We start from the raw sequence: 55,185 nt of genomic DNA, 5'->3' as shown, positions 1-55,185 counted from the left end.
GGGTGCCCGCGCTGAAGGGCAAGGACGTCGCCTTCGCCATCTGGACGACGACGCCGTGGACGCTGCCGGCCAACCTGGCCATCGCCGTCCATCCGGAGCTGGAGTACGTCTTCTACCAGCTGGGCTCGCGCGTCATCTGCGTGGCCAAGGACCTGTTGCCCAAGGTGCTGGCGGAGGTGAAGTCGGACGAACTGGCGGTGAAGCACGTGGAGCTGCCGGGCGGCGAGGTGTCCGCGGCGGCGCTGGTGGACCCGTCGCGCATCCTCGCGTACGCGCAGGGCCAGGATTTGGAGCACCTGACGTACCAGCACCCGTTCTACGCGCGCCGGGGGCGCATCGTCCTGGGCGAGCACGTGACGCTGGAGGCCGGTACGGGCCTGGTGCACACGGCGCCGGGGCATGGCCAGGAGGACTACGAGGTCGGCCTGCGCTACGGGTTGGACATCTACAACCCGGTGCGCCCGGACGGCCGCTACGACGACACGGTGGGCGAGGCGCTCACGGGCAAGCGCGTGTTCGAGGCGAACCCGCTCGTCATCGCCGTCCTGGTGGAGAAGGGCGCGTTGCTGAACGACGCGAAGGACACGGTGGCGCACAGCTATCCGCACTGCTGGCGCTGCCACAACCCCATCATCCTGAGCGCGACGTACCAGTGGTTCATCCCCATGGACGTGCCGTTCCACGGGGAGAAGACGTTCCGTCAGGAGGTGCTGGCGGAGGTGGACAAGGTGGAGTGGGTGCCCTCGTGGGGGCACAGCCGCATCCGGGGCATGCTGGAGACGCGGCCGGACTGGACCATCAGCCGTCAGCGCACGTGGGGCGTGCCCATCTGCATCGCGTACTGCGAGGGCTGTGACGAGTCGCTCGTGTCGCCGGAGCTGATGGAGAAAGTCGCGGCCCAGGTCGAGAAGGAAGGCGTGGGCGTGTGGTACCGCACGCCGGTGAAGGACTTCCTGCCCGAGGGCTTCAAGTGCTCGCGCTGTGGGCACGGGGAGTTCCGCCGCGAGACGGACATCCTCGACGTGTGGTTCGACTCGGCGTGCATGTTCTCCGCGGTGTTGGAGCGCCGTCAGCGGATTCCGGCGGACCTCTTCCTGGAGGGCAGCGACCAGCACCGGGGCTGGTTCCACTCGTCCATGTTGGTGGCGGTGGGGACTCGCGACATGTCGCCCTACAAGGCGTGCCTCACGCACGGCTTCGTGGTGGACGGCAAGGGCGAGAAGATGTCGAAGAGCCTGGGCAACGTGGTGGCGCCGGAGAAGATCATCCAGCAGTACGGCGCGGAGGTGCTGCGCCTGTGGGTGGCGGCGAGCGACTACCGCAACGACGTGCGCCTGTCGGACCAGATTCTCAAGGGCCTGTCGGAGGGCTACCGGAAGATTCGCAACACGGTGCGCTACGCGCTGAGCAACCTGTATGACTTCGACCCGGCGCTTCACACGGTGCCGTACGCGGAGCTGCTGCCGCTGGACCAGTGGGCACTGGGCCGGTTGTCGGAAGTCGTCACGCGCGTGAAGCAGGCGTATGAGGACTACGAGTTCCACCTCGTCTACGCGACGGTGGTGGACTTCTGCGCCGGTGACTTGTCGGCGGTGTACTTCGACATCCTGAAGGACCGCCTCTACACGTGGCGCACGGATGGGAAGGCGCGGCGGGGTGCGCAGACGGTGCTGCACGAGGTGGCCTCCGTGCTGCTGCGGCTCCTGTCACCGGTGATGAGCTTCACCGCCGAGGAGGCGTGGGGCTTCCTGCCCGGCAAGGCGACGGAGAGCGTGTTCCTGGCGGGCTTCCCGGAGGCGCGCGCGAAGCTGGAGCCGGCGCTGGCGGAGCGCTACGCGAAGCTGTTCGCGTTGCGCGAGGCGGTGCAGGGTGTGCTGGAGGCGGCTCGGCGCGAGAAGCGGATTGGCGCGTCGCTGGAGGCGCGGGTGCTGTTGATGGCGTCGGCCCCGGTGCGGGAGTTCCTGAAGGCGCACCTGGACGAGCTGCCCGGCCTCTTCATCACCAGCCAGGTGGAGCTGGTGGACGCGGAGGGCATCGACGCGACGTCGTTGGACGTGACGCGCGTCTTCGGTGAAGGCGTGAAGGTGCTGGCCGAGGTGAAGCCGGCGCTGGGCCACAAGTGCCCGCGCTGCTGGACGTACTCGGAAGCGGTGGGGCAGGGCGGCGACGTGTGCCTCAAGTGCCGCGAGGCGCTGGCCCCGTAGGCCACCTGTCCGGAAGTCCCACGGGCTCGCGGCTCTTCCATGCCGCGAGCCCGTCGTGTCTCCAGTGCTCCCGATGCGCTGGGGCCGCCAGGGCCCGAAACGAAACGGGCCCGAGTTCCGTGAGGAGACTCGGGCCCATGGGGACTTCGTGTCTGTCAGCGGGTGAAGCCGCGGGGCCTCCCCCGCCTGACGGAGTGCTCAGTAAGGTGGTGGCTGCGCGGTGCACGCGGGCACGGAAAGGTTTTCGGCCTGCTTGGAGTCGCAGTCGAGCAGCGACGCCAGACCGGTGAGGGGCTCCACCATGAGCAGGCTGCGAGGGCGGCCCGACTCCGCGTTGAAGTTGAGCTGCAGGTTGCCCGGGGCCGCGGCGGCGAGCGCCGCCGTGTTGTCGAGCTGACCCTGCATGCAGCCCAGGTTTCCGGGCCGCACCGCGCGGCCCATGCCTGGCAGGTAGCAGAGCCCGTGCACCGAGGCGGCATTCATGGTGTCCGGGATGATGACGTCGGGCCCTACCTCGGAGCAGCAGGCCGCGTTGGTCCGGCACGTGGCGTTGACGCAGGCAATCTGGGGACAGGTGTTGTTGTCCCAGTTGTTGCCGCACGTCAGCCGCTCCCAGCGAGCCACCGTTCGCACCATTCCGTCCGGCATCGTGATGTTGGGTTCCACCACGATGCGCACCGGCTGGTTGGTGGCGATGGCGCGCTGACGCGCCCGCAGCGCGGAGGACCACAGCTCCCGCGTCGCGGCCGACTCACGCTGCCCGTCGATGGGCCGCTGGATGCCCATCAACGCCATGGACAGCATCAGCCCCACCACCGCCAGCGCGATCATCAACTCCAACAGCGTCATTCCGCGTGCGCGCATCATCCTCATATCCCCGCCGCGGGCTGCAGGCCCGCTGATACGAAGTTCCTGGGCGTCACCCGGAGGGTATAGGTCCGCCGCTTGAAGCCATCCTGCGGGAAGCCGTCATCGTCTGGCACGTTGATTTTCGCCGGGTCCACCACCGACCGGTCCGAGCGTGGCGTCCGGATGACCAGCGTGATTTCCACCTCGCGCACCCGCTGGCGCAGGCGCGCACGCAGTTCCTCATTCGTCGTGACCGGGGTTTCGTCCGAGACCAACACGTCCACGGTGCAGGCCGTGGTGCCATTCATCGTGCACTGGTCGATGCTTGTCCCGCCAGGCACGGCGGGGAACCACCGGTAGGCGTTGTTGGGCAGGTTCAAGTTGATGACGCCATAGCGAACCGTCATCTGCTCCACGTCCCGGCTCACCACCGCCCAGGTGTTCGCGCCGGGAGCCATGTACTCCAGCGCGGGGCTGCCTCCCGCCCAGTTCACCCGGTAGGCCGCGCTCACGGTGCGCATGGCCACCCACCCCGCCCGCTGCCACAAGGGGTCCAGGGGGTCGGAACAGGGACCGTTGTTGGTGTTGGCGATGCCCAGGCCCGGGCTCGCCACCACCCGGGCATCCCCTGCGCGAACATCCGTGAGCCTGAAGTGACAGGCCAGGGCACCTTGGGTGGGGTTCGCGACGAGGATGGGGGTTGGCGGTCCGGCGGCCGGCTTGAGGACCGTGGGCGGGTTCGGAGTGGTGCACAGCTCCGCTCCTGCCCTGACATTGCTGCCGATGCCACCGTCACAGCCCGTGAGCGAAATCATGCTGCGAGGGTCACCCCAGAACAACTGCAGCACGTCCGACGCCATATCCGTATAGGGCGCGTTGGTGGGAAGCGAGAAGCCCAGGTCCGACGCGAAGGGCCCTGTCGCCACCCGCATGTCCAGCCCGGTCCAGCTCTGAATCGCGAAGCGTTGGTCTCCATCGGCGAACTGGATGCGCGAATTGCTCATGCCGATACCGGCCCGCTGCACGTCCAGGGTGAGCAGGTCCTTCACCGCCCGCCCCGTCACCTGGGCCACCATCGTCTGTTCCTCGAAGAGGGCACGCCGCTGCATCTGCATGCCCACCACCAGGCCCACTCCGAGCACGATGACGCCAATGGCGCTGGAGATCATCACCTCCAGCAGCGTGAAGCCCCTCTTGCGACGAAGAGACCCGCTCATGGCGCCACCCGCGTCTGGAGGACCACCACCTGGCGTCCCGTGCGTGCCGGCTCAATCCAGCTCACCGAGACGCGGACATTGACGACGTTACCGGGGCTGTTGGCCACCCCGCCGAGGTCCCGATTCACGGGTGGAAATCCCGCCGCACCATTTTCGATGGAGCCCCCGAGGGCGTTGCTGTCGAGGTCCACCGCCACCTCGTACTCACGCGCGACGGCGCCATTGGTGGGCTTCGCGGGCAGCAGGTCCCCAGCGGCCGTCTGCCATACACGCTCGCGCGTGTTGTCCAGGAACCCCAGGTTGCTGCACGGGTTGGGCGCGGGTGAGCATCCCATGGCGGTGATGGTCTCCAGCCTTCGCTCGGCGAGCAACTGCGCCTGGGTGGCGGTGAGGGTGCGCCGGTTGGACGCGCTGATCTGCGTCACCAGCGTCATCACCGCCGCGACGCCCACCAGCATCACGGCCATGGTGGCCAGCACTTCCAGGAGCGTGACGCCCCTGGAGGTATGGAACCGCGGAGACTTCATCGTGGCAGCCTTCCATCCGGGATGGGGTCGTAGATGAGCATACGCGAGCGTGAGTCATTCGCGTTGACCCCCGGGGGGATAAGGGCGCCACGCGATTGGGGCGTGCCACGACCCGGACCACCCGACGGAAGCACGATGACCTGGCTGCCCTGGACCACCGGTGCGCTGATGCCATGGCCCGTCAGGGCCACGCTCGTCTGCGCCACGCTGCCATTGCCATCCGGCGTCTGGGACGTCGAATAGAGCTTGCCGCTCTCGTCCTCGCTCAGGTTGCAGAGGTCCGCGGTCGTGCCCACGGCGGTGGTCGTGAAAACCTTGTCACCGCCCAGCGCCACGCCGCCCCACACGGCCTGACCGGCGTCCAGCGGGGAGACCCAAAGGGGGTCGAGCAGGGCACAAGCCCCGGTGCCCCTGGGGTCCGTGTCCTCGAAGGCCATCAGGTGGTACTGATAGTCGTTCTTGTTCGGGGGACCGTCGCTGAACTCGTCCGGGCTGTCGCTGGTGCCAAAGTAGAAGCGGACCCGAGGCGCGGCGCCGCTGCGCACCACCGAGATCGCCAGGTTGGCGTGAATCTGCTGGTAGATCTCTGTGCCAGCCGGGTTGTTCGCCGCGTCGCGGTGGGTCGCGGCCGCCACCGGAGCGCTGGCGATCTTGCACGTCTTGACCTGGCGTCCAAGCTTGCGGCTCGTCTCCACGGAGTCCAGGTTGATGCGGTACACGCTTCCCGCCGTGGTGGGCACGTACAGGACGTCGTATTCGCCGTCGCGGTTGGTGTCCACCGCCGCGGTCGCACCCGCGATGCCCGAGTTCTCGTCCAGGGTGATGACGCCAGCGTACCTGCCCGGGTTGCCGTTGCCCTTCCGGAGGGGTTTGCCTGTCGTCATGTCGAGCAGGTAGATCGTGCCGGAGCGGCCCGACGTGGGCTTGTAGTCCGTGCCGACGATGGCCGTCCACTTGCCCGCCGACTCGTCCCCCCACTTGATGCGGACCACGGACGGGTTGTGACGGGAACCAGAGTTGTCTGGCAGCAGAACGTCGTCGTCGTCATCGGCTGCATCCGTGAACGCGCCGAGGATGTTGTTGTCGTTCAGATTGAACTCCCACAACGGCATCGGGTACTCGGCGCTGTCAGGCCGGGTGATGTCGAGCGCGAACACGGCGGGGCTGCTCTTGCCGGTCGCGGAGACGAGCACCGTCCGGGCGCCCTTCAGGGGGCGGTCGGTCGCCTGTACGGGGCTGGGGAGCGTCCACTTGGCGCCAAGGCCGCCGAAGTCCACGTTGGCGATGGTGGGCGAAGCGTCCATCTGCGGCTTCGGCTTCTCCGCCGAGCCCTGGTACTTGACGTAGAGGTAGCGGTAGCGGTCGAGCAGCGTGCGCGGCAGGTACGCGAACTTCTCGGTGGCGTTGCCGTAGTCGCGCGGGGTGATGGGCGGGGCGCAGCCGGCGCCGGAGGGCTTGAAGTAGCCATTGGCCTGGAGCTTGCCCGGGCTACACGTGTCATTGGCGTCGACGCGGAAGGCACCCGACTCGAAGGCGTGCAGGAAGCCATTCATCGTCCCCACGTAGGCCACGGTGGGCCGCTGCTCCAGGGTCCTCATGAAGTTGCGACGATAGAGGTCGCGCTCGTCTATCGGCGCGTTCTGCGCCCACGAGTCGAGGTAGGGCGGGACGGCCACGGCCACCGTGGACAGGTTGATGCCGCCCATGGGCCAGGGGCGCTTCACGTTGGTGGCACCCGGCGACTGGTGGTCTTCCCACCCATACAGCCACTCGCGGAAGACGTTCCGGTCGTTGAAGTCTTCCGGGATGTGCTTGATCGCCGGCGACTCGATGGTCGGGGTGCCACACCGGCCGTCGTTGTTGATGTCGTAGAGGTACTTGCCAGCGACCTGCTCGTTGCAGAGCGAGTCGGGGAAGAGGACGCTGTCGGCCGCGTCGTCGCCGGTCATGTCGTCTTCGAGCGTGGCACGGCTGTCATCCGCGGCCTGCGTGTAGAGCTTGCGGTCGAGCGGATTGGCGGCGCCCCGGAGGCTCATGGCCATGACCCTGCCCGCATCCCAGCGCTCCATGAAGTTGGCGACGGTGGGGTTCTCCGGGTCATAGCGCGAGGCGAGGTACAGCCGGCCGCGCAGCGAGTAATCCTTGCGGTCGTCGTAGAGGCGCGTGCTGGCCTCGGGTTGCCCGATGCCGGGCCAGGACTTGCCCCAGGCGCTTCCGGGGGTCTCGTTCACGCCCCAGAGCATGACGTTGCCCACGGTGGAGGGTGAGGAGCGCGAGTACGCTCCCGCCCTGACGGCCTGATAGCCCACGTTGACGTTGTCGACGACAGGGACACACCGGTCATCAGGGCTGGTGATTTCCACCTTCCAGCACAACTGCGAGCCGGTGAATCCCATATCCAGTAGGTCGAGCTCCGTCGAGTTGGGGGAGTCGGCCGGGAAGCGCACCGGTATCCATTGCCTGTTCAAGTTCGGCTTGCGAACCCATGCGCCGTTCTCGAAGACCACGTTGTGGCAATCCACCGCCACCGAGTACTCGATGGTGGGCGGCTGGCGGCCAGGCAGCTTGCAGGCTCCCGGGGTGGTCTCCGTCCAACACGGGGGAGTGGAGCACCTGGCCGGGTAGTTCGGGTAGGGCGCCGCGTCGTCATAGCGCCCGAAACGCACCTTGGTGATGACGAAATCCGCCGCATCGCTCAGGTCGATGTCCCCGGAGAGGCTCGCCGAGCGCTCGGTGCCGCCATTCTTCTTGTTGATGACGAACACCACGTCGTTGAAGTCGCGGTCACCGCCGCCGGGAAGGTCCTCGAAGCCCAGAATCCATCGGAAGGGGTCGGTGGACGGCGCTCCCACGATGACGTGGGGCATGGGATTGCGGTTGCCCACGGGGCGAGGAATCGACACCGGCTCCTTGGGCATGACCAACTGGCCGTACGTCGCCTCTGAAGCCAGGCGGTCCAGCGTGTCGTCATCCAACCAACCACACATCTTCTTCGAGTTGTCCTGCAGCATGCAGTCAGCGGCCATGCTGGTCTGGTCGTCGGCATTGCAGGAATCCACGTACTCGCAGCCGATGTTGCGCTCGGCCACCGAGGGATTGTCCGTGGAGTTCTGGTCCATGTTCCACGCCGACTTGGAGAAGAACACGGAGATGGGGGAGCGGATGTGCAGCAGGCACTTCCCGTCACTGTCTTGCTTCAGGCAGGGATAGACGGTGCCCTCGTTCGGCCCATGGTTGGAATCGTAGTAGACGATGAGGAAGAAGACGATTTCCTTGCCACCCGGGATGGGGCCCAGGTCCACGGTGCGGTCCCGGATGTCGATGACATTGTCCCGGCTGCCCGGGTCCAACAGGATGCCCCGGTTATCGTAGTTGGAGACATTGTAGTCAGGGATACCGTTGAAGGAGTCGGAGATGTCGGCGATAGGAGGGAGTGCGCGGTAGGCGTCTTTGTCGCTATCATCGTCCGCGAGCAGGAAGACCATCTGGCCGATGCCCTTGCCGCCGTTCTCCGGGTCCTTGGGCTCCAGCAGGTTGGGGATGCGGGCAAACAGACCCCCGTCGGAGAAGCCCGCCCCCACGACGTTCCCGGCGCCCTTGGCGACACCCACGAGGTCTGTATCGATATGGGTGGACCCCCGGCCGGGGCGGGCATCCGCGAGTCCTGCTCGGGGGCCGGTTTCCCCTAGGCGCCGCTCCAAGGTGATGGCACAGTCGTCCTTCATGGCGAGTTCCGGTTCGGTGTAGTTCATCCCGCCGGAGGTAAAGGGCTTGTTGCAGCGGCGAGTGCCTGCCTTGCCAACGTAAGGACGCATCTTGGGGCCCGAGGTGGGCGCCATGTTGAACAGGTCCTCGTGGAGGTCGTAGATGCCGTTGGCGTTGAGGTCGAGCAGCGCTCCGGAATCCTCGTCCACGTAATCAGCATCAATCGCGTCATCCAGGAACATGTAGCCCAGCGCGTGGGAGGCGCCGGCGGACTCGAACACGTAGCTGATGGTGACGCGCTGGTCGTACGGGAAGAAGATCTTCTCCGGGTTGAGGGGCTCCGGGGGGATGAGCTGGAGGTTGGTGGCGTTAGTTTCAGGCGCCCCTCGTCCCGGTACGACGTTGATGGTCGCGTTCGGTTCGCCGGGGTCGCGCTCCATCGTGCCGCTGAACGTCTGCTGCTTGTCCACCGCCAGGTGGTCCTCACAGAGGTTCGTGGCGTTCTGGGCCGGTGCGAGCGGGGCCGCCAGCAGGCTGAGCACGGCAAGGGCACGGGTCAGGATTCTCATCACTTCTTCCCCTGTTCAGGACGGGAGGACTCACGCGCCTCGAGCCGCTGCTTCGCGCGGCGGGCGGCGAGGTCATTCTGGAGTTGCTGGCGAAGCTGGTCATCGCGCGACAGCGGGGGCGGCCGCGAGCTGGTCTTCAAGTAGGCCACCAACGCGTCCAGGTCGGTCGGATTCATCCCGCGCGTGTCACAACGGGTCTCCTTGTTGACCTCGCTGGGCGCGGTAATCCAGGTGCGGAGCTCCGCGCTGGAGCGCTCCTTCACGAGCTTGCCAATCTCGACCCGGCGCTCCAACGGAGACCGCGCGGGTGTCGTGACGCGCGCGTGGCCCGCCTTCTGTGCCTTCAACGCACGCTTCGAGGGCTGCGGTGTGAGGGTGTGACAGCTTGAGCAGGTATTGTTGAAAGCACTCTGGCCTTCGGGATTCGCCGCAGCGAGTCCAGGAAGCAGCAGGAGCGCGAGAAGCGGGAGTCGTTTCATGGGCGGACTCGCAAGACAGCGAGAAATGTTCAGGGATTGGGGGGCAGTTCGATGGTGATGTCAGGGGCGGTGCCCCCGCCACTCTGCGAGGGGCTGTGCGTGTTGTCGGCGCCGCAGCCGCCTTGGGGACATCCAGGAGACACGATGATGGGGGGCGCCTGGTTGCGAATCAGGGCCTGGACGACGGACCGCGTGGGGCGTCCCTCCCGGCTCAGCACCTCGCCCACGGCGGCCACCCAGACTTGACCATTCACGTCTGTCAGGGGGTTGCCGTCGTCGACATCGTCGCGCACGAAGACGCGGTAGCGGACGTTGTTCTGCTCCGGGTAGTCGACGTAGACCTCGCCATCAGCGCTGGCCTTCTCGGCGGCCGGCATGTCGTTCGGCGTGAGGCGCAGGTAGTTCCAGGGGTCTCCGGCGCTGGCGGGAAGCAGCTCCATCCACGGCGGATTGGCACCGGCCAACCCCAGCTCCGCGACGATGGCGTTGGCGTTCTGGAGGTTGGTGAAGACCTGGTTGTAGGTCTCGTCGGTGATGGGCGTACGCAGGCGCATGGCCTCGCGACCCTCCGCCAGCCCCGCCTCCGCCGCGAAGAACGCCTCCTTCTGCCGGCGCGCATCCGCCTGCGTGTCCGCCTCGCGGCCCACCACCCGGTAGCTCAGCATCACCGCCATCGTCACCACCACGACGACGCCAAGCGCGACAAGCAGGGTGAATCCTCCGCTCGCTCGGCTTCGGGGTAGGTTTCGGTGCGCCATCTCACGGACTCCTGTGCGCGCCGCTTGGGGGAAAGCGACGGAAGTGTCGCCAACTCAGCAACTCACGTGCCCGTGGCCGGAAGCCCGCAACCCACTGAAATCCTTGTGGTAAGGGTTTTTCACCAGGAGTTTTGGGTCATTAGCGACCTCGCAAAAAGTGCGAGGGCACATGTTTTTGCGAGGTGCGGGCTTCACTGCGGGAGTTCCCAGGCGTGTGGTGGCCTGGGCGTGGATCAGCGCTCGGATTCGAGTGCGCGCAGACGGTCCACCAGGGCCTGCATGCGCTCCTGGTGCGAGCCGGCCCAGAAAACCCGGCGGCAGTCGGGACATTGCTGGAAGTGCGAGTGACGTTCCGCGACACCTTCGGGCACACGGCCCGTCACCTCGTGAGGTTCGGCGGGACTCAGGTTTGCGTTGCAGGCGATGCACCGGGAGAACGGTTTCATCCGGGCTCCAAGCCCATAGCGACGCACCACTTCCACCAACTGCTCCACGGGGTCCGCCGCGCGAGGGAAGTAGCCGAGCACGACTTCACCTCGCTTGAGCACGCCGATGTCGCGGGTCAGCACGACGCGGTGCTCGGTGCTCGAAATCCGCGCGAGCTCGTCGTCCGCGAAGTCGTTGCGCCACAGGGTGTCGAAGCCGAGCATCCGAAGGAAGCCGGACAGCCGGCCCAGGCCCACGTCGAGGACGAAGCGGGGCATTCCTTCCACGGGCTGGAGGGCCGGCCACGCCTCCACGAACGAGCCCGGCGCCACCCGATGCGCGAAGCCCACGGGCTCCGCGTTGACGCGCACCCCGTCCACTTCGGGATGAGGCGGTCCGAGTGACTCGATGAGGTCCTTGACCGAGGGCGAGCCCAAGGGCGTCACCTGCAGCGTCTCCTGCGCGCGCTTCTCCGGCGAGAGGAAGTCCTTCAGTCGGCCATGGAGTCGAACAGTCACCACCGGGTGCTCTTGATTCCGCCGCGACGGTCCCGACGTCTCGGCCGAGAGGATTGGGAGAGGTTCGTCACCTGATTTTCACCGCTGTAAATGTACGATTTGGCGGTAAGTCGCAGGACTGACGCCCGGGTCGTCTCCTATACTCCCGCGCCCGTCCGCATGCCGGTGCTGGCGGTCGACACCCCTTGAATCGTCATCATGGAAGCAGGCCCGAGCGCATGAAGAAGACTTTTTCCTACCTCGCGTGTGCGGCGGTTTCGCTCACGATTCTCGCTCTGGCCTGTGGTGACTCGGATCCACCGAAGACGCCGCTGCCCCTGGAGGATGGCGGGGTGCTGTGGGTTCAGTGTGATCCGCAGCGAGGGGCGAGTGCCTGTGGCGAGGGCGAGGAGTGCCGCTACGTCCCGTTCTATGACCGAGCCATCTGCGTGCGCCCGTGTGGACCGCAGGCCGTGTGTGGTCAGGAGGAGGCGGCGTGCTGCCCCACGGGCGAGGAGCGCGACGGCGGCGAGACGACCTTCTGTCTGCCCAGCGAGGTCTGCGAGGCGACCCCGGATGCGGGAGATGACGCGGGCGCGGGGGATGGCGGAGACGGTGGAGAGGAGACCGACGGCGGCTCGTCGGCCGACGACGGTGGTGGGTCCACGCTGGATGGTGGCGACGTCGAGGTCGACGCGGGTCCTGGCACGGTGGTCGACGCGGGCACTGAGATTGACGCAGGTCCCGGCACGGTGGTCGACGCGGGCACTGAGATTGACGCGGGTCCCGGCACGGTGGTCGACGCGGGCACCGAGATTGACGCGGGCACGGTGGTCGACGCGGGCACTGAGATTGACGCTGGTACTGAGATTGACGCAGGTCCGGGTCCTGGGACCGACGCGGGTCCTGGGACCGACGCGGGTCCTGAGATCGACGCCGGCACTGAGATCGACGCCGGCACTGAGATCGACGCGGGCACCGAGATTGACGCCGGCACCGAGATTGACGCCGGCACTGAGATCGATGCGGGCACCGATATCGACGCCGGTCCGGGTCCTGGCACCGACGCTGGCACGAGCACCGACGCTGGCACGAGCACCGACGCGGGCACGAGCACCGACGCTGGCACGGGGACGGGGAGCTACACGAACATCCGCATCATGGCGGCGAACATCTCCAGCGGGAACGGGCAGGACTACGACCCGGGCCACGGCATCCGCCTGATGCAGGGCGTGGACCCCGACGTGGTGCTCATCCAGGAGTTCAACTACCAGACCGACTCCGTGGCGGACATCAGCTCGCTGGTGAACGCGGTGGGCAGCGGCTTCCATTACTACCGGGAGGAAGGCGCGCAGATCCCCAACGGCATCATCAGCCGCTGGCCCATCATCCAGTCGGGTGAGTGGAACGACACGCAGGTCTCCAACCGTGACTTCGCGTGGGCGCGCATCGACATCCCCGGTCCCAAGGACCTCTGGGCGGTGAGCGTGCATCTGCTCACCTCGGGCTCGGGCGCTCGCAACAATGAGGCGAACCTCATCGTCAACTACATCCGGGCGCAAATCCCGGAGAGCGACTATCTGGTCATCGGTGGCGACCTCAACACCGACAGCCGCTCGGAGTCCTGCTTCTCCACGTTCGATGACGTGGTCGTCACCACCGCGCCGTATCCGGCCGACAAGAACGGCAACGTCAACACCAACTTCAGCCGGGGCAAGCCGTATGACCACGTCCTGGTGGACGCGGACCTGAACCAGTACCGCCAGTCCACCGTCATCGGCTCCAGCACCTTCCCGGGTGGACTGGTGCTCGACAGCCGCGTCTACACGCCGCTGTCGGAAATCGCGCCGGTGCAGGCCGGAGACAGCGCCGCCTCCGGCATGCAGCACATGGGCATCATCAAGGACTTCCGCGTCCCCGCCTTCTGAGTCGGTGACGTTCGCGCGCGGCGGCCCAGGCTCGGGTCGCCGCGTGCGCTCAGAAGCTCCACTTGTGCTTGTTGCGCTCGATGAAGCGCGCCACCGGTGGAATGCGCGCGATGAGCGGCGTGAGCACGAACACCGCCGCCAGTCGCAAGGGCTTCACCACCTGCGAGGCCGCGTAGGCCGCCGCCCACGAGCCCGCCTGCTCGCCAGCGCTCGACGGCTGGAAGCCCAGCTTGATGGCGAAGTAGAAGCCCACCAGCACCAGGCCGAAGATGGCGTAGTTCGTCACCAGCGCCAGCGGGCCGTACTCCAGCATCAGCGTCTTGAAGCGCCCCATCAGCGTCGGCTTCTCGGGCTTCGCCGTCTGGGTCGGGGCGGGTGGGGGCGTGTCGGAGACTGAAGGATTCACGTCGGGCTCAACAGGCGACATATCTCCACCATGCCCCAAAGAAGCGCTGGCAGGGAGACAGAGCGGGCAGGCCTCCTGGGGCCAGGTGCGCTCACCGGGTTGTCAGGGCTCGGGGGGGCGGGTTAGAGGATTGGGACGCCTCATGAAAGCTTCCCTACGCCTCCTCCTCCTCGTGGCCACCACGGTGCTCGTCGCCGACCAGGTGACCAAATATCTGGCTGTGTCCCGGCTGACGGATGCCCTGGATGGGCGGGAAGGGGTGTCCCGGGTGACGGGCTTCCTCACCCAGCACAACCTGGACAACGACCCACCGCCCCAGGGTGAGCGGCGGGTGACGCGGCCCTATCGCTTCATCGAGGACTACTGGCACTTCCGCTACGTGGAGAACCCGGGCGCGGCGTGGGGCCTGTTCGCGAACCTGCCGGACGGTGTGCGGCGCGCGTTCTTCCACGTGGTGAGCGTGGCGGCGCTGGCCTTCATCTTCCTGATGTACCGCCGCACCTCGCTGGACCAGAAGATGGTGCGAGTGGCGCTGGCGCTCATCACTGGCGGCGCGCTGGGCAACTTCGCGGACCGGCTGATTCGCGGCTACGTCATCGACTTCATCGACTGGCATTGGCGCAACCAGCCAGGCATGCGCTGGCCCACCTTCAACGTGGCGGACGCGGCCATCTGCGTGGGTGTGGCCTTCATGCTGCTGGACTCTCTCAAGGTGCGCCGCCCGGAGGCCGTCGCGGCGCCCCTCACCCAGAGCCCCAATCCGTGACGGGCGGGGGCCCGGTGGTGTAAGCCCCCGGGCGTGCCTCGCAAATACGTCATCCTCATCGCCGTCGCCCTGGGCGTCATCGTCCTGGACCAGTGGACGAAGTACCTCGTCGTCCGTGAGCTGACCTCCCAGATGCAAGGGCAGGAGACGCTGGGCGGGCGCCTGGGCGCCATGTTCGGCGAGCCGCCCCCGCAGGGCTTCGACGGGCTGCACTACCGGCCCCGCCGCAGCATCGAGGTGGCCGACTCCTTCTTCCGCCTGCGCTACGCGGAGAACCCGGGCGCCGCGTGGGGCCTGTTCCGCAGCCTGTCCCCGGAGAAGCGCGGGCCGCTCTTCCATGTGGTGAGCCTGGGCGCGGTCGTCCTCATCGTCTTCTACTTCCGCAAGCTGTCCGGCTCGGACCCGGAGGAGAAGTGGGCGCTGTGGGGCCTGCCGCTCGTGCTGGGTGGCGCGCTGGGCAACTACATCGACCGGCTGGCCCGGGGCTTCGTCATCGACTTCCTGGAAGCCCACTGGTTCGACAAGGCCGCGTGGCCTTCGTTCAATGTCGCCGACGCGGCCATCTGCGTGGGCGTGGGGCTGCTGCTCGTGGACGCCTTCGTCCGCAAGGAGAAGCCCGCACAGGCCGAGTCCAAGGCCACCTGAAGCAACGCCTCCCGGGAGGGCAGCCGGGCGGACCGGCGGGCCCCCTCGCCTTGCCTGGCGGCGCGACAGGGGTAGCCTTCGCGCCGCGCCGCCCCTTTCGCCTTCCGGCAGGTCTCCATGCTCCCCGTCCTCATCCGCTTCACGTTCACCAGCCTCTGGACGCAGCTGTTGCTGTACGCGGTCGCCGTGGGCACGGTGGGCTACATCGCCTTCAACGGGTGGCGAGGCGCGCAGGGCGTGCTGGACCCGAAGACGGGCACGCGGGCCGCGACGAACTCCACCGACAAGCTGTTGCGCGCGCTGGGTTTCGGCGTCGCGGGTGCGGGGTTGGCGTGGTTCGGCCTGAAGTACGCGCTGCCCGCCGACGCCTTCCCCGGGGGCAAGGGCGAGGGCATCCCGCTGCACACCTACGGCGTGCTCCTGGCGTCTGGCTTCATCACCGCGCTGACGGTGGCGGGGCGGCTGGCGCAGGACGAGTGGCGCAAGGTGAAGCTCGTGGAGGGCCAGTGGGTGGATGTGGAGGGGCCCAAGAAGCGCGAGCAGGTGATGGACATGGCCTTCTGGGTGCTCATCGGCGGCATCGGTGGCAGCCGGCTGCTCTTCATCCTGGTCAACTGGAAGGACTACGCGCGGGACTGGACGCAGGTGTTGTCGCTGGGTGGCGGCCTCGTCTTCTACGGGGGGCTCATCGGCGCGGCCGTGGCGGCCTGGTTCTTCGCGCGCTCGTCCGGCATGGACTTCCTGCGGCTGGCGGATGTGTGCATCCCCACCGTGTCGCTGGGCCAGTGCCTGGGCCGGCTGGGCTGCTTCAGCGCGGGGTGCTGCTGGGGGGATGTGGCGCCCTCGCACGCGGCCACCGCCGTGCACTTCCCGGGGCCGGGGTTGGCGCAGGACCTGCTCGGGCGGGTGGGCAGCTCGTCGAGCCTCGCCTACTCCTCGCAGCTGGAGGACTCGCGCTTCGTGGTGGAGGCGACGGGGCAGATTCTGCACCAGGCGGCGCCTGATGCGATGCGCATCTCCGACTGGGTGGTCCAGCACGGCCACACCCTGGGTGTCTACCCCACCCAGTTGTTCGAGTCGGTGGGCCAGCTGGTCCTCTTCGTGGGGCTCTTGTACGCGCGGCGCTTCCGGCGCTTCCACGGGCAGATTTTCGCCCTGTGGCTGATGTCCTACGCGGTGCTGCGCAGCACGGTGGAATTGTTCCGCGGGGACGTGGAGCGCGGCACCCTGCACGGGCTCCTGGAGTCGTTGGGGGCCCAGGGCCTGGCGGGCGCGGTGCCGCTGGAGGCCTGGTACAACGTCTCCACCAGTCAGTTCATCTCGCTGTGCATGTTCGCTTTTGGCGCCGTGCTGCTCTACCAGAAGGGGCGGCGAGGGGCCGGCGAGGCGGCGGGCGGTCTGGGGCCGACACCGTCTGCGGCGTGAGGTTGATCCCCGGGCGCGGGTTGGGGACACTCTGAGGAGTCATGCCTCCCCCCGACGCCCGACAGTCCGCTTCGAAGTCCTTCGCTGGCAAGCCCCAGGCGGACAGCAGCTCCAGTGAGGCCGTCCTCCAGGAGTGTGAGGCGCTGGAGGCGGAGCTGGCCGTGCTCCGCAACCTCTACGAGCAGTACTTCCTGGGCAACGAGCGTCATCCGCCCACGCGGGCCCACGACGACTTCAAGAAGCGGGTGATGCGGCTGAAGACCGGCTTCATCCGCAGCACCGCCGCGAAGTTCCGCGTCGGGAGCATCCACGGCAAGTACCTCACGTACGAGCGGCTCTGGACGCGCACGCTGCAGGAAATCGAGGCGGGCACGTACAAGAGGGACTTGTTCAAGGCCCGCCGTCGCGCGGAGGTGCGCGGCACATCTTCCAGCAGTGACGCGAAGAAGGGCGTGGTGGAGCTGCCGGAGGACATCTCCGACATGGACTTCGAGGAGGTGGAGGAAGTGCTCCGCCCCCGCCCCACCAACGAGCCGCAGCTGGCCGGTATCGCCGCCGCCGCTTCGGCCATGCCCGCGCGCGGGTCTTCCGCGGTGGCTTCGGTGGCACCCGCCGTGGCGCCCGCGTCGCGAGCGGGCGTGCCGGGTGTGGCGCCGCTGACTTCGGGTGGAATGCCTTCGGTGGCGCCGGTGACGGGAACGCCCCCTCGGGGCCAGCCCACCGTGGCGCCGGTGACGGGAACGCCTCCGCGCGGACTGCCCACGATTACGTCGCCGGTGGGTGGCACTCCGGCGAGGGGCACCGCGACGGTGCCTCCGGGCATGGCCGCCGCGAAGCCGGCGGGCACCACCGTTCCCCCGGCGCGTCCGTCCTCCGTGCCTGCTGTGACGGCGCCCAGCCGGCCTCCAGCTCCGGTGGCTTCGGCGCCGCCCAAGCCACCCTCGGCGGGTGGCGGAGGCATGTCGGACGACAAGCTGCGGGCGGTGTACGACGCGTATGTCACCGCGAAGCGGCGGTGCCAGGAAGACACCTCGAAAATCTCCTACGAGTCGGTGGCGGCGACGCTGCGCAAGCAGGTGCCGGAGCTGCTCAAGCAGCACAACGCCAAGGCGGTGGAGTTCAAGGTCGTCATCAAGGACGGCAAGGCCTCGCTCAAGGCCGTGCCGAAGTAGGCCGCTCGCGATGAATCAGAACCTGGAATCGCTCAAGGCGCGGGTGGCGCGTCTGTCGGTGATGATTTTCGACATCGACGGGACGCTCACTGACGGACGCATCTTCTGGGTGCCCAACTCCGGCTGGACGCAGATGTACAGCGTGCGGGATGGCATGGGCATCAAGCGACTCCAGGAGGTGGGCATCGAGGTGGCTGCCATCTCCGGGGGCGACAGCCTGTCCGCGCAGATGCGCATGCAGTCGCTGGGCATCAAGCATGTGCACTTCGGCAGCCAGGACAAGGTGGCGCACTTCGAGAAGCTCCTGGCGCTGCTGAACGTCTCCGCGGAGCACTGCGGCTACATGGGTGACGAGGTGGTGGACCTGCCGCTGCTCAAGGCCGTGGGCTTCTCCTCCGCGCCGCCCGAGGCCCCCGACGAGGTGCGCGCGCAGGTGCATTACGTCGCCCAGAAGCCCGCGGGCTTCGGTGCCGCGCGCGAAGTGTGTGAGTTCATCCTTCGTCACCGGCCGTAGCCACTCGCGGGCCTGCGTGGACGGAGGCGAGGGGACTTGGATGAGAAGCCCGTGGGCGTGATGAAGGTCTCCCGGCCCTGGTGGTTCGTCGCGCCCGTCTTCGCGACTTGCGTCGGCCTCTGGGCGGCGAGTGCTCACGGTGTCCGTCCCGCCGCGTTTCTTCCGAACCTCGTGGCCATCGTGTTGGGCGGCGCGGGCTTCATGCTGCTGACGCGGGGCCCGTGGGAGTCGCATCGCCGGGCGGAGCGCGTGCTCCCCGTGCTCGCGTGTCTCGCCATCGCCGCGACGTTGGCCGCGCCGGGGCTGGAGGGTGTTCATCGCTGGTGGTCGCTGGGGCCCGTGCGAGTCAACGCGTCAGCGGCCTTCCTGCCGTGGCTGTTGCTCGGCGTCGCGTCTCGCGGGGGCTGGCCTCCGTGGCTCGCGTGCGGGCTCATGGTGTTGGTGCAGGGATTTCACCTCCTGCAACCGGATGCCTCGCAGGCCACGGCGCTCGCGCTCGCGACGCTGCCGTTGCTGGTGGGGGGCGACTTCGTGAACAGGCGCATGGGCATCCCCATCGCGATGGGGATGCTGGGGCTCGCGGTCGTCACCTGGACGCGGAGCGACCCGCTCGCTCCGGTCGACCATGTGGAGCGCATCCTCGTGCTCATCGTTTCGCGAGGCGCGCTGGGGGTGTTCCTGGCGATTGCCGCGATGACGGGGTTGTTGCTCCCGGGACTCCTCGCGGCGCGGAGTCGGGATTCGCGGACCGCGCGACTGGGCGTCGCCTTCGTCCTGTATTTCGCCGCGCTGGTGGGCTCGACGTTCTTCGGAAACTTTCCTGTGCCCGTCCTTGGCGCGGGCGCGGGGACTGTTCTCGGTTGGTGGGCGATGCTCACCGTGCTCGGCGTACATGTGCCAGCGCTTCGAGAGTGAAAAGAGGGCGTTGGCACCGCCGCCAACCCGCGCCGCGGTGTTGAGAATCGTCACTTCGTGAAAAGTCCGCCGGGTCGCTTGCCCGCACGGGTTGTCGCGTCAGGGGGGCCTCCCTAGTTTGGGTTTCGCGCGAGAGGCTTGCGGATGGCGCGAGACACGTGGGAGGCGATGTGGGGATGCAGAGGTGGCTCGGGCTGTCGGTGGTGGTGGTGGGCCTCTCGGTGACCACGGGGTGCTCGACGCCCTCGGAAGAGTCCCAGGAGCGGCTCGCGGCGTTGGAGGCGGAAGCCGAGCAGCTGGACGCGGTGTTGGACAATGTCGAGGAGCGGCTCCTGGGCAACCAGGCCATGCTCCAGACGTGGCAGGAGATGGGGCGTCGTCACCAGGAAGTGACGCAGCTGCATTGTCAGACTTCGGAACCGCACATGCTGGCGCGCATGAAGCACTACGAGAAGATGGAAGAGCGCGTGAAGCAGATGCGGCGTCGCAGCAGCGTGGCCGCGGTGGACACGGTGCTCACCTCCGGCAAGTCGTCCAAGCGCCAGCGTGGCGCCAACTGACGCGCGCTTCAGAGGCTCATGCGCTCACGGAAGCGCTGGGATTGACGGCGTGACATCTCCACCTCGGTGCCTCCGCGCAGGCGCGCCACCAGCGTGCCTCCGGGGCCGGGCTCCAGGGTCTCGACGAAGTCGAGGTTGATGAGGTGCTGGCGACTGGCGCGGAAGAAGCGCGCCGGGTCCAGCTTCTCTTCCAGGTAGCTCAGCGAGCGCAAGAGCAGCGGCTGATGTCCCTCCAGGTGCAGCCGGGCGTAGTTGCCCTCGGAGGTGATGAGCGGCACCTGCGCGAGCTGCACCAGCCAGCAGCGCTCACCGTCTCGAACGAAGACCCGCTCCAGGGATGCGTCCTGGGTGCGTGAAGGCGCGTGCGGTACATGGCCGCCGCGCTGGCGTACCCGTTCCAGGGCCTCGGCGAGTCGCTCCGCCTCGATGGGCTTGAGCAGGTAGTCGAGCGCGTTGACGGAGAACGCACGCACCGCATGGGCGTCATACGCGGTGGTGAAGATGACGTCCGGAGGCTCGTCGAGTCGGGCCAGCACGTCGAAGCCCGTACCGCCTGGCATCTGGATGTCGAGCAGCAGCAGGTCCGGCTCCAGGGCCTCCACCTGTCGGCAGGCGTCTTCCACGTGGGTGGCTTCACCCACCACCTCCACGTCAGGGAAGGCGGCCAGCAGTCGGCGCAGCTCGGCGCGGGCCAGTCGTTCGTCGTCGACGATGAGGACTCTCATGAGGGCAGGGGAATCCGGACGCGCGCCGTGGTGAGCGCCGCATGTGTCTGGTCGAGCAGGAGCGAGGCGTGGGCGCCGCACAGCAGGCGCAGTCGCTCGCTCGCGTTGTGGAGGCCCACGCCGTTGGAGTGGGGCGCGGTGGGAGTGCCGAGAGGCGCGGCGGTATTGGCCACCTCCAACAGCAGCGCGCCTCCGTGAACGTGGGCGAACAGGCTCACTTCGCCACCTTCCGGAGTCCGCGCGATGCCGTGCTTGATGGCGTTCTCCACCAGCGTCTGGACCAGCATGGCGGGCACGGGGATGTCGAGCGCTTCCGGGGCCACGTCCTCGCGCACGCGAAGGCGTTCGTCGAGCCGGATGGCCTCCAGGCTCAGGTAGTCACGCACCACCTGGAGCTCCTGGGACAGTGGCACCGTCTCGGGGCCGCGCGCGGAGAGGGCGTGGCGGAGCAGGGAGGACAGGCGCGTCACGGCCTGCTGCGCGCGGGCAGGGTCCTCGACGATGAGGGCGCGCACGCTGTTGAGACAGTTGAAGAGGAAGTGGGGTTGGAGCTGGGCCTTGAGGAAGCGCAGCTCCGCTGTCTGGGCCGCGGCCTGCTGTTGCCAGCGCTCGCGCTCCATGGTGCGGGCCCGGTCCACGAAGTGGACGGTGAAGTAGGTCAGCAGCCACATCAGCATCACCACGGCCCAGAACGAGACGCCGGTGATGGCGAAGGCGAAGGAGAAGTCCTCGGGCTTGTAGAGGCCGAGCACGGGGTAGGCCAGGAAGAGGCCCACGGCCTGCTGGATTGCGCCCAGTCCCACGCACGCGAGGACCACGCGTGGCGCCAGGCGAAGCAGCGGGAGTCGCACCCACGCGCGAAGGTTCAGCGGGGCTCGGGCGAAGTGCGTGATGACTCCGCCCGAGAGACTCATCGCGAGGGTCCACAACGAGCGGGGCAGCAGTTGCTCCGTGCCTCGCGACAGGGCCACCACCGTGAGGAGGGTCAGCAGGATGTTCACGAGACCGTAGAGGCCCCAGCCGCCCACCTGGCAGGCCGCATACACCTTGGCGCGTCGGGATGACATGCGAGCTCCTGCCTTGCGTGGGACCAGAGTTCACCACGCTCAGCGCCGTGACTCCACGGGAGCGGTGGTCTTCAGGAAGCCCTCCAGCGTGGCGAGGAAGCCCTGGGGGTCGTCCCACATGATGAAGTGCCGGGCCGTGTCGTGCATGACGACACGCGCGGTGGTGAGGGTCTGGTACTGGCCGCGATAGTTGGCCTCCACGGCCTCGCGCGGGACACGACCCTGGAAGGCCACCCACGAGCCGAGCACGAAGGTGGGCGCGGTGATGCGCGACAGCTCCGGACGCAGGTCGGTGATGCTCATCTCGTACATCGCCTGCGTCACCGTCTCCGGGTCCGAGTCCGCGCCCCAGCGCGCGGCGACCTCTCGTCGTGCCTCATCGGAGATGTAGACCTGCAGCGCGTGACGCGAGCCCTGGCTGCGCTGCTCCACGGTCTGCATGCGCATCTGGGTGCGGAACTGCTCGGCGAACGGCTTCGAGGTCTCCACGGTGGCGCCCGGGTACATCAATGCGGGCAGGAAGGGCACGCTGTCCACGATGAAGACGCCGCCCACCAGGTCCGGTGCGTCGGCGGCGAGGCCGAGCGCCAGCGCACCGCCCAGGCTGTGTCCGACGATGATGGGCTTCTTCAGTCCCTGCGCGCGAATGTACTCGGCGAGCGCGCGCCGCATGGTGGGCAGGAAGGGCGCGGGGACCGACGGCTGGCCCGCGAAGCCGGCGAGGGTGAAGACGTGGCAGTCGTACTGAGTCTGGAGCCTGGCGACCGTCTCCTCCCACACCTCGCCCGACGACGCGAGACCGGGGATGAACAGCACGGGCTGGCCCTGTCCGGAGCGCTTCACCGCGAAGGGCGCAGTGGGAGTGGCGGCGCTGCTGGCGCCGGAGGTGGTGGCGCAGCCGAAGATGAGGGGCACGGCGACGAACGCCGCCAGGAGGAGGGCACGAGACATGGAGGACTCCCACGAACTGGACGCCGCCGGGATGGCGGTGCCGGGCGAGGAAGAAGGTACGCGCCGGGCAGCCAGGAGCCCCGGATACTCCATGAGCGGTTCTGGTGCGGGATGAGTGGTGGAGGGGCCGGGCGGCTGGCGTGGAGACGGGCTTCTCGTGCAGGCTCATCGGTCAGGGCTTTGGGAAAGGAACCGCTGTGTCGCCGCCACCTTCCACGCAGTCCGCCTCCGAGGAAGCGTTGACAGGGCAGGTGCCCGCGCCGCCCGCCGCGGTGACTTCCGGACCGCCGTTCGCGGAGTACCTGGCGCGGCGGTTGATGGCCGACAAGGGCTTTCAGCCCGGCACGCATACAGAGGCGGCGGAGTTGGTCGATGCGTCGGACGCGGTGCTCACGTATTCGGACGGGTACTCATGCGTCATCGTCTGCATCGTGGACCGGGAGCGTGAACCCTCGCGGCGCTTCACGTTGGAGACCTCGGCGCTGGAGCGCGTGGGCAAGGCGTGTCTGCACTACTCGGGCACGGTGAGTGGGACGAAGCTGCCCGTGGGCCTTCAGCTCATCGAAGTGGGGAGCGGGCCCGCGACGCGGGAGGACCAGGAGCGGTTGGAGCGTCACCGGCTCGGCATGTTCAACAAGGTCCACCTGCATGCGATGCACGTGGACGTGTCTTCTGGCGAGGTGTGGGCGAACACGTGGCGGCGCGCGATGGTGTCGCGTGGCTACGTGAGAGGGTTGCTCCGGGAGCCTCGCGTGGTGGAGGGGCAGGAGGTCGAGGTCGCGGAGGCCATCGAGCGCAAGCCGGTGCTGACGGTGGCGTTGTTGGTGGCGCTGGCGCTTGGCTTCGCGGCGGAGCACCTCTTCGCCGTGGGCTCACCGGGCACGGGGCTGCTCGCGCCGGGGCTCCAGACACTGGTGGGATTGGGAGGATTGGTCTCGGGGCTGGTGCTGGAGCATGGCCAGTGGTGGCGCCTGTTCCTGGCGCCGCTGCTGCATGGAGACCTCATCCACCTGCTGCTCAACGGCTTCTGCCTCTGGTTTGGGGCGATGGTGCTGGAGAGCATGGTGGGCCGAGCGTGGCTGGGGGTGTTGCTCGTCGTGAGCGCGCTGGGCGGCGGGGCGTTGTCGATGGCTCTCAATGGGGATGCGGTGGTGTCGGTGGGCGCGTCGGGGGCACTGATGGGGCTCCTGGCGGCGGTGTTGGCGGTGAGCCGACGTCTGCCCGTGGGACCGGGCCGTGTGGAGGTTCAGATGATGGTGCTGCGGCTGCTGGTGCCTTCACTGATTCCCATCGCCGTGTCGCGCACGGGGAATCAGGTCGACTTCGCGGCGCATGTGGGAGGCGCCCTCGCGGGAGGCGTGGTGGGGCTGGGGCTCGCGCGGGTGTGGCGGCGTGAGGACGCGACGCCACCCGGGACGCGGTGGGCGGGCGCGGTGTCCTTGTTGGCACTGGGCGCGGTGGTGGTGAGTCTTGTCTTCGCGGCGGGCTTTCGCGAGGACCTGGCATCGATGCACTGGCCTTGATTCAGGCGAGTGACGGGCCCAGGGAGGAGAGGAACTCGGGGTGCCCTACCGTGCGCGCAGCTCTTCTCGAATCTCCATGAGGATGCGGCCCAGCATGTTCTTGCCGCGGCCATCTCCGCCGTCGCCCCAGTAGTCATCCTGGTCGGTGTGCTCGACGAGCTTCGCGTCGCCGGTCTCCAGCAGGAGCCGGGCAAGGTCCTCGTGTTGGGTGAACTTGGCGCGCACGGCCTCGCGCATGACGGAGACCTTGATGGACTCCCAGTCCCGTCGGAGCTTGCGCTTGCGGTCCCTGCCCAGGCGGGCCGCGAGCATCGGAGTCCGGGCCTGTCGGACGGCTTCCTCGTCCGTGGGGTCTTCGAACTTCCGGGCCTGGAAGGAGTGCTCGCTGGTGGGCCACGTCTTGCCACCCAGCTTGATGGGGTAGGGCGCGAAGTTCGAGCACCAGCCGTGGTCGTCGGTGACGCTGTAGAAGTGGATGGCGTCGGTCATGTTGATTCACCTGGGTGTGAGCCAAATCCTACCGGCATTGTGCCGGGTACTTCGTGACACGCTTGCTTTTCAGGCTTCACCGTCTGTGGTGAGGGTGCAAGGGGTCTCCCGGTAGGCAGACGAGCAGACACACCGTTCCGTGACGGCGTGGGCGAATCCAGGTAGAACCGCCGCCGTGAGACGCGCCACGCACGCAGTCCTCGCCGCCATCGGAGCGGGGTTGCTGGGATGCAACGACCTGGAAGTCTGCGGTTCCACGGCCCAGGACGTCACCCGTGAAGACGGGAGCGTCTTCCGCTGTGTCACGTCCGAGGACTGCCCTCGCACCTCCCGCGTCGACGTGTGCGTCACCGACGTCTCGCCCATCGCCGAGTGTGTAAGCTGCGAGGATTCGCGGTGCGTCACCGTCACTCCGGAGAAGTGCTAGTGCGGGCGCTCCGGTTCGCCCTCGTCGCGTTGGCCCTGGCGGGCGCCGGGTGTCGTCGCGACAAGCCTGTCGACCACCTCCAGAGAGCCCGCGACGCCATCTTCGAGAAGCGTCCCGACGAGGCCCTCGTCGAATACCGCAAGGCGTTCGACATGCTGCGCCACGACAGCTCGCCGGAGGCGCTCGTGTTGCGCGCCCGCTCGCTGAAGGGCGCCGCCGACGTCTACTGGCTGGAGCAGCGCAAGGTGAAGGAAGCCGTGGGCGTCTACCGCGAGCTCATCCAACAGTGCCCCGAGTCCCCCGAGGCACTCGAGGCCCGCATCATCCTCGCGGAGCTGCTGCGGGTGCACTACCGCGACCTGCGCGGCGCCATCGACCAGCTCACCGCCGCGCTCCAGCGCAATCCTCCGCAAGGCGCGGAGCTGCACTACCAGGTGGGCAAGCTCTACTTCGAGCTGGGCGACTATCAGCAGTGTGAGCTGGAGACGCGCCGCCTCGTCGAGCGCTTCGCCACCAGCGTCTTCGTGGACGACACCCTGTTCCTCCAGGCGCAGGCCATCGCGATGATGGAGGGCCGACGTCAGGAGGCCTCGCGCGCCTTCGCGGACCTGCGCACGCGCTTCCCGGACTCGGAGCTGTCCCCGCACGCCCTCTTCGAGATGGGCAAGCTGCGCTCGGATGCGGGCGAGCACGAGAAGGCCATCGAGACCTGGGTGGAGACGCTGAAGACGCACCCGGACCCGACGCTCGTGCAGGACTACATCGCCCGTGCGCGCAAGCGCATCGCCAACACCACGGCGGAGGGTGTGGGCGAGCGTGAGGTGGCCTTCGACCGGGCCCGTCCCGCGCGCTCCTCGCTCGAAGCCGTGGGCGGCAGGCCCGAAGAGGCGGCGCACGAGCACGACTGACGAGGGGCCCATCCAGGGCGCCTACGCCGGTACGTCCAGCACCGCCTCCAGCAGGGGCGCCGCCACCGTCGGGTCATCCGCGTCCGCCACCAGCAGCAGGTGCACGCGGCCACCTTCCACCCGCGCGTCCACGCCCTCCAGCTTCACCTTCGCGTCCACCGAGTCCAGGAACAGCGGCGTCCCATCCGGCGCCAGCAGCCCCACCGCGGAGCCCGCCACCGGGCCATCCGCGTAGGCATTCCGGGTGTCCTCGGCCGTCGCGGTGAAGACGAGCCGCCCATCCGGCAGCGGTGACGCATCGGTGAAGGACAGCCGCACCCCGCCGGCGTGGCCCAGGTCCCAGCGCCGAATCGTGCGCAGCACCTCCGGACCCAGCGCGCCCACTTCGATTCCGCGCAGCGCGCGCTCGCGGTCCAGGTCCACGAGCGCGTCCACGCCCGCGTCCCCATTGCCCCGCTGCAACAGCCGCAGGCGGCTGCCCACCATCGCCGCGCCCTCGATGTTGAGCGAGCCCAGCTCCCGGCCAATCTGCTGGTACAGCGCCGAGCAGTCCACCGTGCGCGCCTCGCCCGCGAGCGCTCCCTCCGCGCTCAACGGCAGCACGGCGCCGCGCATGCGCACGGAGGAGGAGCCCGACGGCAACGCGAGCAGGGCCCCATGAGGTGCCCCGGCGAAGGGCCCCAGCGCGCAGAGCACCTCCAGGTCGGGCTTGGCCGCCTTGCGTGCCTGGGTTTCCTCCGGCAGCTCGCCCGCGAAGAGTCGCGCGAGTCGTCCCGGGGCGTCTCCGCGCGCGGGGAACGTCGCCAGGTGCAGCGAGTCGTCCGCGACGACGTAGAGCCACTCCCCCACGCGCACCAGTCCACTGGCGGCGGAGACATGGGCGATGCGGCCCGGAGACTCAGGGGCCTCCAGGGTGAGGGTGCGCCGAAGGGTGGTGCGAATCATGGCCGGACCTCCCGCGAGGGATGTGGCTCGCGCCTCTAGAGCAGCGTGCCGCGCAGCAGGAGGCTGGCGACGGTGAAGTAGATGACCACGCCGCTGACGTCCACCAGCGTGGCGACGAAGGGCGCGGAGGCGCTCGCGGGGTCGAACCCGAAGCGGCGCAGCACCAGGGGCAGCATGGAGCCCGCGAGCGTTCCGAACGTCACCACGCCCAGCACGGAGAGCGCCACCGCGCAGCCCAGCAGGAAGGCGTGCTCGCCATAGGCGCCGGACACCTCCTGCCACAACACGATGCGGCCCAGGCCCACCGCGCCCAGCACGAAGCCCAGCACCAGCCCGGAGAGCACCTCGCGCCGGGCCACGCGCCACCAGTCCTTCAGCCTCATCTCGCCGAGCGCCAGCGCGCGGATGATGAGCGTAGAGGCCTGGCTGCCGGAGTTGCCGCCGGAGGAGATGATGAGCGGCACGAAGAGGCTGAGCACCACCGCGCGCTCAATCGCGCCCTCGAAGCTGCTCATGGCCGTGGCGGTGAGCATCTGTCCGAGGAAGAGGACGAGCAGCCAGCCGATGCGCTTCTTCAGCATGCCGAAGAAGCCCACCTCGAAGTAGGGGGCCTCCAGGGCCTCCATGCCGCCGACCTTCTGGATGTCCTCGGTGGCCTCTTCCTGGACGACGTCGACGATGTCGTCCACCGTGACGATGCCCTTCATCCGGTTCTGCTCGTCGAGCACGGGCAGGGCCATGAAGCCGTGCTCGGCGAAGAGCTGGCTCACCACTTCCTGGTCCGTGTTCTCCGACACCGTGATGACGTCGTGGTGCATGACGTCCGCGACCTTCTTGTCGCTGGCGGCCTGGAAGAGCTGGCGCAACGAGAGCACGCCCTGCAGCCGCTGCTCCGCGTCCAGCGCATAGGCGTAGTAGACGGTCTCCACCTTCTCCCGCGCTTGCTTGCGCAGATAGCCGATGGCCTCGTCGATGGTCATGTCCGGCCGCACGCGGGCGAAGCGCGGGTTCATCAGACCGCCGGCGTCGTCCTCCGCGTAGGCCAGCAGCACGTTGACCTCGCGCCGGCTCGCGTCGTCGAGCTGCGCGAGGATGGCGTCGGCCTCCTCGGGCTCCACCGCCTGCACCAGGTCCGCCAGGTCGTCGGGGGGCAGCAGCCGCACCCACGTGCGCCGCTCCGATGTCGGGAGGTGGAGGATGAGTTCAGCCTGCTCGCGCGCGGACAGGGCGAGGAAGAAGTCGTCCGCCACCGCGGTCGGCAAGAGGCGGAAGCCCTCCAGGCGCTCGTCGATGGAGAGCACCGGCCACGCTTCATGGAGCTCCTCCATGGAGAGCGAGGCGCTGAGAGGGCTGTCCATCATGGGGCTCGCCTCCGAGGGTGGGAGCGCGCGGCCAGTCGCGACGCGCCGGCCTCTCTACACCCGCACGGAGGGCACTGCGAGAGGCAGGCAACCATCTCCCCTCGCTTTTTCCGAACCTGTCACCAGCCTGGGGCCGTGGACCGTTCGTGGGAGCCCCAGCCAGTCGCTTCCGGGGCTCGGACCGGTGGATTCAGGGCAGGGCCTGCTCGTAGACCGTGGTGAAGCCGACAGTGGGGCGCGAGTCTCCGCCCCAATGAAAGCGGGGTGAGGTGGCGCGAGCGCCCTCGGCGAGCGGCATGTTGGTGGGCATCAGCTCCAGCCCCAGCGCGGACCTGTCAGGGAGGACCCTCGGCCGTGTCAACGCGGTGTTCTTCCGGGGGACGGCGTACAGGGCGGGGACGGTGAAGCCCCCTCGGAGGGGCGCGTCGGCCACGGCGATGGAGGCATCCAGGATGAGCGCGTTGCGTTCCTCGAGCCGCCCCTCGGAGATGCCCCAGCGATGCAGCATGCGTCCGGCGTTCAACGTGGGGATGTTGACGCCGACCTGGGTCCACAGGATGCCGTCCTCCATCCCCACGGGTCTGCCGCGTACGAGAGCGCACAGCAGGCCTTCGGGCAGGAAGGCCCCGTCCGCTCCGACCTTGAAGGTGCAGGCCGTGCTGTTGTCGATCGGCCCGGGCTGACTCACCACCAACACCTGGTCCTCCGCCGCGCGCACCAGCAGCCCCACCGCGCTGTCCAGGCCAAAGGGTATCCGAGGCTGCCCTGTCGCCCAGAAGGCGGGAGTGGGGGACTCAAGCACCCCGGTGTCGGTGAAGACGAAGCGGTGCAGGAGCTCGGCGTCCAGGACCACCAGCTCGTTCTCCGAGGCCAGTCGCGACTGGATGACCTTCACGCCCGTCGTCGTGCTCAGCAGCAGCGAGCCCGTCAGCTCCAATTCGGAGCCCGTATCCACGTACCGGCGCACCCGCCCATCTCCCACCACCCAGACGACGTTGCCCGACACGGCCACATCGGGAGGCGTGGCGCCGGTGCCCAGCCGCAGGGGCCGGTCGGAGGGGCTGCGCAAGGCGACCCCGTCACACAGCCACAGGCCGTGCGCGGTGCGCTCGAGCTGGCCACACCGGGGCAGGGGCAGGGTGACGGGGGAGGGAGCCCCCGCCCAGTGGCTCGCCGCATAGACGCCGAGCTGCCGGATGCCACCCACCGGGGTGAAGGCGAGGATGACGTGGTGCCGACCCACGACGGTGGGCGTGAAGCTCAGCGTGGCCACCGTGCCTGACGCCTGCAGGGAGACCTCGGAGGGGATGAGTTGGTTCTCCGGGTCGAAGACCTCCGCGGTGGCGGTGTCGGGAGCCTGGGCCGTCTTGCCGCTTTCGCACTGGAGCGTCCGGGTGGCGATGTCCACGCGCATCGCCGCGGGAGCGCCCACCGGGACGAGCAGTGGGTCGATGCCTGGCGCTTCCCCTGGGAGCGACAAGTTGCAGAGGGCCGGTTCATCGTTCTGCGCACAGCCAGGGAGGGCGAGCAGGGCGGCCAGGGCGAGGGGGAGGGTGGTCTTCATCCGAGGGGGTCTCACCCCGACGTCGGCGTCCCCTCCGGCCAGGGGGAAGCGGCGCGGGCTTCGTCCTGACTCATACCCCGAACCGGAAGCCCGGTCAGCCCCGGTGCGACAAGGGTGTCGCCTCGCGGATGCTGGTGTGTGCGGGGCAATCCCTGTCTGAAAACACTCGCATGTCAGGGATGAAATATCCGCGCGTCATTTCTCGATGAAAGGAGCGGTGACCATGACGACGGCGAACCTGACGAGCCCGATGAACCCCGAGATTCTGAACGACACTGTCAGCGGCATCGATGCGCTCGCGCCCGCCGGTCTTGCCACCGCTCTTGCTCCAGCCCTGCTGGGAGATACCGCCGGCGGTCGTCCGGCCGGAACCTGACTCTTCCGCGCCCGTTCTCGAACGTGGCACGGCAGGCAGGGCCGGGCTCCCGAAAGGGGACCCGGCCCTTCTCTTTTTCCGGGCACGCACCAGTACCAGCACACGCAGCCTTGGCCGAGAGGCGAGGCACCTGAGCGCCACTCAGGACGACGCGGGTTCAAATCCCGCAGGCTGCTTACTCAAAGACATTCATGGGGACGTAGCTCAGCGGGAGAGCACTCGGTTCGCATCCGAGCGGTCCCGGGTTCGAATCCCGGCGGCTCCACTCAATCACAGTTGTTGTTCGTGTCTGTTTCAAACGCCGCGGTAGCCCAACCTGGTAGAGGCGCTGCTCTCAGAATGCAGAGGTTGCGGGTTCGACTCCCGCTCGCGGCATGGTGGTTTCGGGACGTAGCTCAGCTTGGAATAGAGCGCACGCTTGGGGTGCGTGAGGTCGCTGGTTCGAATCCAGTCGTCCCGACTCGTTGCACGCAGTGGCTGTGAGTTTCCTGGATGTAGCTCAGTCTGGCCAGAGCGCACGGTTCGGATCCGTGAGGCCGCAGGTTCAAATCCTGTCATCCAGATGTGTCGTTCGTATCAGCTCCGGGATGCGATTGGATCGCAGCACGGCCGTCTACCGTGTGAACAGGGTTCGATTCCCTGTCGGAGCGCTGGCAGCACCCCTTCAGGGATCGTGGCTTAACGGGAGAGCACTCGGCTGGCGTCCGGGCGGTCCGGGTTCGATTCCCGGCGATTCCATTCACCTCAGGCGGACATGGGGGAGCAGATTTCCACCAGCACGCCGTTGAGGTCTTTCACGTAGGCCACCGTCTGTCCCCAGGGCTTCTGCTTGGGTGGATGGACGGGGCTCGCACCCGACTGCACCGAGCGCTGGAAGGCGGCCGCGACGTCCGGAGTGACGAGCGCCACCTCGACCGCGGCGGCGGTCTCCTTCGGCCGGTGGAAGCGCACGGTGAGGCCATTGTGGGCCGCCATCTCCTCCGACGCGAAGGCCAGGGCCGTGGTGCCCGTCTCCAGCTCTCCGTACGAGTTGCTCTCGTGGATGAAGCGCCGCTTCAGGCCGAACGCCGTCTCGTAGAAGGCGATGGTGGCGGGCACATCCGGGACGTAGAGGATGACATAGCCGAGCTGCATGGGAACGCTCCGAGGAGAAGGTGAGGTACCGCCAGGAGTCGCGGGTCTCTCATGCCCCCACTGGAGCGTCTTGAAGAATTCGGACAGGCCTCATTCCAGGAGCCCGGTGGGGGACACTCCCGCCAGCTCGCGAACCTCACGGGTGAAGTGGGACTGGTCCGCGTAGCCGCAGTCGAGCGCGAGGGTGCTCAGGTCCTGTTGCCCCGTGCGCAGGCGCGCGAGGGCCCGCTGGAAGCGGAGCACCCGGGCGAGCAGCTTGGGGGCCACCCCTGCCTCCTCCAGGATATCCCGATGCAGTGTCCGCTCGCTGATGCCCAGGGTGCGGGCGAGTGAGGACATGCGCACCTGCCCGGCGGACGACTGGATGCACTGCAGGGCATGGGTGGTGCGAGCCCTCGGCATGTATCGAGGGGAGGCGTTGCGAATCGAGAGCTCTTCTTGAAGCAGAGACATGGCGTGCTTCAGCGAGCGACAGGACGACAGTCGCTGCTGGAGGGCCCGAAACACCGGCGCGCATTCCTCCACGGGGACGTTCAGGTTCCGCAGCTCGCGAGGGCTCACTCCGAGCAACGCGAGCGCCCAGCCGGGCCTGAGTCGGATGCCGAGGTTCACTGAGCCCGGCTCGAGGTCGACGAGGGCGAAGCGCTCCATGGGGCCGACCACCGTCAGACGGGGCTCGGCACCTCGGCCGACGGCGCTGGCGTCGCGGAAGTGGACGATGAGGTCCGTGCAGCCGTCGGGGAGCACCCGGTGGACGCGGGGAGGTTCGCTTGCTCCCTGGGACGTCGGGGCCACGAAGCGCCAGAAGGCGTCCACCCGGTCCGCCAGGACTCCCGAGGGCGACACCTCCGTGTAGCCGCCCAACGCCTCACCCTCGTGCATCCCACACCCTCCACATGAAGGGAGGATAGCGCTGGAGGTCGGGCCGCGCGCGGGCCTTCACGACTGGGAGAACGTGGTGACGATGCCGCAGGGCCCGCAGGCCACCGCGTACAGCATGCCGATGTCGGAGAAGCATGCGTCCTCGTCCCGGACCTGCCCGGCGGCGCGCATGGGCTCGCCACAGTTGGGGCAGTCGAAGACATCCGGTGACTGAATCCAGGAGAGGGCTCCTCCGAGACGGTGGTGCTGTTCCCGCTCGCTCCGTGGAACGCTTCGTCGGATGCGCCCGGGGATGAGCTCCACCGTGCCCGTGGGTGGGGGGCGGATCTTGTGCGAATGCGGGGATTCAGAGACCTGGGAGACGGCCCGTCCCAGGGTTCCATCCCGTGACACCTCCACGTGCACCACGCCGCCCTGGAAGATGCAGGCGAGGCAGGTGGGCAGGCGCGTGGGCCAGGGGTGGCCCGTGGTGTCTTCATCGAGCCGGAGCGCGTCCACCAGTCCGGAACCGCAGGTCAGACAGGCGGCACCTACGGTGGGGAACCACAGCAGGCCCTTCGCCACGGGCGCGGGGCCGTCCTCGGACGCCTCGCTCGCGACACCTTCGAGACATATCCGTGAGTACAGATACACCAGCTCTCCAGAGGGGCGTCTTCCGACATCCGCCAGGAACAGCAGGTGGAGCGCCTCGCGTTGCTCCTCTTCCCCGAGCCCGGCCATCCACTGCTCCAGGGCGCGCAGGGCCTCGGGGTGTCCGCTGCGCCCGAGCGCGAGCGCGGCGGCGGCCACCGGGTCTCCCGGGGCTCGCTCCTGTCGCCCCGCGTCCTGGTGGCTCATCACCGAGCCCACGGGAGGCCCGCCACGATTCGGCGTCCAGTCCGTGCGCAGCTCCTGGGTGAGCGCGAGGGCGCGGTGCAGCGGTGCGTCCACCCAGGCCAGGCACTCCGGCTCCTCTTCGCGGGAAAGCTCGTCGAGGTATGGGTGGAAGAGGGCGGGCTCCAGCTCGACCAGGTGGGTGAAGGGCTCCTCGGCCAGATGGGAGGTTCGCTTCAGCTCCATCAGCCCTCGGGCCAGGCGCGAGCGCTCCTTGGCTGTCAGCGCCTCGTAGTCGGTGGACTCCGGCTCCTCGGAGAGCCCCACGGTGTCGAGCAGCGCTGCTTCCCGCTCGAAGCGGGCCTCCTCCTCGGCGGCCTCCTGCTCGAACTGGGAGAGCTTGTCCTGCTCCACTCGTCCGGAGCGATTCACCACCTTGGCACGCTCGCCACGGCCCAGCGGGTCGGGTTTGGTCTCCACGAGCCATACGTCGAGCCCTGTCTCAGGCTCGAAGTCGGTGCACGCCGAGGCGCCGAAGCGGACCTCGCCACCATCCTCCGTGCGCAGGGTGCCGATGCCGTCGACGGCGTTCCATGTGACAACGAGCGCCCGAACGGGGAGTCGATATGAACTCATGCTTGAGACGTTAAATCAGGGTTGCTCACGTGAATACACGGTTTGTCAGGAGCCAATTCTAGATGCGTCAGTCCAAGGCGAAAGGAGCGGTGACCATGCCGACGGTGAATCCGATGAGCCCGATGAATCTCAAGCGCAAGAACGACACTGTCCGCGGCATCGCCGTGCTGTTCGCGAACACCGAGCAGGACACCGCTTCTGAAGAGGATGAGTTCCTGGAAGGCATCGCGTCCTTCCGTGGAGCTCCACCCGGACTCTGAGCTTCCACGCCACGTCGACCGACGCGGCATGGCTCTCCGAGGCCGGGCTCCCAGAGGGGACCCGGCCTCTTCCTTTTCCCCGGGTCCCCTCACTCGCAGTACCCACTTGCCTCGTTCGTCTATCGGCGAAGGACACCGCACTCTCACTGCGGAAAGACGGGTTCGACTCCCGTACGAGGTACTTCCCCAAGCTGTCTCGCAGCAGCCAGTTGCCTCGTTCGTCTATTGGCGAAGGACGCCGCACTTTCACTGCGGAAAGACGGGTTCGACTCCCGTACGGGGTACTCACGCGGTTCTTCAGGTCTTGTAGCTCAGCGGATGAGAGCACTCGGTTGCGAACCGAGAGGTCGCAGGTTCGATTCCTGCCAGGACCATACGCAACATGCACGCCGAGCCAGCGGGTGACGGCCGCGGTCTGACGTACCGCCTTCGCCGGGTTCGACTCCCGGGGCGTGCACTCTCGATGCAAGCAAGGCGCGAGGAAATGCGCCCGCGCGTTGAGTCATTCATCCGGTTGTGGCAAGGAGTGACCCGCCCGCCATGGATGAGCCCACTTCAAACCTCGTAGATGTCTGCCTTTGCCTCGCGGCCCACCAGGGGCCGTGGTGGGCGAGGCCCGTCCGTGTTGCCTCGGGTCTCCACGCCGGAACGGGCGCGCCATGAGCGCCGTCACGCTGCAAATCAACCTGGCGCCCACGGACCACCCGCACGCGCGACTCATCCTGCCGCACCAGCTCCGTCAGCTCGGTCCCTCCGTGCGGGAAATCCTGCTGGTGCTGGACCTGCATCGCAGCCAGGGCAGTCGCTTCGCGGAAGCGTGGTTGGAGCGGAAGCCGAAGATGGAGGCGTTGCTCACGGAGCTGCGCGCCGCGGACCCTCGGGTGCGAGTGGTGGAAGTGGACTACTCGCCCGCCACCACCCAGGCCCTCTCCGAGCGCTTCTTCGGGGGCTCACGCCTGCCGATGAAGGACTCGCGCGGCGGCCCCTATCACTCCTATTTCTTCGGCGTGGCCCAGGCGGCGCACCGGCATGTCCTGCACCTGGACGCGGACATGCTCATTGGCGGCGGCTCACGGTCGTGGGTGGCGGAGGCGGCGGAGCAGCTCGCCGCGCGTGAGGAACTGGTGAGCTGCAGTCCGCTCTCGGGTCCTCCGAGGGCGGATGGCACCATTGGCGTGGACGCCCGCTGGTATGAGCCGGATGGCGCGCCCCAGGCGTTCCGTTTCCGTCGCTTCAGCAGCCGGGTCTTCCTGGTGGACCGCGACGCCATGACGCGGCGCCTGGGCCCGCTGCGCGCGCGACTGGCGCCCCCCATCCATGCCCTGCGGGCGCTGCGCGCCGGCAACCCCCCCTACCGGGAGCCGGAGAACCTCGTCACCCGGACCATGGCTCGCAAGGGACTGTGGCGGCTGGACTTCCTGGGCACGGGCCCTGGCCTGTGGACGCTGCATCCGCAGTACCGCTCACCCACGTTCTACGAGCGGCTGCCGGAGCTCATCGCTCGGGTGGAGTCGGGCGACATGCCCGACGCGCAGCGGGGCCAGGAGAACGTGCACGACAGCCTGGTGGACTGGTCCGATGTCCGCGCCGCGCGCAAGCGCTGGTGGCATCGGAAGTAGGAAGCTCACCCACTCGCGGCGGGACGCTCCGTGGCGCGAGCCAGCGAGGGCAGCGCGTCCGGCCGGTCCCACAGGACGAAGTGGCTGCACCCGTCCAGCGTCACCACGCTGAGCTCCGGCATCGCACGCTGCGCGCTCTCCAGCATGGAGGAGGACTCCAGCACCCGGTCCTTGCCCGGGACGAGCACCGTGCCGCGCCGAATGTTCCGGAACAGCGAAGCGTCGCGCTCCCGACTCCAGGCGCCGATGTCCAGCACGTTGGCCACCATGGTCGACACCCGCTTCGGGTTGAAGGGGAAGGCCATGATGAGTTCGCGCTTGCGAGCGTCCTCCAGCGGTCCCCAGGCGCCCCGGTTGTGGCGGGAGATGGGCGCGCGGCGCCACAGGGGAATGACGAAGGGCAGCAGCCAGACCTGCGAGCGCGTCATGCTCGTGTACGGCCGTGCTTGCGGGAGCACGGGGGCCTCCAGCACCACCTCCACGCGCTCGAACAGGTCCGGTCGCTGCTTCGCGGCCTCCAGCACAACGGCGCCCCCTCGCGAGTGGCCATGCACCCGCACCACGTCCGTCTTCGGCAGGTGCTCCAGTGCCTGCACCAGCACCGCGGCGTCGTGGGAGATGGTGCCCTCGGGCTGCGCTGGGACCTTCGCCCAGGGAGCGGGCTGCTCGCGAGGTGTGGTGATGGGCAGGTGGTAGTCGCAGCTCGTCACCAGGATGAGCTGGATGTCCGCCTCGCCGTAGTGGCGAGTGAAGTAGCGCATGTCCGCCACGAAGCCGTGCATGCCGATGACCGTGGCGCGGGGCTGCTCGCAGCGTCGCTCGGCGATGACCGCCTTGCCGACCCGGTAGACGTGCCCGTCGAAGGGCTCGCTCGGGCTGGGCGTGCCCTCCCTGCGCAGCAACCACTGCCGCAGGGCGAGCACGGAGACGGTGATGCCAGCAAGGACTCCGAATGCCACGTACATGCTTGCTCCCAAGGCGGGGTGGCGCCGGCGCCTCGCGGGGCCGGCTCAGCTCGCCTCGCGCATCATATTGCGCGCGATGACCAGTTGCTGAATCTGACTGGTGCCCTCGTAGAGTCTGAAGAGTCGCACATCCCGATAGAAGCGCTCGATGCCGTAATCCGCGATGTAGCCCGCGCCGCCGAAAATCTGCACCGCGCGGTCCGCGACGCGCCCCACCATCTCGCTCGCGAACAGCTTGCAGCAGGACGCCTCGGTGCTGATGTTCTGTCCCTGGTCCCTGCGCAGGGCCGCGTCCAGCACCATGCACCGGGCGGCGTAGGCCTCCATGCGGCTGTCGGCCAGCATCGCCTGGATGAGCTGGAACTCCGCGATGGGCTTGCCGAACTGCTCGCGCTCCATCGCGTAGCGGAGGCTCTCGCGGATGAGGCGCTCGGAGACACCGACACACACGGCCGCGATGTGGAGCCGGCCCCTGTCCAACACCTTCATCGCCGTCTTGAAGCCCTGGCCCTCCACGCCCCCGAGCAACTGGGTCGCCGGGACGCGACAGTCCTCGAACAGCACGTCGGCGGTGTGCGTGCCCTTCTGTCCCATCTTCCGGTCGGCGGGGCCGATGTGCAGCCCGGGTGTGCCTGCTTCGACGAGGAACGCGGAGATGCCACCCGCGCCCTTCTCGTCGGGGTTGGTGCGAGCCATCACCGTGAACAGCCCGGCCTCCGGCGCGTTGGTGATGAAGCGCTTGGTGCCATTGAGCACATAGACGTCACCGTCGCGCCGGGCCGTGGTCCTCAGCGACGACGCATCCGAGCCCGCGTTCGGCTCCGTCAGCGCGAAGGCGCCGACAATCTCTCCCGAGGCCAGGCGGGGCAGGTACTTGCTCTTCTGCTCCTCCGTGCCGTCCAGGATGATTCCCTGCGAGCCGATGCCGTTGTTGGTGCCGATGAGCGAGCGGAAGGCGGGCGACGTCTGTCCGAGCACGAAGGCCACCTGCACCTCCTGGCTCATGTTCAGTCCGATGCCGCCGTACTCCACGGGAGTGGACAGGCCGAACAGGCCCAGTCCGCGCATCTCCATGATGATGTCGGGAGGAATGGCGTCCTCATCCGCGACGCGATGCTCGTTGGGTATCAAGCGCTCCTTCACGAAGCGCTCCAGCATGGCGAGCAGCGGGTCCAGTGTGTCGTCCTCGCGAATCATGGCAGGGATTCCTTGTCAGCGGTGCTGGAGGGCCGCTTCGACGTTGCGGACGAGATTCACCAGACGGGGACCGATATCCAGGAGCAGTCGTTGGCGTGGGAGCAGGAATGACGGGCCGCCACAGTTGAAGGCCAGCAAGCCGCTGCCGTCCGGCGCGATGAAGGGCACGCCCACCGCGTTGACGTCCTTGTCCCAGTCTCCGACGGAGAGCGTGAAGCCGTGCGTGCGGTACTCCTCGAGCGACTTCTCGATGCTGGCCTCGATGCGCGGCCACTTCTCCGGCTCGCGCTTCGCCATGTGCCCCATGAAGTAGCGACGCTCGCCCTCCGGCAGCGCCGCGAGAATCGCCCGCCCCATGGCCGTGGTGCCTAGCGGCAGCCGTGAGCCGATGTCGAGCCGCAGCGTCACCGCCGCGGTGGAGCGACAGTGCTCCACGTACACGACGTTCAGACGGTCTCGACTGCCCAGGGACACCGGGACGTTGGCGTAGTCCGCCAGGTCCTGCATCAAGGGCCGCGCCACGTCGCGCACGCCCATGTTGGACAGCGCCGCGAAGCCCAGCGCCAGCACGCGGGTGCCGAGCTGGTACTTGCCCAGGCGCTGGGAATACGTGAGGTAGCCCAGCCGCGTCAGCGTGTGCGTGAGCCGGGAGATGGTGGGCTTGGGCAGCCCGGTGCTCGCCGCGAGCTCCTGGTTGCCGAGCATGGGGCGCTGAGGCGTGAAGGCGCGCAGGATTTCCAACCCGCGCGCGAGCGCCGTCACGAACTGACGGTCCTTCACTTCCTCTTCGCCCACCTGCTCCAGCGACTCCACGTAGGGGGCACCATCGTCATTGGGAGGGGATGAGAGGGCTGCGAAGCGTCGCATAGCGGTCCTGAAAGTGCGGGATTGCCTTCACGATAAACAGACAGTACAAATGGGTCAAGGTTTGCGAAACTCAATTTCGCACAGCGAAATTAGGGAGACCAGCCCATGGCCCAGGTGCTCATTGAGAAGCCAGAGGAAGGCGTCGCATTGGTGCGACTCCATCGCCCCGAGGTTCGCAATGCATTGGGGTTGGAGCTGCGTCAGGAGCTGGCTGCCTGCTTCCTGGAGCTGGGAGCGGACACGGCCGTTCGTTGCATCGTCCTGACGGGCGGACCGGAGTTCTTCGCCGCGGGCGCGGACCTGCGAGCGCTGGCGGAGGCGACGCCCGTGGAGCTGTTGCTCCGAGACACACATCGACTCTGGCAATCCCTGGTGGAGTGCCCCAGCCCGGTCATCGCCGCGGTGAATGGCTTTGCGCTCGGGGGTGGCTGTGAGCTGGCGATGCACGCGGACATGATTGTCGCGGGCGAGGGCGCCAGCTTTGGCCAGCCCGAGATTCGTGTCGGCATCATGCCGGGCGCGGGTGGCACTCAACGCCTGACGCGGGCGGTGGGGAAGTTCAAGGCGATGAAGCTGCTGCTCACCGGCGAGCCGATGACGGCCCGGGAAGCGGAGGCGATGGGGCTCGTCACGGAGGTCGTCCCCGACGCGGAGGTGCTGGAGCGGGCGCTGGCGCTCGCGCGGAAGGTGGCGCGCATGCCGCCCCTGGCCGTGCGGCAAATCAAGGAGGTCGTCCTCGCGGGGCAGGATGCGTCGCTGTCGGAGGCGCTCTTGCTGGAGCGCAAGGCGTTCCAGCTCCTCTTCGCGACCAGGGACCAGAAGGAAGGCATGCGGGCCTTCCTGGACAAGCGCAAGCCCGCCTTCGAGGGACGCTGACATGGTCGACGTCCAATCCTCCACGCTCACGCTGGGCCTCGTCGGCACCGGGGTCATGGGTCGCGGCATCGCCCAGCTCGCCGCGCAGGCCGGAATCACAGTGCGCCTGTTCGATGCCCGTCCCCGGGCAGCCGACGAAGCCCGCGCGAGCGTCGCATCGATGCTGGACTCGCTGGCGGCGAAGGGACGCTTGTCCCCCGAGGCCGCGCGCGCGGCGACGGCTCGGTTGGAGCCGGTTCCCCAGGAGTCGTCACTCGCGGGCTGTGACGTGGTGGTGGAGGCCATCGTCGAGGAACTCCGTGTGAAGCAGGAACTCTTCACGCGCCTGGAGGGAATCGTCGGTCCTGATTGCCTGCTGGCCACGAACACCTCGTCGCTGTCAGTGACAGCCATCGCCTCGGCATGCGAGCGCCCGGGGCGCGTCGGTGGCTTCCACTTCTTCAACCCCGTGCCGTTGATGAAGGTGGTGGAGGTCATCGAGGGCGCTCGTACGGAGTCCTGGGTGGGCGAGGCCCTGGTGACGCTGGCTCTGCGTCTGGGCCACCGGCCCGTGCGTGCGGCGGACACGCCGGGCTTCATCGTGAATCACGCGGGGCGCGGCTTCGGCACAGAGGCGCTGCGCATCCTCCAGGAGGGCGTCGCCTCCTTCGCGGACATCGACCGGGTGCTGCGCGAGGCGGCGGGGTTCCGGATGGGGCCCTTCGAGCTGCTGGATTTGACGGGGCTCGACGTCTCCCACCCGGTGATGGAGTCCGTCTACGAGCAGTTCTACCAGGAGCCGCGCTTCCGTCCTTCGTATGTGCTGCGGCAACGGCTCACGGCGGGACTGCTTGGACGCAAGAGCGGACGGGGCTTCTATTCACACGAGGGGGGCAAACCTCACGTCGAACCGGAGCCCGCGATTCCGTCGGGCGAGCGTCGGCCCGTGTGGGTCGCCGCCGATGAGCCTGGCTGGCGCGACGCCCTGCTGTCCCTGGTGCGCGCGGCGGGCTGGTTCCCGGATGACGGTGAGCGACCCGAGCCGGAGTCACTGTGTCTGGTGGCGCCGCTGGGGCGTGATGCGACCACCACCGCGTTGGCGCTGGAGGTGGACCCCGAGCGCACCGTGGCCGTGGACCTCTTGTTCGGCCCGGAGCGTCGCCGCACGGTGATGACGACGCCGGTGACGCGTCAGCCATTCCTGGACTCGGCGCTGGCGCTGCTCGCGGCGGACGGCACTGCGGTGTCGCGCATCCATGACAGCACGGGCTTCGTCGCGCAGCGCGTGCTCGCCACGCTCGTCAACATCGCTTGCGACATCGCGCAGCAGCGCATCGCGAGTCCCGAGGACATTGATGCCGCCGTGACGCTGGGGCTCGGCTATCCCCGAGGGCCGCTGGCCTGGGGTGACGCGCTCGGGCCTCGCAGACTGCTGAGGGTGCTGGAGGCCATTCACTCCGCCTCCGGAGACCCCCGTTACCGCGCCAGTCCGTGGTTGTCCCGCCGAGCCCGGCTCGGTGTCTCCCTCCTTACTCCGGAGAAGTGACTCTCATGAGCGCCTATATCTACGACGGGCTGCGCACTCCGTTCGGTCGTCATGCCGGAGCCCTGGCCCCGGTGCGTCCCGATGACCTGCTCTCGGGTGTCATCCGGACGCTGCTCACTCGAGGCCCCTTCGAGCCCGGTGCCGTCGAGGACGTCGTCATCGGCTGCGCCAATCAAGCGGGCGAGGACAGCCGCAATGTGGCGCGCCATGCGGCGCTGCTCGCGGGACTGCCTCTCGAGGTCGGCGGCGTCACGGTGAATCGGCTGTGCGGCAGCGGTCTCGCCGCGGTGCTGGATGCCGCGCGCGCCGTGATGACGGGGCAGGGTGAGCTACTCGTCGCGGGAGGCGTGGAGAGCATGAGCCGCGCGCCCTTCGCGATGGGCAAGGCGGAGTCGCCCTACAGCCGTGAAGCCCAGGTCTTCGACACGACGCTGGGCGCGCGGTTCCCCAACGCACGCCTCGTGGCTCGCTTCGGCGGAGACACGATGCCAGAGACGGCGGACAACATCGCCCGGGATCTGGGCATTGGTCGAGCGGCGACGGACCGCTTTGCCCTCGCGTCCCAGCAGAAATACGCCACCGCTCAGGCGCGCGGTTTTTTCTCCGGCGAGCTGGTCCCCGTGGAACTTCCGGGCCGACGGGGCGCCGTCACTACGGTGTCGGCGGACGAGCATCCGCGCGCGGACACCACGCTCGACAAGTTATCCACACTGAAGCCGCTCGCGCCGGACGGGGTCGTCACCGCGGGCAACGCGTCCGGCATCAACGATGGTGCGGCGGCCCTGCTCGTCGGCTCCCTCAACGTGGGGGAGCAGGCGGGATGCAGGCCCCTGGCGCGCATCGTCTCGGCCGCCATCGCCGGGGTTCCGCCGCGCACCATGGGCCTGGGTCCTGTCCCGGCCGCGCGCAAGGCGTTGGAGCGGGCGCGACTGACGCTGGCCGACGTGGACGTCATCGAAGTCAACGAGGCCTTCGCCGTGCAGGTGCTCGGCTGCCTCAAGCTACTGGAGCTGAGCGAGGACGACAGCCGGGTGAATCCGAATGGCGGCGCCATCGCTGTCGGTCATCCGCTGGGGGCGTCCGGTGCGCGTCTGGCGCTGACGGCCGCGCGCCAGCTCCAGGTCTCCGGTGGTCGTTACGCGCTCGTCAGCATGTGCATCGGGGTGGGGCAGGGCATCGCCGCCGTCCTGGAGCGCGTCTGACGGCTCCGCTCATTCCTCTGACGTTGGGAGAACCGCATGCAGGTCTACGACAAGCTCTACATCCACGGTGAGTGGGTGGCGTCCCTGGGGACGGGACACATCGATGTGCTCAGTGCCTCCACCGAGGAGGTCATGGGGCGAATCCCAGAAGGCACCGTGGAGGACGTGGACCGGGCGGTGCGCGCCGCGCGTGCCGCCTTCGACACGTGGTCCACCCGCCCCGTCGAGGAGCGCGCGGCCCTGCTGCGCCGGCTCCAGGCGGGGCTGACGGCGCGGCAAGATGAGCTGGCCCGGACGATTACGGGCGAGCTCGGCATGCCCATCGCGCTGTCGAAGCCCATCCAGGTGGGCACGCCCATCGCCGTTACGGGCACCTATGTGCAGCTCCTCCAGGACCTCTCCTTCGAGGAGCAGGTGGGCAACTCCCTGGTGGTGCGCGAGCCGGTGGGCGTCGTCGCCTGCATCACTCCGTGGAACTATCCGCTCCATCAGACCATCGCGAAGGTGGCTCCCGCGCTGGCGGCGGGCTGTACCGTCGTCCTCAAGCCGAGCGAAGTGGCTCCGCTCAACGCCTTCATGCTCGCGGAGATTCTTCACGAGGCTGGAGTGCCGCCCGGGGTCTTTAACCTCGTCTCGGGAACGGGCCCCGTTGTGGGCGAGGCGCTCGTGCGTCACCCCGAGGTGGACATGGTGTCCTTCACGGGCTCGACGCGCGCGGGGCGCCGCGTGTCGGAGGTGGCGTCGGCCACCGTCAAGCGGGTGTCGTTGGAGTTGGGCGGCAAGTCGGCGTCCATCATCCTCGATGACGCGAACCTCAAGACCGCCGTGAAGCGGAGCGTCGGCAACTGCTTCCTCAACAGCGGGCAGACGTGCACGGCCCACACGCGCCTGCTCGTTCCGCGCGCGCAGCATGAAGAGGCCGTGAAGCTGGCCGCGGAGGTGGCCGCCGGCTTCACGCTGGGGGACCCGTTCAAGGGTGAGGCGAAGCTCGGTCCCGTCATCTCCGATGCGCAGCGCACGCGGGTTCGTGAGTACATCCAGCAGGGTATCCGCGAGGGCGCGAAGCTCGTCGCCGGTGGTCCCGAGCAGCCAGAGGGACTCCCGAAGGGCTACTACGTGAAGCCCACCGTCTTCGCGAACGTCACCCCGGAGATGTGCATCGCGCAGGAGGAAATCTTCGGTCCCGTGCTCGCCATCATGCCGTACGACGACGAGGACGACGCGGTCCGCATCGCGAACAGCACCATCTACGGCCTCGCCGGTGGCGTCTGGTCGGAGGATGTGGAGCGCGCGAAGCGGGTGGCTCGGCGGATGCGCACCGGTCAGGTGGACATCAACGGTGGCCGCTTCAATCCGTTGGCACCGTTCGGTGGCTACCGACAGTCCGGACATGGCCGTGAGCTGGGCCGGTACGGGCTGGAGGAGTTCCAGGAACTCAAAGCGATGCAGCTCTGACGTTCGTCCGTCGTCCCCCCTCTCGTTGTCTCCCTCCGAATCAGGAGCCCCCATGAAGGCCGCCGTGTGTTTCGAGAAGGACGTGCTGACCATCACCGACGTGAGCTTCGAGCCGCCCAAGGCGCGCGAGTTACTCGTTCGCATGGTTGCCTGTGGTGTCTGTCACACGGACCTGTCCGTGGTGAACGGCACCGTGAAGATGAAGCTCCCCTGTGTGCTCGGGCACGAGGGCGCGGGCATCGTCGAGGAAGTAGGCGAGGACGTCACCCACGTGAAGAAGGGCGACAAGGTCGTCCTCTCGTGGGTCGCGCAATGTGGGGAGTGTTACTTCTGTCGCATCCAACGTCCGAACCTGTGTGAGCTGGGCGAACGCATCAACGCGAGCAACCGGATGCCGGACGGCAGCTCGCGGCTGCGCAAGGACTCGCGGGAGCTGAATGTCTTCTCCGCGCTCGGTGCGCTGGCGGAGTACGCGGTGGTTCCCGCTCGGGCGGCGGTGCGGCTCCCTGAGGATGCGCCGCTGGACAAGGCCGCGCTGATTGGCTGCGCGGTGACGACGGGCGTGGGCGCGGTGCTCAACACGGCGCAGATGCCGCCCGGAGGTTCCGTGGTGGTGTTCGGCACGGGCGGCGTGGGGTTGAACATCATCCAGGGCGCGGTGATTGCCGGCGCGGAGCGCATCATCGCGGTGGATGTCCACCCGAGGAAGCTGGAGTTCGCCAAGGTCTTCGGCGCGACGGACGTCATCGACGCGCGAGAGACGGACCCGGTAGTGGCCATTCGCGAGCTGACGAAGGGACGGGGCGCGGACTACGCGTACGAAGCGGTGGGTCGCAAGGAGACCATCGAGCAGGCGTACCAGTGCACGCGCAAGGCTGGCACCTGTGTCGTCGTCGGCGTGGGCAGCGTGAAGGAGCAGATCAGCCTGAACGTCTTCGTGCTGCCCCTGTTCGAGAAGCGGCTGCTCGGCTCCTGGTTCGGGACGGCGGACATCCACCGCGACATGCCCCGGCTGCTGGAGCTCTACACGCAGAAGAAGCTCAAGCTGGATGAGCTGGTGACGACGACGTACACGCTGGACCAGCTCGACCGGGCCTTCACCGACATGAGCAGCGGAGTGAATGCCCGGGGCGTCGTCCTCTTCTGACCTGCTGGGAGGAGACGGCCCGAGTGACAGGGCCGTCTCCCAAAGACGCGCGGCCTAGAAGAACACGTGCGTGAAGCGCGCGCCGATGAACTGGCTCTTCGTCACGCCCTCCGAGACAGCGACGTCGGGCTGGAACTGGAGCATCAGCGTGGACGCCTTCTCCAGCCGGATGCCCATCGTCAGCCGCAACGACTGCACCGTGGTGCGCTTGGCGACCTCCACCTCACCCACGGGCGTATCAATCGTGCGCTTGCCGGACGCCTCGACGATGTACCCCGCGCCGGTGAAGAACGTGGAGGACAGGTCCATGCCGAAGTGGAAGATGCCGCCGAAGGACGGCGCCTGGCTCATCACCAGCTTCGAGCCACCCTCCGCGCTCGGCACCAGGAACTCGTCGTTGTCTCCCTGGAAGGCCATGCTCGCCATCGCCTCCACCGTGAAGATCTTCTTGAAGCGCTGACCCGCGACGAGCTGCGGGCGCACCACCCAGCGGTTCGCGCCGATGTTCACCAGCTTGTTGCTGTCGTACTGGCCCACCGGAACGGTGACGTAGGGCGTGAAGGCGAACCACGTATGGGTGTTGTCCTCGGGGTTCTGAACGAGCCCATATCCAATCGTGGGGATGTACGTGACGTCGCCCACGCCGGAAGCGCGCAGCGCCGTCTTCGGGGCGGACGGCGTCGCGGGGTTGCCCGTGAACACCGTCACGTCGACCACCGGCAGGCTCACGTCGAACGGAACGACGACCAGGTCACCGAACTTGAGCACGTAGGTTGCGCGGAAGGCCGCCTGGAGTTGTGAGAAGTCACGCTCGCCGGAGGCAGATACGTGACGCAGGTACATGTTGGAGATGATGCCCCGGTGCGGCACGAAGAAACCGGCCTCGTAGTCACGCAGGTCCGCCTGCTGGGCCTGGGCACCGGTGGCCGACAGCAACGATACGAACAGGACAGTGAGCAGCACGCGCTTCATGGTGATTCCCTCCCTCATTGAACGTCGACGACTTGGATTGACTCAGTAACGGAACGGCCACGCCTGGAAGTACCGTCGGACCCGCAGCCACACGCCGAACAACCCCAGCGGCTCCAGCACCAGCACCAGCACCACCACCAGCGACAGCAACACCGTCGCCTGCTGCGCGGACGTGAGCTGGTTCACCAGTGGAATCGCGCCGCCCACCGTCTCCGCCAGGGGACTCAAGAAGGTGAACGCGAGCGCGCCACTCACTGCGCCGAACACCGTGCCCACCCCTCCCAACACAATCATCGCGATGTATTGAATGGAGAGGTTCAGGTCGAAGGGCGGCTCGACGGTGATGTATTGCTGCTGGAACGCGAACATCGCCCCCGCGATACCCGCGAGGAAGGACGACACACCGAACGCCTGGAGCTTCGCCTGCGTCGTGCCGACCCCGAGCACCTCCGCCGCGAGGTCCTGGTCCCTCACCGCCATCATCGCCCTGCCACTGTCGGAGCGCTGGAGGTTCTTCGTCAGCCACACCGTGCCCGCGGCCAGGAGCGCGAAGACGAAGTACAGCTTCCGCTCGAAGGTGAAGCCCACCCCACCCACCAGCCACGTCTCGCTCAGCGAAGCCGCCACGCCCGCGTCATCGCGGAACCACCAGTACATGGGCACCGCAGTCCCGCTCAGCCCGTTCGTCACCTCTGGATACGCGAGCAGCACGTGCTGCGTGAGGAACACCAGGCCCAGCGTGACGATGGCCAGATACAAACCCTTGAGCCGCAGCGCGAAGGCGCCGATGACCACGCCCACCAGCGCGGACACGCCACCCGCCAGGGGCAGCGCCAGCCAGAACGGCCAGCCATGCTTCGCGCCGAGCACCGCCACCGTGTACGCGCCCAGCGCGAGGAAGGCCGCGTGCCCCAGGCTCACCTGTCCCGCGAAGCCGGTGAGCACCATCAAGGACGCGGCGCCGACGATGGCCACCAGCCCCAGGTTGCCCACCGTGAGCCACCGCGTGCTCACCAGCCACGGGTACGCCAGGGCGATGCTCAATGTCAGCACCACGCCGGCCCTCTGCCACAGGCCGGGAAAGAGCTTCAGGTCGTCCTCGTACCGAATCACCAGGGGGCGGGTTGGCATGATGTCGTCTCGCGGCGCGCCTAGACGCGGCGTACCTCGTGCTCGCCCCAGAGTCCGCGCGGACGCAGGACCAGGAAGAGAATCATCGCGGCGTAGGGGAAGACGGCGTGGAAGTTGTGCCCGAAGGCACCCAGGTGCGGATTCACGTACGCCTGGGACAGCACCTCCAGCAGCCCCAACATGAACGCTGCGACCACCGCGCCCACCACCGACTCCAGTCCTCCGACGATGATGGCGGGGAAGGCGCGCAGCGCCACGTAACCCAGGTTGGAGTCCACCGAGCGCGGGAACATCCCCAGGAAGATGCCGGCCACCGCGGCCGTCGCTCCCGCCAGGAACCAGGTGAAGGCGAGCACCCGGCCCACGGGGATACCCAGCACCAGCGCCACTTCCTGATTCTCACTGGCCGCGCGCATCGCCACGCCCATCGGCGTGCGCTGCACCAGCGCGTGCATCCCGACGAGCACCACCGTCGTCGCGCCCAGCGAGATGAGTGACGACAGGAGCACGCTGGAGTTGCCCACCTGCACCTCCGCCATCGCGTCCCACGGCGTCGGCATGCCGCGCGTGTCGGTGCCGAAGGCGATGACGATGCCCGCGCGCAGGAGCAACCCCAGGAACAGCGTCAGGATGATGGTGGTGAAGACGGGCCGCCCCACCATGCGCCGCAGGACGGTGCGCTCCAGGAGCGCGGCCAGTCCCCCGGTGAGGCACGCGGAGGCGGCGAGCGCCAGCCACCACGGCATCACCTCGACGAGCGCCGTCATCAGGAACGCGCCCAGGCTGAGCAGTTCGCCGTGCGCGAAGTTGAAGAGTCGGGAAGCTCGGTAGACGACCGAGAAGCCCAGGGCGATGAGCGCGTAGCTCGCCCCGAGCGCCAGTCCCGAGATGCTGAGCTGGAGCAACTGCGTCATTCGCGTGTCCTCGCGTACATCTCTTCCACCAGCGCTGAATGCAGCTCGAGCACCGCCTTGCGCCGCACCTTGAGGGACGCCGTCACCTCACCCGCGTCCTGCGTCATCTCGCGCGCGAGCAGCCGGAAGGTGCGCACCTGCTCGACTCGCGCGAGTCCTTCATTGGCGCGCGCGACTTCCTCTTCGATGAGCTTGCGCACCTCGGGCCGCAGCGTGAGGTCCGTGTACGAGGTGAAGGCAATCTTGCGGCGCAGCGCCCAGTCCGCCACCGTCTCCGGGTCCACCTGCACCAGCGCGGTGACGAAGGCCCGGCGGTCGCCAATGGCCACCGCCTCCTTGATGTACGGACTGTTCTTCAGCGCGTTCTGGATGCGCTCGGGCGACAGGTTCTTTCCGCCGGAGGTGATGAGGATTTCGCGCTTGCGGCCGGTGATGCGCAGGTAGCCGTCCGCGTCGATATCGCCCAAGTCTCCGGTGTGCAGCCAGCCCTCGGAATCAAGGACCTCGGCGGTGGCCTCCGGCTTGTTGAGGTAGCCGAGGAACACGTTGGTCCCGCGCACCAGCACCTCGCCGTCCTCCGCGAGCCGACACTCCACGCCCGGCACGGCGCGTCCGACGGTGCCCAGTCGGGTGGCGCCCGGGACGTTGAGGTGGCTGGAGCCCGAGCCCTCCGTCTGGGCGTACCCCTCGTAGATGCGGACGCCGATGCTGTCGTACCAGGCGAGCAGCTCCGGAGAGATGGGCGCCGCGCCGGAGATGGGGAAGCGACAGCGCCGCAGTCCCAGGCGCTCCTGGAGCGGCCGGTAGACGAGCAGGTCTCCGACGCGCCACACGAGCGCGTCCCACCAGCGCCGCTGTCCGGTGCGCTCCCGCTCGCGAATCCCGGCGCCCAGTCGGGTGAAGGTGTTGAAGAGGGTGCGCTTGAGCCACGAGGCATCGCGCATCTTCACCGTCACCGACGCGTGCATCTTCTCCCAGATGCGCGGCACGCCCAGGAACACGGTGGGGGAGACCTCGGCCACGTCGTGCTGCACCGTCTCCAGGGCCTCACCGAAGTGGACCTTCCCTCCGACGACGAGCGGCAACAGCAGGCTGAACAGCTTCTCCGCGACGTGACACAGCGGCAGGTACGAGACGACGCTGTCGTCCTGGCCCAACCCGAGCTGTGCGGTGAAGGTCGCCGAGCCCTCCAGCATGTTGCGGCTGGAGATGAGCGCTCCCTTGGGCGCCCCCGTGGTCCCCGACGTGTAGATGACCATGGCCCCCTCGTCGGGCGTGCGTCGCGCGAGTTGCTCGCGGAGCCAGCCCGGCTCCCGCTCCAGCAGCGCGCGCCCTTCCTCGAGGAAGCGCTCCCACGTGCGCAGCCGTGCGTCCTCCACGCCGCGCAGCCCGCGGGGCTCGACGACGAGGATGTGCTGGACGGAGGGTGTCTCGGCCGCGACGGTGGCGACCTTGTCGTACTGTTCCTGGTCCTCGCAGAGCACGACGCGGCACTGGGCGTCGTTGAGGATGTAGGCCACGTCGGAGGGTGGATTCGTCTGATAGATGCCGACGGAACGCGCGCCGAGCGCCTGGGTGCCCAGGTCCGCGAACAGCCACTCCGGACGGTTGTCGCTGATGATGGCCACCGAGTCTCCGGCGCGCACGCCGAGCTCCCACAACATCCGCGCCGCCCAGCCGACGCGCTCCAGGTAGCCCTGGAAGGACAGCTCGTTCCAGATGCCCAGGCGCTTCTCGCGGATGGCCACCGCGTGCGGGTGTTGCTCCGCGCGTTGGAAGAGCTGGCCAGGGAGGCTCAGGGGAAGCGCCGCGTTCATGCCGCCACCGCCCCGCCCACGTACGCGCTCAGCACGCGCGTGTCCTCGCGCAGCGCGGAAGGCGGCCCGTTCGCGATGACCTGGCCCCGGTCCAGCACCGTCACCTGCGTGGCCAGGTCCATCACGAAGCGCAGCTCGTGGCCGATGAGCACCTGCGTCACCCCCAGCTCGTGACGGATGTCGAGCAGGTGGTTCGCCATGTCCTCCGTCTCCTCTTGATTGAGTCCCGCCGTGGGCTCATCCAGCAGCAAGAGCTTCGGCTCCATGCACAGCGCGCGGCCCAGCTCCACGCGCTTGCGGATGCCGTAGGGCAGCACCGAGACGGGCATCCACCGGTAGTGCTCCAGGTTGAGGAAGTCGATGACCTCCTCGGCCTTCTCGCGGTGGCGGACCTCCTCCGCGCGCGCCCCGCGCGTCCAGAACAGGTTGCGCAACAGTCCCGTCCGGTACTTCGGGTGACGGCCGAGCAGCAGGTTCTCCAACACCGTGAGGTGCTCGAAGAGGGCCAGATTCTGGAACATCCGCGCCACGCCGCGCCGGGCAATCTCCGGAGGCTCCAGGCCCGCGAGCGCCTGTCCTTCCAGCTTCACGCGGCCCTCCATGTGGCGATGGATGCCGCTGATGCCGTTGAAGAGGCTGCTCTTGCCCGCGCCATTGGGACCAATCACCGCGTGCAGCGCGCCGGCCTCGATGGAGAACGAGACGCCATCCAGGGCACGTACCCCAGAGAAGGAAAGGCCCACGTTGTCGAGCTCCAGCAGTGCCATTCCTCACCCTTCACGAAAGCCAGCGCCGCTTGCGGCGATACCGCTTCAGCTCGTGGTAGCCACGCTGCCCCTCGCGTCCGAAGCCCAGGTAGAACTCCTGCACGTCGGGGTCCTCGCGCAGCGTGTCCGCGGGGCCGTCCAGCACCACCTTGCCCGTCTCCAGCACGTAGCCGTGGCTGGCCAGCGTCAGCGCGACCCGCGCGTTCTGCTCCACGAGCAACACCGCGACGCCCTCCGCGCTGATGCGCTGAATCAGCTCCGACACCTCGCCCACGGCCTTGGGCGACAGGCCCAGGAAGGGCTCGTCCAGGAGCAGCACCTTGGGCCGTCGCATCAGTCCCCGGCAGATGGCCAGCAGCTGCTGCTCTCCACCGGAGAGGTAGCCGGCCTTCTGTCGCCGTCGCTCGCGCAGCACGGGGAAGCGCGTGAAGGCGGACTCGACCAGTTCCTTGCGTGCCTGGGCGCCCATGCCGAAGCCGCCCGCCAGGAGGTTCTCCTCCACCGACAGCTCGCCGAGGATGCGACGTCCCTCGAGCACCTGCACCACGCCCGCGTGCACGCGCCCGTCGGCGGGAAGGGCCAGGAGGCTCTGCCCGGACAGCTCCACCTTGCCCTGGGTGATAGCGCCGTCGTGCATGTCGAGCAGGCCGCTGATGGCGCGCAGCGCGGTGGACTTGCCCGCGCCATTGGGCCCGAGGAGGGCCACCACGCCCTGGTGAGGAACCTCCAGGGTGATGCCCCGGAGGGCCCGCACCGCCGAGTGATAGACGACCTGGAGGTTCTGCACGCGCAGCAGGGCAGGACTACTTGCTGTCATCGGCGGCCTTGGCGGCAGAGGCACCCAGCGCCTTCGGCGGCGCGAAGCCCGCGACGACACTCCAGCTCCCCTGGTCGAGCACGGGCTTGAGGACCCGCGCGCCGACGGACGTCTCGTAGGGGAACCGGGACAGGTCCACCGGCTCCACCGTCATGCCGCCGGCGGTGGTGCGGGTGATGCCCTTGAGCGCCTTGAGGTAGCCGGCGCGCGTGGCGTCCTTGGACTCGATGGCGGCCTTGAGCGCTTCAATCTGCACGCGGCCCTGGACGTAGGAGGACAGCGTGTAGAAGTCCTTCGGCGTGTTGGGGTACTTCGCGACCAGGGCGAGGAAGTCCTTCATGCCGGGCACGTCGTCGCCCCAGAAGGTGAGCCCCGTGGCCCAGTAGAAGTTGGCGAAGACTGCGCCGGGGATGACCTTCGCGTCGAAGAAGCGGTCCACCCACGCGGGCGTCTGGCCCACCCAGGTGGGCTGATACTTGAGTTGCGCGGCCGTGCCCAGGATGGGACCCGAGGCGCTGGGCAGCACCGTGAGCAACACGTAGTTGGCGCCGGACTGCTGGAGCGCGGTGATGATGGCGGCGAAGTCCTTCTGTCCCGGCGCGACGCTCTGCTGAGAGACGATGGTGACGCCGTGGTGCTTCGCGGCCTCGCTCCAACCCTCCAGGCCGTCCTTCCCGTAGTCATCACCCTGCGCGACGATGGCGGCCTTCACCTTGTCCGCGCCGCCCGCGTGCTCCACGGCCCAGTCCATGGCGCGCATCGCCTCCATCTTGTAGGAGGCGCCAATGGGCGGCGTGTACTGGTGTCGCGCCATCTCCGAGGACTGCGACGCGGGGAAGGCCACCAGGTTGTCCGCCGTCATCTTGTCGCGCAGGGGCAGCGTGTTGGGCGTGCCGAAGCTGGTGCCCAGGAACAGCACGCGGTCGTGGATGTCGCTGTACGCCTGCACGGCGTTCTGCGGGTTGTAGGCGTGGTCCCGCTCGACGAGCTCGATGCGCCAGCCGGGCGGCAGCAGGCCGGAGTCACCCGCGTTCACCTGCTGGGCGAGCAGCCGCTTGCCCGCGGCGAAGGGCTTGCCGATGGCCGCGCCGGGGCCGCTCTCGTCATTGAGCGCGCCGATGTAGACGACCTTCTTCTCCAGGTCGACGCCCTTGTCTGTCTTGATGTCTGGTGCCGCCACGGGACGCTCCTGCGCGCCCTCCGACGGTGGTGTCGAAGCCTCTTCCTTCTTGCAAGCCATCAAACAGAAAGCTGTCGCCAGGAGTCCGACCACGAGTCGTTGCATCGCACTCTCCCCGTCAGAATCGTGGCGGAACAGTAGCCACACTCCCCTCGAAGAGGAAAGACAGTCACCCGTAATTCGATGGCTGTATTTCGCAGGGCGGAACGTCCTGGAAGGTTGTCTTGATTGTGTTTCGCACGGCGAAAATGTTTCGGGTGATGACACATTGCGCCAGGGAAACGGGGCGCGAACGAAGGCCTGTCAGGTCCATGGGGCCAGCGCGTCGCTGGGGGCGCCCCGCATGCCCCTACCCGAACGGAATTTTCCCCGGCTCGATGCTTTCGGTGACCCTCTCCCGGAGCAGGCACACAGTCGCTGTGGCACCGTACGCTTCTGGCACGCACCGGGCCCTGAGGGTTTTCCACGAGGCGTGGTGGCGCACGCCTTCTCCGCGGACTCGCGCAGGCTCGTCACGTCGGGAGACTCGACGACCCGGGTGTGGAACCTGGAGGACGGCCGGGAGCTGCTCTCGCTCCGAGGAGACTCGAGGAGGGTGAACGCCGTGCTCTACCTGCCGGACGAGCGCATCGTCACCGGGAGCGATGGGGGCACGATGAGGTTGTGGGACGCGCGCAGTGGCGCGGAGCTGCGGCGCTGGGAGGGACTGGGCACGGACATCCGCAGCCTCGCGCGCTCGCCGGACGGGCGGATGTTGCTGGCCGGCACCCAGTATCCGAGTGGCTTCGTCGTGTTCGACCTGGAGCGGGAAGAAGAAGTCCGGCGCGTCCAGCTCGAAGACAGTCCTGGTTCAGCGGAGTGGCTGGTGTTCTCGCCGGATGGCGGCAGCCTGTTGGTGCTGGAGAACAGCAACGAGCCTTTTCGGCTGTCTGTCTTCGATACGGCGAACTGGAGCCCGCGCTGGTCCGTCCAGGGGGATGCCGAGTGCGGGCCGCCATGGGTGTACTTCACACCAGAGGGTGCGTTCATCCGGTGCAAGCAGTCAGGGGCCGGCTTGAGGCGCATCGTGCGCACGTATGACGCCCGGACGGGGGAGTGTGTGGGCGACGTCGAGCAACGCGTGTCCAGCAGCGCAAGTCAGTTGCTCCCCGATGGTCGTCAGGTGCGAATCCTGAATCGACGGTTGCTCTTCACCCGAGGCGAGGCGCTGGAGGAGTGGCTGGAGCTGCCGAGCTCATACGGTTGCGCTGGCTGGAGTTTCGTCATCTCCCCTGATGGTCGGTGGGCATCGTTCGCGAAGCGGGAGTCCTGGGCCCACCTGCTGGTGGACCTCCATACCCGGCGCGAGGTGCCGGGGCCCGCGCATCGCCACGGGGTGGAGCAGCTCACCTTCTCCTCGGACGGGAGGCACCTCCTCACGGCGTCGGGGGATGGCACGGTCCGGGTGTGGGACCGCGACTCGGGCCGGGAGGTGCGTCGTGAGTCGTTCTCATCGGAGGGGGCCTGCGTCCATGTGAGGGGCGGGCGTGCATTCAGGCTGTTGCCCCAGCATGGGGGCATGCGACTGAGCGGCCTGCTCGGAGGGGCCGACGTGGAGCTGGAGGAGAGATGCTCCAACGGTTCGTCGACGGTCTGGTCCGACGACATGGGGATGCTCGCGGAGAGTGAGAGCTGGTACGAGCATCGCTGGATACGCGTCGTCGACGCACGGACCGGACGGCCTCTCTGGAGGAAGGACCTCGCGCCCGAGGACCTCGCGCTGCGTGTGCTGTCCCGGTCGGGGCGGCTCGGCGTCATCTCACGCAGATGTCCGCCGCCCGGGGACAACACCGTCGAGCTGCGGCTGGTGGACCTGGAGAAGGATGAATGGCTGTCCTCGGTCCATGTGTCGAAGGGGAATCGCTTTCGAGCCATCACTCCGGATGACAAGTGGGTCGTGCTCCAGAAGGAGTACGGGCACGTGCTCCTGGTGGAGCTCGAGCACCCGAATCGTCAAGTCCGGCTGGAGGTCCCCGACCCCGCGTTCGCGGTGACGTGTTCCCCTGACGGACTGCTCGTGGCCACGGGTGACATGGCGGGCCGAGTGAGGGTGTGGAGCCGCGAGGGGACGCTCCTGGCCACGCTCGAAGGCCACGCCCATTCGGTTGGCGCGCTGGCGTTCTCGGAGGATGGCGCCTTCCTGGCCTCGGGGGGCTACGACGCCGTGGCCCTCATCTGGCCTCGGAGCGCGTGGACTCAGTCCAGCGCCGACTCCGAGGTGACGATGCCGTCCGCATCCGCGTAGAGGCGATGTCCGGGCTTGAAGATGACGCCCGCGAAGCGCACCTCCGTATCTCGCTGTCCCTCGTTGCGCTTGGAGCTCTTGAGCGGATGCGTGCCCAGGGCCTTCACGCCGATGGCCGTGCGGCCCACTTCCTCCGAGTCCCGGATGCAGCCGTTCACGATGATGCCCGCCCAGCCGTTCTGCTGCGCGAGCAGCGCGAGCTGGTCGCCCACCAGCGCGCAGCGACGGCTGCCACCGCCATCCACCACGAGCACTCGCCCCGCGCCTGGTTCCTCCAGGGCCTTGCGGACGAGCGAGTTGTCCTCCGGCGCGCGCACGGTGCTGATGAGGCCCGAGAACGTGGTCCGCCCGCCGTAGTCGACGAAGCCGGGCTCGGCGACCTGGAAGTGGGCCGTGCCCGAGTGGGTGTCACACAGGTCCGCCGTCTTGAAGTCCATGGGAGTCTCCTGGGTCCTCGGGGCCGCCGTCACATCGCTGTATCAGCGCGTCTTCCAGGTCCATGATGCCCCGGCCTCTCGCTCGGATGTGCGTCCTGGTGTGATTTTCCAGGGATACGTTGCCGATGTCTCAACGCGACGTGTCCATAACCGACACTCGACAGGACGGAGAAGCGGCGAGCATGGGGGCAGGCGAGAGGAGAGGCGGGAGACGTCGCGGCGCGTGCTATGGAACGCGGCATGAATCACGCTCACAGTCAGTCCCTGTTCGCCCGCGCGCAGGCGCGCATCCCGGGTGGAGTGAACTCTCCGGTGCGCGCCTTCCGTGGCGTCGGCGGGGACCCTGTCTTCTTCCGTGAGGGCTCCGGAGCCTGGCTCACCGACGTGGAT

General features: G+C 68.1%; 51 protein-coding genes and 9 tRNA genes (2 of these 60 cut by a window edge). 31 read left to right on the top strand and 29 right to left on the bottom strand.

The genetic code is table 11. The features are described from left to right. Positions 1-2,204, top strand: partial view of an isoleucine--tRNA ligase gene (gene ileS / locus HUA76_RS04915; protein WP_174460120.1) — the 3' portion only. It extends 697 nt beyond the left edge of the window; 2,204 of the gene's 2,901 nt are visible here — the last part of the coding sequence; its start codon lies off the left edge, out of view; the stop codon is at positions 2,202-2,204. A 198-nt stretch (positions 2,205-2,402) separates the two neighbouring features. Here the strand turns inward: ileS and HUA76_RS04910 are convergent, their stop codons facing one another. From HUA76_RS04910 to HUA76_RS04880, 7 genes are all read right to left on the bottom strand, one after another. Then, positions 2,403-3,071 carry a Tfp pilus assembly protein FimT/FimU gene (locus HUA76_RS04910; protein WP_174460119.1) on the bottom strand — a complete coding sequence of 223 codons (669 nt, stop codon included), beginning with the start codon at positions 3,069-3,071 and terminating at the stop codon, positions 2,403-2,405. A gap of 2 nt (positions 3,072-3,073) precedes the next feature. Continuing rightward, positions 3,074-4,270, bottom strand: coding sequence for a prepilin-type N-terminal cleavage/methylation domain-containing protein (locus tag HUA76_RS04905; RefSeq protein ID WP_174460118.1), 1,197 nt, complete (start codon positions 4,268-4,270; stop codon positions 3,074-3,076). Further along, entirely contained in the window at positions 4,267-4,797 is a 531-nt protein-coding gene (locus tag HUA76_RS04900; protein WP_174457047.1) for a prepilin-type N-terminal cleavage/methylation domain-containing protein, read from the bottom strand. Before HUA76_RS04900 ends, HUA76_RS04905 begins: the two co-directional genes overlap by 4 nt. Beyond that, positions 4,794-9,071, bottom strand: coding sequence for a DUF4114 domain-containing protein (locus tag HUA76_RS04895; RefSeq protein ID WP_174460117.1), 4,278 nt, complete (start codon positions 9,069-9,071; stop codon positions 4,794-4,796). Before HUA76_RS04895 ends, HUA76_RS04900 begins: the two co-directional genes overlap by 4 nt. After that, positions 9,071-9,550, bottom strand: a complete 480-nt coding sequence (locus HUA76_RS04890; protein ID WP_174460116.1) for a cytochrome c family protein — start codon at positions 9,548-9,550, stop codon at positions 9,071-9,073. Before HUA76_RS04890 ends, HUA76_RS04895 begins: the two co-directional genes overlap by 1 nt. Before the next feature lie 29 nt (positions 9,551-9,579). Continuing rightward, a complete protein-coding gene (locus HUA76_RS04885) occupies positions 9,580-10,308 on the bottom strand; it encodes a hypothetical protein (protein WP_174460115.1) in 729 nt (242 codons plus the stop codon). 233 nt (positions 10,309-10,541) lie between these two features. Continuing rightward, complete coding sequence (locus tag HUA76_RS04880; protein WP_141644023.1) at positions 10,542-11,255, bottom strand: Mut7-C RNAse domain-containing protein; 714 nt, start codon at positions 11,253-11,255, stop codon at positions 10,542-10,544. A 215-nt stretch (positions 11,256-11,470) separates the two neighbouring features. On the opposite strand from HUA76_RS04880, the gene HUA76_RS04875 reads away from it, so the two are divergent. Further along, complete coding sequence (locus tag HUA76_RS04875) at positions 11,471-13,159, top strand: endonuclease/exonuclease/phosphatase family protein (RefSeq protein WP_174460114.1); 1,689 nt, start codon at positions 11,471-11,473, stop codon at positions 13,157-13,159. Between the two features lie 49 nt (positions 13,160-13,208). Here the strand turns inward: HUA76_RS04875 and HUA76_RS04870 are convergent, their stop codons facing one another. Beyond that, positions 13,209-13,565, bottom strand: a complete 357-nt coding sequence (locus HUA76_RS04870) for a hypothetical protein (RefSeq protein ID WP_371745747.1) — start codon at positions 13,563-13,565, stop codon at positions 13,209-13,211. Positions 13,566-13,707: 142 nt separating this feature from the next. Here HUA76_RS04870 and lspA (HUA76_RS04865) point away from each other — a divergent pair, with 142 nt between their 5' ends. The 7 genes from lspA (HUA76_RS04865) (at position 13,708) to HUA76_RS04835 (ending at position 19,562) form a co-directional block, all read left to right on the top strand. Then, positions 13,708-14,331 carry a signal peptidase II gene (gene lspA, locus HUA76_RS04865; RefSeq protein ID WP_141645085.1) on the top strand — a complete coding sequence of 208 codons (624 nt, stop codon included), beginning with the start codon at positions 13,708-13,710 and terminating at the stop codon, positions 14,329-14,331. Positions 14,332-14,364: 33 nt separating this feature from the next. Then, complete coding sequence (lspA, locus tag HUA76_RS04860) at positions 14,365-14,976, top strand: signal peptidase II (RefSeq protein WP_174457041.1); 612 nt, start codon at positions 14,365-14,367, stop codon at positions 14,974-14,976. Positions 14,977-15,093: 117 nt separating this feature from the next. Continuing rightward, positions 15,094-16,401 (top strand): prolipoprotein diacylglyceryl transferase, encoded by a 1,308-nt coding sequence (locus tag HUA76_RS04855; protein ID WP_141645087.1) that lies wholly within the window; start codon positions 15,094-15,096, stop codon positions 16,399-16,401. A 41-nt stretch (positions 16,402-16,442) separates the two neighbouring features. Next, complete coding sequence (locus HUA76_RS04850; protein WP_174457040.1) at positions 16,443-17,573, top strand: MXAN_5187 C-terminal domain-containing protein; 1,131 nt, start codon at positions 16,443-16,445, stop codon at positions 17,571-17,573. 10 nt (positions 17,574-17,583) lie between these two features. Beyond that, entirely contained in the window at positions 17,584-18,087 is a 504-nt protein-coding gene (locus HUA76_RS04845) for an HAD family hydrolase (RefSeq protein ID WP_141645089.1), read from the top strand. Between the two features lie 36 nt (positions 18,088-18,123). Further along, positions 18,124-19,002: a hypothetical protein gene (locus HUA76_RS04840; protein ID WP_174460113.1), complete on the top strand. Its 879-nt coding sequence runs from the start codon at positions 18,124-18,126 to the stop codon at positions 19,000-19,002. 176 nt (positions 19,003-19,178) lie between these two features. Continuing rightward, positions 19,179-19,562 (top strand): hypothetical protein, encoded by a 384-nt coding sequence (locus HUA76_RS04835; protein WP_217439225.1) that lies wholly within the window; start codon positions 19,179-19,181, stop codon positions 19,560-19,562. 8 nt (positions 19,563-19,570) lie between these two features. Here HUA76_RS04835 and HUA76_RS04830 read toward each other — a convergent pair whose 3' ends face one another. From HUA76_RS04830 to HUA76_RS04820, 3 genes are read right to left on the bottom strand one after another with little or no spacing between them, the layout of a single operon-like run. Then, complete coding sequence (locus HUA76_RS04830) at positions 19,571-20,287, bottom strand: LytTR family DNA-binding domain-containing protein (RefSeq protein ID WP_174460112.1); 717 nt, start codon at positions 20,285-20,287, stop codon at positions 19,571-19,573. Further along, positions 20,284-21,354 (bottom strand): sensor histidine kinase, encoded by a 1,071-nt coding sequence (locus HUA76_RS04825; protein WP_174460111.1) that lies wholly within the window; start codon positions 21,352-21,354, stop codon positions 20,284-20,286. Before HUA76_RS04825 ends, HUA76_RS04830 begins: the two co-directional genes overlap by 4 nt. A gap of 39 nt (positions 21,355-21,393) precedes the next feature. Beyond that, positions 21,394-22,305, bottom strand: coding sequence for an alpha/beta fold hydrolase (locus HUA76_RS04820; RefSeq protein ID WP_174460110.1), 912 nt, complete (start codon positions 22,303-22,305; stop codon positions 21,394-21,396). Positions 22,306-22,502: 197 nt separating this feature from the next. Between HUA76_RS04820 and HUA76_RS46380 the strand changes: the two genes are divergently transcribed. After that, positions 22,503-23,828, top strand: coding sequence for a rhomboid family intramembrane serine protease (locus HUA76_RS46380; protein WP_174460109.1), 1,326 nt, complete (start codon positions 22,503-22,505; stop codon positions 23,826-23,828). A gap of 45 nt (positions 23,829-23,873) precedes the next feature. On the opposite strand, the gene HUA76_RS04810 is transcribed toward HUA76_RS46380, so the two are convergent. Next, entirely contained in the window at positions 23,874-24,317 is a 444-nt protein-coding gene (locus tag HUA76_RS04810; RefSeq protein WP_174460108.1) for an NADAR family protein, read from the bottom strand. A 175-nt stretch (positions 24,318-24,492) separates the two neighbouring features. Here HUA76_RS04810 and HUA76_RS04805 point away from each other — a divergent pair, with 175 nt between their 5' ends. Continuing rightward, on the top strand, positions 24,493-24,744 hold the full coding sequence (locus HUA76_RS04805; RefSeq protein WP_246137398.1) for a hypothetical protein: 252 nt from the start codon (positions 24,493-24,495) through the stop codon (positions 24,742-24,744). Further along, the gene (locus tag HUA76_RS04800; RefSeq protein ID WP_174457033.1) at positions 24,744-25,652 is read left to right on the top strand and encodes a tetratricopeptide repeat protein; all 909 of its coding nucleotides are present in this window, start codon (positions 24,744-24,746) and stop codon (positions 25,650-25,652) included. The genes HUA76_RS04805 and HUA76_RS04800 overlap by 1 nt, the downstream gene beginning before the upstream one ends. A gap of 21 nt (positions 25,653-25,673) precedes the next feature. Here the strand turns inward: HUA76_RS04800 and HUA76_RS04795 are convergent, their stop codons facing one another. The 3 genes from HUA76_RS04795 to HUA76_RS04785 form a co-directional block, all read right to left on the bottom strand. Beyond that, entirely contained in the window at positions 25,674-26,597 is a 924-nt protein-coding gene (locus HUA76_RS04795; RefSeq protein ID WP_174460107.1) for a hypothetical protein, read from the bottom strand. Between the two features lie 35 nt (positions 26,598-26,632). Beyond that, complete coding sequence (mgtE, locus tag HUA76_RS04790; RefSeq protein WP_141645100.1) at positions 26,633-27,958, bottom strand: magnesium transporter; 1,326 nt, start codon at positions 27,956-27,958, stop codon at positions 26,633-26,635. Between the two features lie 190 nt (positions 27,959-28,148). Then, positions 28,149-29,522: a hypothetical protein gene (locus HUA76_RS04785; RefSeq protein WP_174460106.1), complete on the bottom strand. Its 1,374-nt coding sequence runs from the start codon at positions 29,520-29,522 to the stop codon at positions 28,149-28,151. Between the two features lie 223 nt (positions 29,523-29,745). Here HUA76_RS04785 and HUA76_RS04780 point away from each other — a divergent pair, with 223 nt between their 5' ends. From HUA76_RS04780 to HUA76_RS04750, 7 genes are all read left to right on the top strand, one after another. Next, positions 29,746-29,898: a hypothetical protein gene (locus HUA76_RS04780; protein WP_174459644.1), complete on the top strand. Its 153-nt coding sequence runs from the start codon at positions 29,746-29,748 to the stop codon at positions 29,896-29,898. Between the two features lie 104 nt (positions 29,899-30,002). Next, positions 30,003-30,074: transfer RNA gene (locus tag HUA76_RS04775), tRNA-Gly, on the top strand. Between the two features lie 17 nt (positions 30,075-30,091). Next, positions 30,092-30,163, top strand: a tRNA-Ala gene (locus HUA76_RS04770). A 35-nt stretch (positions 30,164-30,198) separates the two neighbouring features. Further along, positions 30,199-30,273 (top strand) — tRNA-Leu (locus HUA76_RS04765). Positions 30,274-30,282: 9 nt separating this feature from the next. Beyond that, positions 30,283-30,358, top strand: a tRNA-Pro gene (locus HUA76_RS04760). Positions 30,359-30,386: 28 nt separating this feature from the next. Next, positions 30,387-30,461 (top strand) — tRNA-Pro (locus HUA76_RS04755). A gap of 104 nt (positions 30,462-30,565) precedes the next feature. Then, positions 30,566-30,636 (top strand) — tRNA-Ala (locus HUA76_RS04750). Between the two features lie 6 nt (positions 30,637-30,642). Here HUA76_RS04750 and HUA76_RS04745 read toward each other — a convergent pair. From HUA76_RS04745 to HUA76_RS04735, 3 genes are all read right to left on the bottom strand, one after another. Next, the gene (locus HUA76_RS04745) at positions 30,643-31,032 is read right to left on the bottom strand and encodes a VOC family protein (RefSeq protein WP_174457029.1); all 390 of its coding nucleotides are present in this window, start codon (positions 31,030-31,032) and stop codon (positions 30,643-30,645) included. Between the two features lie 90 nt (positions 31,033-31,122). After that, positions 31,123-31,914 (bottom strand): AraC family transcriptional regulator, encoded by a 792-nt coding sequence (locus tag HUA76_RS04740; RefSeq protein ID WP_174457028.1) that lies wholly within the window; start codon positions 31,912-31,914, stop codon positions 31,123-31,125. Between the two features lie 57 nt (positions 31,915-31,971). After that, a complete protein-coding gene (locus HUA76_RS04735; protein WP_174460105.1) occupies positions 31,972-33,363 on the bottom strand; it encodes a hypothetical protein in 1,392 nt (463 codons plus the stop codon). A gap of 95 nt (positions 33,364-33,458) precedes the next feature. Here HUA76_RS04735 and HUA76_RS04730 point away from each other — a divergent pair, with 95 nt between their 5' ends. The 5 genes from HUA76_RS04730 (at position 33,459) to HUA76_RS04710 (ending at position 35,242) form a co-directional block, all read left to right on the top strand. Further along, positions 33,459-33,623 (top strand): hypothetical protein, encoded by a 165-nt coding sequence (locus HUA76_RS04730; protein WP_174457026.1) that lies wholly within the window; start codon positions 33,459-33,461, stop codon positions 33,621-33,623. 108 nt (positions 33,624-33,731) lie between these two features. After that, positions 33,732-33,804 (top strand) — tRNA-Glu (locus HUA76_RS04725). 30 nt (positions 33,805-33,834) lie between these two features. After that, positions 33,835-33,907 (top strand) — tRNA-Glu (locus HUA76_RS04720). 16 nt (positions 33,908-33,923) lie between these two features. Next, positions 33,924-33,997 (top strand) — tRNA-Arg (locus tag HUA76_RS04715). 285 nt (positions 33,998-34,282) lie between these two features. Further along, entirely contained in the window at positions 34,283-35,242 is a 960-nt protein-coding gene (locus HUA76_RS04710; protein WP_174457025.1) for a hypothetical protein, read from the top strand. A gap of 5 nt (positions 35,243-35,247) precedes the next feature. On the opposite strand, the gene HUA76_RS04705 is transcribed toward HUA76_RS04710, so the two are convergent. From HUA76_RS04705 to HUA76_RS04695, 3 genes are read right to left on the bottom strand one after another with little or no spacing between them, the layout of a single operon-like run. After that, positions 35,248-36,207 (bottom strand): alpha/beta fold hydrolase, encoded by a 960-nt coding sequence (locus HUA76_RS04705; protein WP_174457024.1) that lies wholly within the window; start codon positions 36,205-36,207, stop codon positions 35,248-35,250. A 45-nt stretch (positions 36,208-36,252) separates the two neighbouring features. Next, the gene (locus HUA76_RS04700) at positions 36,253-37,404 is read right to left on the bottom strand and encodes an acyl-CoA dehydrogenase family protein (RefSeq protein ID WP_141645108.1); all 1,152 of its coding nucleotides are present in this window, start codon (positions 37,402-37,404) and stop codon (positions 36,253-36,255) included. A 15-nt stretch (positions 37,405-37,419) separates the two neighbouring features. Further along, positions 37,420-38,271: an IclR family transcriptional regulator gene (locus HUA76_RS04695; protein ID WP_141645109.1), complete on the bottom strand. Its 852-nt coding sequence runs from the start codon at positions 38,269-38,271 to the stop codon at positions 37,420-37,422. Positions 38,272-38,376: 105 nt separating this feature from the next. Between HUA76_RS04695 and HUA76_RS04690 the strand changes: the two genes are divergently transcribed. The 5 genes from HUA76_RS04690 to HUA76_RS04670 are packed head-to-tail and all read left to right on the top strand — an operon-like array spanning position 38,377 to position 44,476. After that, complete coding sequence (locus HUA76_RS04690; RefSeq protein WP_174457023.1) at positions 38,377-39,147, top strand: enoyl-CoA hydratase; 771 nt, start codon at positions 38,377-38,379, stop codon at positions 39,145-39,147. Position 39,148: 1 nt separating this feature from the next. After that, entirely contained in the window at positions 39,149-40,672 is a 1,524-nt protein-coding gene (locus HUA76_RS04685) for a 3-hydroxyacyl-CoA dehydrogenase (RefSeq protein WP_174460104.1), read from the top strand. A 5-nt stretch (positions 40,673-40,677) separates the two neighbouring features. After that, complete coding sequence (locus HUA76_RS04680) at positions 40,678-41,874, top strand: 3-oxoadipyl-CoA thiolase (protein WP_174457021.1); 1,197 nt, start codon at positions 40,678-40,680, stop codon at positions 41,872-41,874. Between the two features lie 36 nt (positions 41,875-41,910). Beyond that, the gene (locus HUA76_RS04675) at positions 41,911-43,329 is read left to right on the top strand and encodes an aldehyde dehydrogenase family protein (protein ID WP_174457020.1); all 1,419 of its coding nucleotides are present in this window, start codon (positions 41,911-41,913) and stop codon (positions 43,327-43,329) included. A 52-nt stretch (positions 43,330-43,381) separates the two neighbouring features. Further along, positions 43,382-44,476 carry a Zn-dependent alcohol dehydrogenase gene (locus HUA76_RS04670; protein WP_174460103.1) on the top strand — a complete coding sequence of 365 codons (1,095 nt, stop codon included), beginning with the start codon at positions 43,382-43,384 and terminating at the stop codon, positions 44,474-44,476. A gap of 54 nt (positions 44,477-44,530) precedes the next feature. Here HUA76_RS04670 and HUA76_RS04665 read toward each other — a convergent pair whose 3' ends face one another. Genes HUA76_RS04665 through HUA76_RS04635 form a run of 7 tightly spaced genes read right to left on the bottom strand, consistent with a single transcriptional unit; the run spans position 44,531 to position 52,134 of the window. After that, a complete protein-coding gene (locus HUA76_RS04665) occupies positions 44,531-45,448 on the bottom strand; it encodes a transporter (RefSeq protein ID WP_174457016.1) in 918 nt (305 codons plus the stop codon). A gap of 42 nt (positions 45,449-45,490) precedes the next feature. Continuing rightward, the gene (locus HUA76_RS04660; protein WP_174460102.1) at positions 45,491-46,579 is read right to left on the bottom strand and encodes a branched-chain amino acid ABC transporter permease; all 1,089 of its coding nucleotides are present in this window, start codon (positions 46,577-46,579) and stop codon (positions 45,491-45,493) included. A 20-nt stretch (positions 46,580-46,599) separates the two neighbouring features. After that, entirely contained in the window at positions 46,600-47,493 is an 894-nt protein-coding gene (locus HUA76_RS04655) for a branched-chain amino acid ABC transporter permease (RefSeq protein ID WP_174460101.1), read from the bottom strand. Continuing rightward, positions 47,490-49,310 (bottom strand): long-chain fatty acid--CoA ligase, encoded by a 1,821-nt coding sequence (locus tag HUA76_RS04650; protein ID WP_174460100.1) that lies wholly within the window; start codon positions 49,308-49,310, stop codon positions 47,490-47,492. Before HUA76_RS04650 ends, HUA76_RS04655 begins: the two co-directional genes overlap by 4 nt. After that, positions 49,307-50,077, bottom strand: coding sequence for an ABC transporter ATP-binding protein (locus HUA76_RS04645; RefSeq protein ID WP_174460099.1), 771 nt, complete (start codon positions 50,075-50,077; stop codon positions 49,307-49,309). Before HUA76_RS04645 ends, HUA76_RS04650 begins: the two co-directional genes overlap by 4 nt. Before the next feature lie 10 nt (positions 50,078-50,087). After that, complete coding sequence (locus HUA76_RS04640; protein ID WP_141647712.1) at positions 50,088-50,894, bottom strand: ABC transporter ATP-binding protein; 807 nt, start codon at positions 50,892-50,894, stop codon at positions 50,088-50,090. Next, the gene (locus HUA76_RS04635; RefSeq protein ID WP_217439223.1) at positions 50,881-52,134 is read right to left on the bottom strand and encodes an ABC transporter substrate-binding protein; all 1,254 of its coding nucleotides are present in this window, start codon (positions 52,132-52,134) and stop codon (positions 50,881-50,883) included. Before HUA76_RS04635 ends, HUA76_RS04640 begins: the two co-directional genes overlap by 14 nt. 415 nt (positions 52,135-52,549) lie before the next feature. On the opposite strand from HUA76_RS04635, the gene HUA76_RS04630 reads away from it, so the two are divergent. After that, positions 52,550-54,358 carry a hypothetical protein gene (locus HUA76_RS04630; RefSeq protein WP_174460097.1) on the top strand — a complete coding sequence of 603 codons (1,809 nt, stop codon included), beginning with the start codon at positions 52,550-52,552 and terminating at the stop codon, positions 54,356-54,358. On the opposite strand, the gene rraA is transcribed toward HUA76_RS04630, so the two are convergent. After that, positions 54,310-54,795 carry a ribonuclease E activity regulator RraA gene (gene rraA / locus HUA76_RS04625; protein ID WP_141647715.1) on the bottom strand — a complete coding sequence of 162 codons (486 nt, stop codon included), beginning with the start codon at positions 54,793-54,795 and terminating at the stop codon, positions 54,310-54,312. The two genes, HUA76_RS04630 and rraA, sit on opposite strands and share 49 nt — an antisense overlap. Positions 54,796-55,035: 240 nt before the next feature. Between rraA and hemL the strand changes: the two genes are divergently transcribed. Further along, positions 55,036-55,185: the start of a glutamate-1-semialdehyde 2,1-aminomutase gene (gene hemL / locus HUA76_RS04620; RefSeq protein ID WP_174457009.1), read on the top strand. The gene runs 1,146 nt beyond the window's last position; 150 of the gene's 1,296 nt are visible here — the first part of the coding sequence; its start codon is at positions 55,036-55,038; the stop codon falls past the right edge of the window.

Origin of the sequence: Myxococcus sp. CA056 (assembly GCF_013336715.1) — a bacterium.
Lineage (GTDB): Bacteria > Myxococcota > Myxococcia > Myxococcales > Myxococcaceae > Myxococcus > Myxococcus llanfairpwllgwyngyllgogerychwyrndrobwllllantysiliogogogochensis.
This window is presented reverse-complemented; position numbering and strand designations above follow the sequence as displayed.

Bases quoted from the DNA above. Each gene is read 5' to 3' on its own strand.
- HUA76_RS04660 (WP_174460102.1), bottom strand. From the start codon at position 46,579: ATGCCAACCCGCCCCCTGGTGATTCGGTACGAGGACGACCTGAAGCTC.
- HUA76_RS04740 (WP_174457028.1), bottom strand. From the start codon at position 31,914: ATGCACGAGGGTGAGGCGTTGGGCGGCTACACGGAGGTGTCGCCCTCG.
- HUA76_RS04820 (WP_174460110.1), bottom strand. From the start codon at position 22,305: ATGTCTCGTGCCCTCCTCCTGGCGGCGTTCGTCGCCGTGCCCCTCATC.
- HUA76_RS04785 (WP_174460106.1), bottom strand. From the start codon at position 29,522: ATGAAGACCACCCTCCCCCTCGCCCTGGCCGCCCTGCTCGCCCTCCCT.
- HUA76_RS04780 (WP_174459644.1), top strand. From the start codon at position 29,746: ATGACGACGGCGAACCTGACGAGCCCGATGAACCCCGAGATTCTGAAC.
- HUA76_RS04670 (WP_174460103.1), top strand. From the start codon at position 43,382: ATGAAGGCCGCCGTGTGTTTCGAGAAGGACGTGCTGACCATCACCGAC.
- HUA76_RS04730 (WP_174457026.1), top strand. From the start codon at position 33,459: ATGCCGACGGTGAATCCGATGAGCCCGATGAATCTCAAGCGCAAGAAC.
- HUA76_RS04900 (WP_174457047.1), bottom strand. From the start codon at position 4,797: ATGAAGTCTCCGCGGTTCCATACCTCCAGGGGCGTCACGCTCCTGGAA.
- HUA76_RS04665 (WP_174457016.1), bottom strand. From the start codon at position 45,448: ATGAAGCGCGTGCTGCTCACTGTCCTGTTCGTATCGTTGCTGTCGGCC.
- HUA76_RS04675 (WP_174457020.1), top strand. From the start codon at position 41,911: ATGCAGGTCTACGACAAGCTCTACATCCACGGTGAGTGGGTGGCGTCC.
- HUA76_RS04705 (WP_174457024.1), bottom strand. From the start codon at position 36,207: ATGTACGTGGCATTCGGAGTCCTTGCTGGCATCACCGTCTCCGTGCTC.
- HUA76_RS04795 (WP_174460107.1), bottom strand. From the start codon at position 26,597: ATGATTCGCACCACCCTTCGGCGCACCCTCACCCTGGAGGCCCCTGAG.
- HUA76_RS04680 (WP_174457021.1), top strand. From the start codon at position 40,678: ATGAGCGCCTATATCTACGACGGGCTGCGCACTCCGTTCGGTCGTCAT.
- HUA76_RS04695 (WP_141645109.1), bottom strand. From the start codon at position 38,271: ATGCGACGCTTCGCAGCCCTCTCATCCCCTCCCAATGACGATGGTGCC.
- HUA76_RS04885 (WP_174460115.1), bottom strand. From the start codon at position 10,308: ATGGCGCACCGAAACCTACCCCGAAGCCGAGCGAGCGGAGGATTCACC.
- mgtE (WP_141645100.1), bottom strand. From the start codon at position 27,958: ATGATGGACAGCCCTCTCAGCGCCTCGCTCTCCATGGAGGAGCTCCAT.
- HUA76_RS04640 (WP_141647712.1), bottom strand. From the start codon at position 50,894: ATGACAGCAAGTAGTCCTGCCCTGCTGCGCGTGCAGAACCTCCAGGTC.
- HUA76_RS04895 (WP_174460117.1), bottom strand. From the start codon at position 9,071: ATGAGAATCCTGACCCGTGCCCTTGCCGTGCTCAGCCTGCTGGCGGCC.
- HUA76_RS04845 (WP_141645089.1), top strand. From the start codon at position 17,584: ATGAATCAGAACCTGGAATCGCTCAAGGCGCGGGTGGCGCGTCTGTCG.
- HUA76_RS04745 (WP_174457029.1), bottom strand. From the start codon at position 31,032: ATGCAGCTCGGCTATGTCATCCTCTACGTCCCGGATGTGCCCGCCACC.
- HUA76_RS04830 (WP_174460112.1), bottom strand. From the start codon at position 20,287: ATGAGAGTCCTCATCGTCGACGACGAACGACTGGCCCGCGCCGAGCTG.
- rraA (WP_141647715.1), bottom strand. From the start codon at position 54,795: ATGGACTTCAAGACGGCGGACCTGTGTGACACCCACTCGGGCACGGCC.
- HUA76_RS04735 (WP_174460105.1), bottom strand. From the start codon at position 33,363: ATGAGTTCATATCGACTCCCCGTTCGGGCGCTCGTTGTCACATGGAAC.
- HUA76_RS04875 (WP_174460114.1), top strand. From the start codon at position 11,471: ATGAAGAAGACTTTTTCCTACCTCGCGTGTGCGGCGGTTTCGCTCACG.
- HUA76_RS04650 (WP_174460100.1), bottom strand. From the start codon at position 49,310: ATGAACGCGGCGCTTCCCCTGAGCCTCCCTGGCCAGCTCTTCCAACGC.
- HUA76_RS04855 (WP_141645087.1), top strand. From the start codon at position 15,094: ATGCTCCCCGTCCTCATCCGCTTCACGTTCACCAGCCTCTGGACGCAG.
- HUA76_RS04690 (WP_174457023.1), top strand. From the start codon at position 38,377: ATGGCCCAGGTGCTCATTGAGAAGCCAGAGGAAGGCGTCGCATTGGTG.
- HUA76_RS04710 (WP_174457025.1), top strand. From the start codon at position 34,283: ATGAGCGCCGTCACGCTGCAAATCAACCTGGCGCCCACGGACCACCCG.
- lspA (WP_141645085.1), top strand. From the start codon at position 13,708: ATGAAAGCTTCCCTACGCCTCCTCCTCCTCGTGGCCACCACGGTGCTC.
- HUA76_RS04835 (WP_217439225.1), top strand. From the start codon at position 19,179: ATGCAGAGGTGGCTCGGGCTGTCGGTGGTGGTGGTGGGCCTCTCGGTG.
- HUA76_RS04890 (WP_174460116.1), bottom strand. From the start codon at position 9,550: ATGAAACGACTCCCGCTTCTCGCGCTCCTGCTGCTTCCTGGACTCGCT.
- HUA76_RS04810 (WP_174460108.1), bottom strand. From the start codon at position 24,317: ATGACCGACGCCATCCACTTCTACAGCGTCACCGACGACCACGGCTGG.
- HUA76_RS04905 (WP_174460118.1), bottom strand. From the start codon at position 4,270: ATGAGCGGGTCTCTTCGTCGCAAGAGGGGCTTCACGCTGCTGGAGGTG.
- HUA76_RS04910 (WP_174460119.1), bottom strand. From the start codon at position 3,071: ATGATGCGCGCACGCGGAATGACGCTGTTGGAGTTGATGATCGCGCTG.
- HUA76_RS04825 (WP_174460111.1), bottom strand. From the start codon at position 21,354: ATGTCATCCCGACGCGCCAAGGTGTATGCGGCCTGCCAGGTGGGCGGC.
- HUA76_RS04850 (WP_174457040.1), top strand. From the start codon at position 16,443: ATGCCTCCCCCCGACGCCCGACAGTCCGCTTCGAAGTCCTTCGCTGGC.
- HUA76_RS04655 (WP_174460101.1), bottom strand. From the start codon at position 47,493: ATGACGCAGTTGCTCCAGCTCAGCATCTCGGGACTGGCGCTCGGGGCG.
- HUA76_RS04645 (WP_174460099.1), bottom strand. From the start codon at position 50,077: ATGGCACTGCTGGAGCTCGACAACGTGGGCCTTTCCTTCTCTGGGGTA.
- HUA76_RS04700 (WP_141645108.1), bottom strand. From the start codon at position 37,404: ATGATTCGCGAGGACGACACACTGGACCCGCTGCTCGCCATGCTGGAG.
- HUA76_RS04635 (WP_217439223.1), bottom strand. From the start codon at position 52,134: ATGGCTTGCAAGAAGGAAGAGGCTTCGACACCACCGTCGGAGGGCGCG.
- HUA76_RS04685 (WP_174460104.1), top strand. From the start codon at position 39,149: ATGGTCGACGTCCAATCCTCCACGCTCACGCTGGGCCTCGTCGGCACC.